Raw genomic sequence first — 57,671 nt, forward strand, 5'->3', positions numbered from 1 at the left:
CGGCCACCGCGTCCGCGCCGGTCGTCAGCGTGGTGGCGACACGGTCGCCGTGGCGGACTCCGCCGGCCCGCAGGTACGTGGCGATGCGGTCGGCGGCCGACCGCAGTTGGGGTGCGTCGGGCCGGGTACGGACGTGCTGCTCGACAAGATCACAGACCGACAAGACCGACATCATTCGCTCCTCGGGGCGGCGCCTTCCGGCTTGGAAACTTCTTGCCAACACCTTGGCAAGTACGTCTCGGGCCACCGTCTCGTCTCGCTTGAGCGGGACTTGATCCGCAGCTCGGCAGGGGAGCGGTGGCGCAACCGGCCGGGGCGGTCTTGGCAAACCAGGCCGCGGAGAAAAGGCCGAAGCCCCCGCGGCGGCTCAAGGCCGGCGGGGGCTTCTCGGGTGGCGCTGCTTGTGGTACCCGCGATCACGCTCAGACGGTGGGGGCGACGGGCAGGCCCGGGTCGCCGGCCGGGGTGGTGGGCAGGCCGGGGTCGCCTTCGGTGGTGGGGGCGACGGGCAGGCCCGGGTCGCCGGCGGGGGAGGTCGGCAGACCGGGGTCGCCGGCCGACTGCGTCACCGAGGCCGCGGCGTCGGCGGCGTACGCGGTGGAGGAGCTGACGGTCACTCCGGCGAAGGCGGCGGCGGCGATGGCGGCGGTGGTGGCGATCCGGGCGATGCGGTTCATGGCTGGCTCCTTGGTTGGTCAGTTTGTGTTGCCTCGTTGGCAACCTTCTGCCAAGAAGCTTGGCAAGAGTTCCTCGGGTTTCTCTCGCGAAACGGTCGAGATTTAATCGAGCCTTCCGCCGAACTCCGTGCAGGGCCGCAATCCTGGCCCAGGATTCCTTCGAAGCGACCCTTTGACCTGCATTGATAAGGCCGGGCAGCCGCTTGGCAGAAATCCGCACCGCTTGGCAAAATCCGGCAACTTCCTGCCCAGGGAAAGGGAAACGTGCGGATGTCGGCCCGCACGGAGGAGTAATTCCGTAGAAGAAATCGCTTACTAGATTCTCGCTGGAATGCACATTGCCAAAATCTCCCGACGCTGGGCAATATCTTGCCAACACATCAGGCAGAAAGTTTCCAGCGCTGAGGGGAGTCCCGGACATGAAGGCGACGTCTCACGGAGGTACACGGGTCCACCTGGACCCGGCCGGCCAGGGCCGGATGCCCGACGCCGCCCGTGCGGCGTTCGTTCACTGGACACGGCACGACGACCGCTACGGCCCTTACGAACTGGAGGAGTACCTCGAGGACGTGGTGCGGGGCGAGCTCGCCGACCGACTCGCCACCGCGCTGCACCCCCCCCATGGGGACACCGCCCTGTTCGCCGGTGCCGCCGACGCATTCGCGGCCTTCACCGAGCAACTGCCGCTCGGACCGGGCGACCGCGTGTGGACCACGCCGTACGAGGGCCATGAACAGCTCACCGCGCTGTACGCCCTGCGCGACCGGACGCGCTGCCATCTGACCGTCGTCCCGCTGCGGGAGAACGGCGACCTGGATCTGGAGTGGATGCAGGCCCATCTCGACGACAGCGTCGCGCTCGTCTCGGTGACACATGTGGCGGCAGGGTGCGGCATCGTCAACCCGGTCGAGGACATCGGCCGCATGCTGCGTGCCCACCGCTGCCTGTACGCGGTCGACGCCTCGTACTCCGTCGGGCAGCTCCCGCTGGACGTCTCCCGGATCGGCTGCGATCTGCTCACTGCCGACGGCTGGCGGTTCCTGCGCGGCCCTCAGGGCCTCGGATTCGCATGCTTCGCGCCGGAGTTGAAGGACTTCTACGGGCCCTCGGACGGTATCCGGCCGCGGCCGGCGCCGCACGGCGCCGCCGTCGTCGCACTGAACGCGGCGCTCGCCGAACGGCCACAGTGCTTCCCGGACGAGGAGCTGGCCGATGAGGTGCGCGACGTGGTCCTGCGGGCGCCCGGTACGGAAGTGATCGCCCCCGGCGGCGTTCAGTCCGCGATGCTGGCCTTTCGCCACGAACGGCTGTCCGCCGGGCTGATGCGCAAGGAGCTCGCGGCCCGAGACGTCGTGGTGCGCAAGCTGGTCGGCCAGGAGAACCCGCTCTACCTGCCGGGGCGCGGCATCACGACCGCGGTCCGCGTGTCACTGCACCACGACACCGACGCGCAGGACATCGCGCGATTCGGCGAGGTGCTGAACGAGGTGCTGGCCGCGGCGTACCGCAGCCCTGCCGTCGACGCTCCCCGCCGGCAGCAGGAGGGCGCCACGATCCTGCGATTCCCGACGCGCGCGGCGGCCGGGGAGGACATCGGGGCGCTCGGCCTGCCGCACGGCCGGTAGCCGCCCAGGCGGGTCAGCGGGCAGTCCGGGCGCCGCCCATGGGGGCATGCGACGGCGGTTGGGTATCTCAAACCGACAACGCGACCCTGGCTTCAAGCTCTGTCTGCGAAGGGCGACTTGAGACGGGTCTTCAGAACCCGCCTTTGAACCCGGCGGCTGTCCACGCGAATGGAAGGTTGGGTACTTTGCCCTCCGGCCGAGGGGGAGGGCGCGTGACTGTCGAGGAGTCGTGGGACGAGATCGAACGTTGGATCGCCCGGTACGCCCTGCAGGAAGATCCACTGCCTGCTGCCTGCTGCCTGCACCCGCGCAGACCTTGAGGCCCTGTACGGGTCGCTCGGGGTGCGTCTGCCGAAGGACGTTGAGCACTCGCTGCTACGGCATGACGGATCGGGCCTGACCACCGTTCTCCCGCCCGGGTACACGCTCCTGAGCATTGAGGACATCCTCCGGCACCGGGCGACCTGGTTGAAGTACGCGATGCCGGATGACGCGAACCTGGCGGAGGAGGACAAGCTCTTCCTTGTGCCCGTAGCTGCGTTGAGCGTTGTCCAGCTCCTGGTCGACACCAGGACGGGGCGGCTCGGCTGGTGGGACATCGAGCAGGGCTTCGGCTGGAAACGCGATCCGCTCTGGAGCTCCTTCACCAGTGCGATGGACTTCGTCGGGCACCTGCTGTCGTTGCCCCCCCGTCGACTGAGCCCGACGGGAACACCTCTCACGGGCCGGCGGCCGTCGGCTCATCGCGCGCGAGGAGGTCGTCAGCGGTCCCGCTCCTCATGACGCCAGAGGACGGAAACGACGCGGGTCAACGCAACGACTCCGGCATAGGCGCAGAGATATCGACCGGGACTGGAATCGGGTGAGCACCGTATCCGGGGGTGCGCGACCTGTTGTCACGGGCCAAGCCTCAGAACGGGACTGCCAGCCCTGCGTCCCGTAGGCGGACCAGGCCCCGGTGCAGGCACTCGCCGGCTGATGCGCCATCAGCCCTGACTGCTTGGGAGAGAGCGGCGTCGTCCACACCCGAGTCCGCATCAACCTCAGTGTCCCGGACGGAAGTTCTGTCATCGTCACGCAGTCAAGTGCTATCCGGCTGTCGCGGGTGAGGGCCACCAGCGTGCACGCGCAGTAGGAGAAGGCCCAACTCGGGGCCCTCCCTGCTCGATACGGTAGGGGCCCGCGTAGACGTGCCAGAGGCGCGCGTACAGGTTCTGGCCGCGCTGGTTGGAGGGCGGCGCCAGCAGGCGGACCACTGGGGCGCGACGGCTTTGAGAACCCATCCCGGATCGCGGGCAAAGGACTCCGTGCGCACCCAAGTTCGCCACCGTGGCGCGTGAGTGAGGTCAGCAGAGGTGCAGAGACAGGTTCTCAGCGCTTCTCGAACGAGAGCGCCGCACTCGGTCCGGGCGGGCGATGCTCTTGCCGGCAGGTCGCGTACACCGCGACAAAGGCGGCGAGTCCGCTCACCGCGCCGTTCGGGGCGAGAGCCGTGACCGCGACGTTCTGCTTGAACCCGTGCGACAGCGCACGGTGCGCCTCGAGTGCGGCCGCGACGAGCTCCGCAGGTTCTCCGTCCCCGCGGGTCATCGCCAACGCCTGTGCCCAGGCGCGGGAGACCATCTCGTCCTTGCGCCGATGAACAGGCACGGATGCCTCCTTGTGGTCGCCCCGAGGGGGATTCACAGCCCACGTCCGAGGGCGGACGCCAGTGCGCGGGCGAGGTCGTCGGGAGCGGTTCCCGCCGCGTCGAGCACGACGGCGAGCGGCCGGTGGCCATCCGCCGCGCTGAGAGCGGCGATGGCGCAGGCGGCCTCGCCGTCACCGGAGAAGGCGACCAGGGCCAGCCCCGCACCGGAACGGATACGGGCGCCGAGGGTGGCGTGCACGGCGCGAGTGGCGCTGTCCGCCGCGGGGCCGCCGGCCGGTACGGGCCCCAACAGGAGGATCTCCTCCGGCCCGGTGTAGGCGTGAGCGAGCCGGCCGTAGAAGGCACGGGAGATGCCCGGCGCCTGCAGCAGACCGATCGTGCCGGCACCAGCGCGAGCGGGCAGGCGCAGCACGGCCTGCGGGACACCGTCCTCGGGGGCCTCGCCCGGTCTCGGCGCTTCGGCGGACTTCGCCCGGTGCGGAGTTCCGATCCCCAGCCCGGAGAGTAACTCGAGCGCCTCGCCGACGGTGGTGAACTCCCCTGCTCCTCTTGGCAGTTCGCGCAGCAGCAGCACCACATGGGCGAGCAGTTCCATGACCTCGCGGCGGTGCGCCCGGTCGTAGGTGGCGGTCAGCACCAGCCGGCCTTGCCGGTCGTGCTGGGTGATCAGGGTGACCGGGTAGGCGGTATGCGCGCCGAGGCTCTGCGGCGGCTCCACCTCGACACCGAGCGCGCCGAGTTCGGTCTGCGAATCGGTGAGGATGCGCGGCGCCGCCTCGAAGGTGAGCAGCGTGTCGGCGGGCGGCTGCGTCCGGCCGGCCAGATCGTGGATCTGCCCCACCGACATCCATTCGTACGCGGTCTGGTCGAGGAAACGGTCACGCAACGCGGTGATCAGCTCGGGCAGCGTGGCGTGCGGGTCCACGAGCACGGACTGCGGCAGTGGACCGGCCAGGGCGCCGGGGGTGAGCTCCGCCCCCTCGAACGGGACGGTGCGGCCGGTGGCGGTGGTGGCGAAGCGCACCTGTGCCCGCCCCTCGGCCCGGCCGGCGCGGTACAGGAGCAGGGACCACACCGCCTGCAGGGCGATGAACTCGCCCGCACCCCACCGAGCGGCCCAGCGCCTGAGCTCTGTGGTCTCCTGCTCGGTCAACCGCAGCAGGGAGCGTCCGTCGCCGCGCCCGCCACCGGTGAACAGAGGGGGAACACAGAACGGTTCACCGGCCGGGAAGCCACCGGAATCGGTGGAGTCACCGGAGGCCGCGAAGAAGCCGTCGGCGGGTGTGGTGCGCTGCGCGGCAAGCCAGGTCCCGTAGTCCGTCATGTCGGGACGGCGCTCTCCGCCGGGGAGTACACCACCGGCGAGGTAGCCACGGTAGAACTCCCTGACAAGCAGCCGGATCGAGAAGCCGTCGAGCAGAGCGTGATGGTACGTGAGGAGGATCCGGGCCGGCTGCGCCCGCTCCTGCGGGCCGCCCCCCAGCAGGGTGATGCGCAGGGGGGCCGGGCGGCGCGGGTCGATGCCGCGGCGCCGTTCGGCTTCGACGAGAGAGGGCCATTCGGTGCTGCCGTACGGCATGCGCAGAATCTGCGATTCGGCCTCCTCGTGAATCACGAGACCGGGTTCCGCCCAGCCGTCGAAGGCGGTGCGCAGCACGGACTCCCTGGCGAAGACGGAGTGCCAGGCGGCAGTGAACCGCGCCACGTCCAAAGGGCCGTGCCAGTCCCAGGCCACCTGCTCGACCTGGCGCCCGGAACCGGGATGCGCGTCCGCGTCCGCGAGGAGTTCACGCTGCAGCGGCGTCGCTGTCAGCCGGCGGGCGCTCAAGGAACTGCGGCCGCCGCGGGTGAGAAGGTCGGCCAGCGCGCCCAGCGGGAGTTGCTCCCGGGCCGAGTGCGCGCGGCGGTCGAAGCGCAGTGTGTGCTGCCCGGGCCCACGGCTGTGCAGGTCGGCCAGCCAGACAGGAGTGCCCGGGCGGCGTGCCGAGAGGGCATCGAGTGCGGCTTTGACCCGGGTGGCCTCGATCGGCCCGCGCAACTCCACCACGGGAGCCTCGTCGGGACCAAGGCGCACGATGACAGCGATCGGCTCGTCCTGCGGACGAGCGAAGCGGCTAGTGGTCATCGGCTGTCCGGGGCGCGCCCAGGCGAAGGCCCCTCTCCTTTCCCAAGGTGCGCCGCTCAAGCATCTGCAAGGCCATCACCAAACCCCTGACAGAATCCTGACGTCCCGATCAACCGGCGTGGGCTGTACGGCAGCTCAGGCAAGGTCGTCACGGAGCACCCGGCGGTGCGCGATGCGCCACTCGCCCCGGCTGGGAACCAGGGCGTCCTCCATTACACAGACGTACAGGGCTTTGCCGCCGCCCATGTGCAGCGCCTGGCTCCCGCTCTCGTCCGACGGCGCGTGCACGAGGGCAGAACAGCGGGTGCGCAGTGCATGATCGTGACCGGGCAGCAGGTCGAGCCGGCCCACCCAGTGGGTGAGGCGGTGGCCGGCCCGCCGCCGGCGCGCCGCACCGGCGCGGGGATAACGGGCGAGTCCGGTGCGCGCCGGCACCGGCTCGGGCAGAAAAGGCAGGTCCAGGGTTGCGTCCTCGGTGAACAGACCACCCCACGCCGCGACATCGTGCGTATCGAGGATGCGCATCTGATGTGCGTAGAACTGCTCGGCCTGACGGTGCAGCGCCGCGAACTCCTGGGCCCGGCCGAGGCGTTCGATGCTGGTGTCGATCAACTCGACGGTCATGGTCCCGGCCTCCGGATCCGTCCCGATATCAGTCCGGCCAGTGTCCGGGACTGTGATCGAGCATCCGTCGAAGCCGGCTCGAGGGTGGCTGGAGCGCCCTCTGCTCAGGCCGCGAACAGGTTGAACGTCGAGGTGCGCCGCTCGCCCGAGAGCACATCCAGCGCCGGATCGACAGCAAGGATCATCTGGTGCAGCCGCTGCAGCTGCGGCGAGGGCTCCACACCGAGTTCGTCGATGAGACGCTTGCGCAACCTGCGGTAGACATCGAGTGCCGTCGCCTGGCGACCGGCGCGGTACAGCGCGACCATCGCCTGAGCGTGCAGGCCCTCGTGCTGCGGATGGCGTGCGATCAGGTCCGCGAGTTCCGAGACGAGATCGCCGTGCCGGCCCAGCCGCAGATCGGCGTCGATCCGGCGCTCGAGCGTGACCAGACGGGACTCCCGCAGCCGGAGGATCTCGATGGAGAGGACCGTGCCCGCGGGGACATCGACAAGCGTGGGTCCTTTCCACATGGCGAGAGCACTCTTGAAGTGCTCGGCCGCGTGGGCGTCCTCGCCGCTCTCGAAGGCGCGTTGGCCGTCGGCCACCAACTGCTCGTAGCGGTACACGTCCACGCAGTCGGCCGACATCTGCAGGACATAGCCGCCGTGCCGGGTGGCAAGGATCTCCTTGGCATTGCCGGGGGAGTCGGGCCCCATGGCGGTGCCCAGCCGGCGGCGCAGCTGCAGCACGTATGTCTGCAGCGTGGTCATGGCGCTCTGCGGCAGGTGGGAAGACCAGAGCTCCTCCATGAGTGTGCCCACCGGGACGATCCGGCCCGGATGAAAGGCGAACAACGCAAGGAGTTGGCGAGGTTTGCTCGCAGTGGGCACGATCGAAACGCCGTCGAGGGTGGCGGTGAGCGGGCCCAGAACCTGAATCTCCACAGTTTCCTCCCCGTACGCAACGAGTGTTGGTCGTACCGGAGACCAGCCAGATGGGTCTGGGGTCCGTGGAAAGATAGAACGGTTCTGGTCCTGTTCGTACGCGGCTATACCGGTGCTCGAGTTGCCCTGTACGCAGGCTCGTTCGGCCTGGAGGCGTTCTGTAGAACGCGTCGAGCCCCACTTGAGCGGGCGGCTGTCCGCGCCGTACCGCGGCTATCGTCGACAAGCCCTGTACTCGGTCCAGGGCCAGGCCATCCATCCGGACACGTGAGTGTCCTGTCGCGGGAGCCGCCATGCGAAAGGTCCTTGAGCCCCGGCTGCGTCTGTTCGTGTTCCATCACTCCGGTGGCTCGCATCTGATGTACCGCGATTGGCCGGCGTGCTTCCCGAAGGACTGGGACGTGTACGTGCCCGATGCCCCGGGCCGCGGTCCGCGCGACGAGCGGCCCGCCGTGAGCGACACCGGTGAACTCCTCGATCACTTCGAGCATGAGCTGGACGACAGGCTGCGCGGCCGCTTCGCATTCTTCGGGCACAGCATGGGCGGGCTCGTGGCGTACGAGCTGACCCGACGTCTGCTGGCCGCCGGGCGGACCCCGCCCGTCTGGCTGGGGATCTCCGCACGCAGCACGCTGCACCCCGACGGTGACCCCACACGCCGCCACCTGCTCCCGGACGCGGACCTGCGTGCGGAGCTCACCGCGATGGGCGGTACGTCCTCCTCGGTCATGGACCACGACGAGCTGTGGGAACTGTTCTCGCCCACCATCCGCGCGGACCTGCGGATCAGCGAGACCTGGCGTACACCGCCGCTTACTGCTCCGCTGCCCGTACCTCTGTCCCTGTTCGGCGGCGCCCAGGACCATGTGGCCCCGCCGCAGCGCATGGCGGGCTGGGCCGGAGCGTCCGAGCGCCTCCTCGGCCACCACGTCTTCGAGGGCGGCCACTTCTACTTCCAGGGCAGCCGGCTTGCCCAGGTGACGCAGCGGATCCACGAAGACGTGAGCCGTGCGTTGCTGCTGGCCGAGGAGTCGCCCCAGGCAGTGCGATGACCGTCGAGCAACTCGCCGGACCGGCGGTGCGCGAGGCGACCGAGTTCCGGCTGCTCGGGCCCGTGATCGTGCACGACGCACGGACGGGGGTCGGCTTCGCGCCGTCAAGTCCCAAGCAGAGGGCTCTGCTCGCAGCCCTGGTCATCCATGCCGGCGAGCGCCTGTCGGTGGACCGCCTGGTCGAGGAGCTGTGGGGAGACCAGCCCCCCGCCAACGCCCCCAACGCGCTGCAGGCCCATGTCTCACGGCTGCGCCGGCTGCTACCGGACCGCGGCCACGAGTGGATCAGCACGCTGCCCACCGGATACCTGCTGACCCTCGGTCATGCCTCGACCGACGTCGCCCGCTTCTCACGGCTGTCCGCGCAAGGGCGGACAGCCGTGCCCGAAGACCCGCGTCACGCGGTGGAACTCCTGTGCCAGGCCATCGAGTTGTGGCACGGGCCGGCCTTGCTCGACAGCTGTCGCGGGCCCATCTGCACGGCCGAGGCGGACCGCCTCGAGGAACAGCGACTGACCACCCTGGAAGCTCTGTACGAGGCCCGGCTGAACACGGGCAGCTATCTCGCTGTCATCCCCGACCTGGAGCGGCTCATCGCCGATCATCCGCTGCGCGAGCGTTTCTACGACCTCCTGATGGTCGCCCTGTACCGGGGTGGCCGCCAGAGCGAGGCACTCGGCGTCTACGAAAGCGCGCGCCGCCGTCTGATCGGCACGCTCGGCATCGAGCCGGGCCTTGCCCTGCGCTATCGCCTCGAGGCGATCCTCAACCACTCACCCGCCCTGACGTCCACGCGCCCGCACCCAACGAGCCTGGCGACCCGGGTCGCCGAACTGCAGACCCGTATCGAGCAGCTGGAGCGGGCTCATGAGGGCATGCTCAAACGGTGCTGTGCGACCGAGGGGCACTTGAAGTCATCGCTTTGAGGAACGGGTTGTCCTGCAGTACCTCCACGACCTCCGGATCGGGAACGACGACCGTCCCGAACCCGTCACCGGGGAACATCGGCAGGAGCACCGCGTGGGCAACCCTTCCGTCGATGACGCGAGCCGCGCCGACCCCGCCCTTCACGGCGTCGAGGCAGCCCGTCATCTTGGGCACCATGCCGCTGCTCAACTCCGGCAGCAGCTTCTCCAGTTCGCTGATCGTGAGCCGTTCCACGACTTTGTCACTGTGCGGCCAGTCCTCGTACAGGCCCGCCACATCGGTGAGCATGATGAGCTGCTGGGCGCCGAGGGCGGTTGCGAGCGCCGCCGCCACGGTGTCGGCGTTGACGTTGTAGACCTGGCCGTCCTCGACACTGCGGGCCAGCGGAGAGATCACCGGTATCCGGCCGGCCGAGAGCAGGTCCTCGATGGCGCCGGTCCGTACTTCGACGATCTCGCCGACCCGGCCGATGTCCACCGGCTCCCCGTCGATCCACGGCTGGTGCCGCCTCGCGGTCAGGCTGTCCGCGTCCTCGCCGGTCATGCCGACGGCGAGCGGGGCGAACTGGTTGATCAGGCCGACCAGTTCGCGCTGGAGCCGGCCCGAGAGCGTCATCCGCACCACGTCCATCGCGAGCGGCGAGGTGATCCGCAGACCGGCCCTGAACTCGCGCGTCAGACCGTGCAGGGCGAGCTCGGCATCGATCTGCGGGCCGCCCCCGTGCACCACCACGGGCCGCAGACCGGCGCACCGCAGAAAGACGATGTCGCGGGCGAACGCCGCCGTGAGGCTCTCGTCGACCATCGCGTGGCCGCCCAGCTTGATGACCAGCGTGTGGCCCTGGTGGCGGGCGAGCCAGGGCAGGGCGTCGTCGATGGCATTGGCCTTGAGCTGGGCGAGATGGGTCGGGGCAGTCATGAGAACCTCGCAGGAGGAGCGATGAGTTCACCGACCGGGACAAGGGCGCTCATGGGCACGATTCCTTCTGTGGAGGACCCGGACGCGCGCCGGGCCTGATCAGCAGGGAAGTTGTGTCAGTACGGATCGGGTACGCGTGGGCCCCGCAACCGCCTGAGAGCTCTGCGGACAGTGACTCACTGTCCGCTCGACGGATCGTCGTGAACTGCTCGAGAACGGATGCAGCGGAGACACACGGCGACCCCGGCGCCGCCCTGCGGCGCCGGGGACTGCGGGCGCTCAGACAGCCGAGTGCGCGAGCTGCGCATCGGCCAGCTCCGCCCGGGTGCGCCGCATCACGATGGAGTCGGCGATCTCCCCGCTGCGCACCGCGATGTTCGACAACAGTGCCGAGGACAGCCCGTGGGTGTGCTCGGTCCCGCCCTGCAGATAGACCCCGCACGTCAGACCGGTCGCGGTGACGAGGCGGTAGTCGCGGGTCACCTGGTGCCTGCCCGACTCGTCGCGCTTGAAGTTGCGGTCGAAGTCGTCGCCCAGCAGCCTCGCCGGGTCCAGGCCGTCGTAACCGGTGGCGAACACCAGCGCGTCGACGACGATCTGCTCCTGTGTGCCGTCGAGTACGGAGTGCAGGACGACCTTTGTCGCGTCGCCCAGATGCTCGATCTCGGCGACCCGTGTGAGGTTGCGGAAGTGCAGCCGGAGGCTGCCGCGTACCTGCTCGTCGTAGGAGCGCTGGTACAACGCACGGATGACGTCCGCGTCGACCACCGAGTAGTTGGTGTTGCGGTGGTAGCGCCAGAAGGAGTCACGGGCGCGCTCGGTGCCGAAGTAGTACTCGTCGACCGCGTTGGGGTCGAAGATCTGGTTGGCGAAGGGGGTGTCGTCGGCGACGGAGTAGCCGTACGACGGAAGGATCGCCGAAACCTCGGCGTGCGGCAGGGAGTCGTAGAGGAACCGGGTGATCTCGGCCGCGCTCTGGCCCGCGCCGACCACCGCCACGTTGCGCAGCTCGTGCGGGGGCTGCTGCTGGTACCTGCTGAGGAACTCCGAGCTGTGCCAGACCCGCGCGCCGGCTGACATGCCGTCCGGCAGCCGCGGCACAAGACCCGTGGAGATGGCCACGTTGCGCGCGGTGACGACGCTGGTCGTCCCGTCGGCGTCGCGCACCTCGACGTCAAGCAGCCCCGGCCGGCCGTCCGCGTCGGCGACGGGCCGGATGGCGGTGACCTCGGTCCCGTAGGTGACCCGGTCGCTCAGGCTCGACGCCGCCCACTCCAGATACTGATGGAATTCGTGGCGAGTCGGATAGAAGTCCTGGTTGTTGACGAACTGAACAAGTCGGTCGGAGGCGTGCAGGAAGGAGATGAAGCTGTACCGCGAGACCGGGTTCCTGAAGGTCACCAGGTCCTTGAGGAACGAGATCTGCATCGTCGTCGACGGCAGCAGCATGTTCCGATGCCAGCCGAACATGAGCTGCCGCTCGAAGAAGTGCGACCTGATCGGCTGCTCGGGGGACGTGGCCTCGTGCTCCTCCAGGGCGATCGCGAGCGCCATGTTGGACGGGCCGAACCCGATACCGACCACGTCGTAGATCTCTTCGCTGGGCCTACCCGTTGTGTCCATAGAAAATTCTCCCGCTGGCGTGTGGAAAACTCGACCGGCTGGCTCGAGAGACCGTTTTGCAGTGTTCTCTTCCGGGTGTCGTACGGGCAACCGAAAAGACGTGGAATTGCCCCCGGCGTCATCGAACACCCCTGATTTCCAAGAAGGTTGTCCCGTCGACAGGACGGTCAGTAGCGTGGTCGGCGTTCTTCTGGATTCCCCTTGCCCTGCATCAGGGCCCCGTCCCCGACTCTATTCCCGAAAGGTGAATTCGGATGTTCGTACCCAGCTTCTACCGTGAGCCGGACGCGTCCTGGATGGTGGACCTGGTCCGCGGCAATCCGCTGGCGCTCGCGGTGACCAACGGCGACCCGCAGGAAGGGCCCTTCGCCACGCATCTGCCGGTGATCTTCGACCCCGCGGCCGACGGCGGCGTGGAGGGCGGACTGCCCGGCGCCACGCTGCTCGGGCATCTGAACCGGGCCAACCCGCACTGGTCGGCGCTGCAGGACGGCGAGTTGCTGCTGCTGACGTTCACCGGCCCGCACTCGTACGTCTCGCCCACCGTGTACGAGACGACGCCGGCCGCCCCGACCTGGAACTTCACCGCGGTGCACGTACGCGGCGTGATCGAGAAGATCACCACCATCGAGGAGACGCTCGAGGTCGTACAGGCCACCGTGAGCGCCTACGAGGGAGCGTTCGGCAACGGCTGGGACATGACCGCCTCGCTCGACTACTTCCGCAAGATCGTGCCCGCCGTGGGTGCCTTCCGGCTCACCGTCACCAAGGCCGACGGCATGTTCAAGCTGAGCCAGGAGCAGCCCGGAGAAGTACGCGAGCGGGTGCGGGAATCGTTCGGGCAGAGCGGTTGCACCTACCGGCGCGAGACGGCGGCCCTGATGAGCAAGCTCGGAGGATGACGGGAGCGGCCCGGTCGCGGGCGGTCAGGCCGGGCGGTCAGGCACGGACGGTTGCCGCGGCCCGGGCCGACTGCTCGATGAGGTCCGCATCGGGCTCGCCGGCCTCCTCGTCCAGGGTGCTGTGCGCCGCACTGTCGAGCGTGCTGACCACCCACTGCTCGAAGTCCACGCCCCGTTGCCGTGCGGCTTGGTGCCACCGCTCGATCCGGTTGCCGGGCAGCTCCAGCTGACGGCTCGGTACGGGTGGGACGCTCCGCTGCTGCTCGCCCTGGTGGACGGCGCGGATGGCATTGCGCAACTGCTTGGTGGTCCACCGGTGTTCCTCGGCGCGGTCGAGCCAGAGCTCCTGTTCCGGCACGGTCATCGACGCCAGTTCCGCGTGATGCTGGAAGGTCAGGGCCGGTCTGCGCCGGCTGTGGTCGAAGCGCCGGGAGACCCAGGCGTAGTTGCGCAGCGTCTGGTACGAGAGACCGACGGCCCGGATCCCACGCTGGTAGCGGTCGGTGTAGTGGTCTTTCCCGTAGACCATCCAGTCCCCCTTCCACCAGGAGGAGGAGTCGAGGACGTCGGCGAGCTGGCGTCCGGCGCGCTCCCATTCGTCGTAGGCCATCTTGGCCGGTATCTGCAGGCCGACCCGAGTCGTCAGCACTTGACCTCGGCGCGGTGCGTCCGGCGTGGCCCGCGGCTGCCGGGCCGGTGGCTGCGGGAGCGCGGGCGCCATGGAGCCGGCGAGCCCTGCGGTCTGTTCGGTCTGGTGCGCCATCACGCCTCCAGGAGAAGGATGCACTGAACCGACGTGAAGCCTCGCAGGGGTACCTCGGCCGCCACCTGAGGCCCGCTCGAACGCTTGCGCGCCGCCCGGCTGTTGAGAGCCGGGCGGCGCCCGCGTTTGTCCTGTCGACGGGAAAGGTGGAAGGTTGCCGATATCCGTCCGGGATTCCGCTGCGGACTTCCGCTGCGGACTTCTGCTGCGGACTTCCGCTGCGGGACTTCTGCTCGAGGAAGAAGCGGCGTGAATGCCCGAGTTGTATGTGCGTCCAAGAATGCTGAGGATTGCGGTGGAAGACCGAAGAAGGGCAGCGAATTTCAGCCGACGGATATCAGCCGACGGACTTGAGCGCCGCGTGGAACCGTTCGATAAAGGCTTCCACCTCGTCCTCCGACACAATCAGCGCGGGAGCGAGCCGGATGACGTCCGGGAGCGCCGCGTTCACCAACAGCCCCTGCTCCTGGGCCGCCTCCTGTACGCGCGCCGCACAGGCACCGTCGAGGACGACGCCCCACAGCAGTCCGGCCCCCCTCACCTCGCGTACCAGCGGGTGGCCGAGGGACTCGAGCCCTTGGCGCAGGCGTTGGCCTGAACGTCGTACGTGGGCGAGCAGGCCGGTGTCCTCGATCGTGTCCAGGACGGCGAGGGCAGCCGCACACACCACGGGGTTGCCGCTGAAGGTGGAGCCGTGTGTGCCGGGCGTCAGGAGCGCCGCGGCCGCGCCGAAAGCGAGGGTCGCCCCGATGGGCAGCCCGCCCCCCAGGCCCTTGGCCAGGGTGACGATGTCGGCCTCGACGCCCTCGGCCTGCGCCGCGAACCAGTGCCCGGTGCGCCCGATACCGGTCTGGATCTCGTCGAGGACCAGCAGCGTGCCGGTCGCCTCCGTGATCTCCCTGGCGGCTCGCAGATAACCGGCAGGGGGCACGACCACACCGTTCTCGCCCTGCACCGGTTCAAGGACCACCAGCGCAGTTTCCTCTGTGACGGCGGCCCGTAGAGCCTCGGCGTCCCCGTACGGGACATGCTCGACCTCGCCCGGCAGCGGCACGAAGGGGCGCTGTTTGGCGGGCTGGCCGGTCAGTGCCAGGGCGCCCATGGTGCGGCCGTGGAAGCCGCCGGCGGCCGCCACCATACGGGTCCGGCCGGTAAGTCTGCCGATCTTGAACGCCGCCTCGTTCGCCTCCGCACCGGAGTTGGAGAAGTACACGCGGCCGTCGCCGCGGCCCGAGAGGCGCAGCAGGCGCTCCGCCAGGCGTACGGGCGGTTCGGCGAGGAACAGATTGGACACGTGGCCGAGCGTGTCGAACTGCCGCGTCAGCGCCAGCCGTATCGCGGGGTGGGCGTGCCCGAGCGCATTGACCGCGATGCCACCGATGAAGTCCAGGTACTCGGTACCGTCCGCGGCCCAGACCCGCGTGCCGCGCCCCTTGACCAGAGGCAGCCGCGGAGTGCCGAAGTTGTGCATCATGACGCTGTTCCAGCGCCCGGTCAGCGTTGCGTCGCGGGCCTCGGGTCCCGGCTCGGGCGGGGGAGCGTTCATGACGAGTACTCGCTGTTCTCGTGGACGTAGGCCGCGGTCAGGTCGTTGGTCCGGATCACGGCGGACCGGGTGCCCGCGGACAGGTCAACGGTGATGTGTACGGCGCGCTGTGCCATGTCCACCAGGTCGCGGTCCTCGCCGACACCGCCGTCCTTGCAGACCCAGACGCCGTTGATGGCGACGTTCAGCCGATCGGGGTCGAAGGCGGCCCGGGTGGTGCCGATCGCGGAGAGGACCCGGCCCCAGTTGGGGTCCTCGCCGTGGATCGCGCACTTGAGGAGGTTGTTGCGGGCGATGGACCGGCCGACCTCGACGGCGTCGTCCTCGCTCGCCGCGTTGATCACCTCGACCTCGATGTCCTTGCTCGCCCCCTCGGCGTCGCGGATCAACTGCTGCCCGAGGTCGTCGCACACCTCGCGCAAGGCGGCGGTGAACTCCGCGTGATCGGGGGTGACTTCGGCCGCACCGGACGCGAGCAGCAGCACGGTGTCGTTGGTGGACATGCAGCCGTCGGAATCGATCCGGTCGAACGTCACGCGCGTCGTGTCCCGCAGTGCCTTGTCCAGTACGTCGCTGTCGAGCGCCGCATCGGTCGTGAGCACCACGAGCATGGTGGCGAGCCCGGGCGCGAGCATTCCGGCGCCCTTCGCCATGCCGCCGACGGTCCAGCCGCCTCGGGTGACAGAGGACGTCTTGGGCACCGAATCCGTGGTCATGATGGCGCGGGACGCGTCCTCGCCGCCCGACGCGGACAGCCGGCCCACCGCACTCTCGAGGCCGGTCAGCAGGCGGTCGACTGGTAGCAGCACCCCGATGAGCCCGGTGGAGCAGACCGCCACGTCCTCGGTCCCGACGCCCAGCAACCCGGCCGCCTTCTCGGCGGTGGCGTAGGTGTCCTCGATGCCCTTCGGGCCCGTGCAGGCGTTGGCGCCACCAGAGTTGATGACGACCGCGCGGACCTTTCCGTCCGCGAGAACCTGCCGTGACCAGTGGACGGGCGCCGCCTGGACGCGGTTGGACGTGAAGACGCCCGCCGCGGCATGGCTCGGCCCGTGGTTGACGACGACGGCCAGGTCGCGGCTGCCGTTCTCCTTGATGCCCGCGGCGATGCCGGCCGCGGTGAAACCTCGCGCTGCGGTGACGCTCACGGTGCCACTCCGATCGTGGAGAGCCCCATGGGCTCCGGCAGGCCGAGGGCGGCGTTCATGCTCTGCACGGCGCCTCCGGCAGTGCCCTTGGTCAGATTGTCGATGGCGCTGATCGCGACGATCCGGCCGGTCGAGGTGTCGAGCGCCACCTGTACCTGGGCGCTGTTGGACCCGCACACGGCAGCGGTGTTCGGCCACTGGCCCTCGGGGAGCAGGCGTACGAACACCTCGTCGGCAAAGGCCTTCTCGTACGCGGCGCGCACTTCCTCGGCCGTTGCGCCCGGGCGTGCCGGGGCCGAGCAGGTGGCGAGTATCCCGCGCGGCATCGGGGCCAGCGTCGGTGTGAAGGACACGGCGACGCGGCGGCCGGCCACGGCGCTGAGGTTCTGCACGATTTCGGGTGTGTGGCGGTGGCTGCCGCCCACCGCGTAGGGCCGCATGGAGCCCATGACTTCGGCACCGAGCAGATCCGCCCGGGGGGTCCGTCCCGCGCCGGAGGTGCCGGACGCCGCGACGATCACCGCCTCGGGTCCGGCGAGGCTCGCGGCGTAGGCGGGAAAGAGGGCGAGCGACACCGCGGTCGGGTAGCAACCCGGCACCGCGATCCGCCGTGTGCCCGCCAACTGGGCGCGGGCACCCGGGAGTTCGGGCAGCCCGTACGGCCAGGTGCCGGCGTGCGCCGAGCCGTAGAACGTCTCCCAGTCGGCGGCGTCCGCGAGGCGGAAGTCGGCGCCGCAGTCCACGACGAGCGTCTCCTCGCCCAGTTCGGCGGCAAGTTCGGCCGACTGGCCGTGCGGCAGGGCGAGGAAGACGACATCGTGCCCCGCGAGGGTCTGCGCGGTGGTGGGTGCCACCTCCCGCCCGGCCAGCTCGGGCAGGTGCGGCTGCAGGCTGCCCAGCGCCTGTCCCGCGCTGGAGTGCCCGGTCAGGGCGCCGATCTCCACCTCGGGGTGGCCGAGGAGCAGGCGCAGGAGCTCACCTCCCGCATAGCCGGTCGCCCCGGCTACGGCTACCCGCATAGTCATAGAGCTCTCCTGATCAGCAGATGACGTGGTGGTGGCGCGTGGTCGACGCGCCTGTGCCCGTCCTACCCGCAGCCGCTCGCGTCTCGCCTCAGTGGGTGGTGGAGGCGGGGCAGAACTCGGCGCTCATGGTGGCCAGGAGCTGGGAGAACTCCCAGTCGCCGTTGTAGTTGAAGGTGAGCGTGCGGCGGCCGTCCTCGGTGAAGGCGCTGACGGTCAGCGATCCCACCACGCCCCCGTCGTGGTACCAGATGTCCGTGCCGCAGCTCATCGTGAGCCGTTCGACACCCAGGCCGTAGGACGAGCTCGGGAAGTCGGGGTTGACGACCGTCGCCTTGAGCTCCGTCAGCTGCTGCGCCGGCAGGAGCTTTCCGCCCATCAAGGCCCCGTAGAAACGGTTCAGGTCGGCCGCGCTGGAGATCATGTCGCCGTCGCCCCAGTTCTGCGAACCGTTGAGCGCGGTGACATCGTCGATCCGGTCCGGCTGGGTGCCGTAGAAGAGTTTCGAGTAGTGGCGGCTGCTGGGCTTCGGCAGCGTGGTGCCGGTGCCCGGGTGGGACGTGGACGTCAGTCCGAGGGGCGCGATGACGCGACGGCGCACCTCTTCCTCGTACGTGCTGCCGACTGCCTCGACGACCAGGGCCGCCAGCAGGTCGTTGGTGTGCGAGAACGAGTGCCGGGATCCGGCCGGGAAGCTCGGCGGGTGGGCGAAGGCCACCTGCAGGCGCTGTTGCGGCGTCAGGGTGTCGTAGCGGTGCTGCAGGAAGCCGTCGCCCAAGGTGTACGTCTCGTAGTACGTCGGGTCGGCGAGGTAGTCGTACAGGCCGGTGGTGTGGTTGAGCAGCTGCCGCACGGTGATCCTGCTGCCGTCGTTGCCGCCGCCCGTGACCACCCCGGGCAGGTGGCGCTGCACCGTGTCGTCGAGGCTGAGTCTGCCCTCGGCTTCCATCTGCAGCAGGACCGTCGCCACGAAGGTGTTGGTGAGCCCGCCGATGCGGAACCTGTCGTTCAGGCTGCGTGCCTGGCCCGTCTGGCGGTTTCCCACCCCGACGGCGGTCCGCCAGGTTCCGTTCCTGTCCCGGGCCTCCGCGACGGCTCCTGGGACGCCGGCCTGCACGGCGGCCTGCAGGGCGCTCAGGGTGGCCGGGTGTCCGGGGGCTGCGTCGGAGGTGCCGGATTCGGAAGCGCCGGCCACGGGAGTGTCCTGCGCGGCGTGCGCCGTCCCGGTCAGCGTCGCGGCCGCGAGCAGCAGCGCCGCCATCGCGCTCGCACCGGTTTTTGTTCTGCGTATCGGTTTCGTCATTGCCCCGCTCCTCAGCGTCAGCCGTACATGGCTTGATCCGCACTTGTACGGTTCGTGGGCGGCAGAGTAGGCAGACGGTCTTTCGCGGGAACAGCGTGATCCGGCCATCGGGCGTTCTCGGTGGTGCACTCAACTCGCTGCTATTGCACGGCAGTTGACCGGTCCCTCAGGATCTGCCGCGCCATTTCCACGTCCCGTTCGATGCTGTGCAGCAGCGGTGTGGGGTCGTCGAGGAAGTAGAAGTGGCCGCCGTCGAAGCTCCGCAGCCCCAGGAAGTGCTCGGCGTGCGTCTCCCAGCCGGCCATCAGCGGGGACACCGCGAAGTCCTCGCGGCCCGCGTACGCCGACAGCACCGTGGGCAGCGGCCCGGCGCCGGGCGTGGGGCGCCAGTTCTCCACCACGCGCAGGTCGGCCCGGATGACCGGGGCGTACAAGGCCCACAGGGCCGGGTCGTCCAGGATCCCGGCAGGGGTGCCGCCGAGCCCTTGGAGCCGGGCGCGCAGCGCGTCGTCCGCCAGCGCGTGCCATCGCCGCGGCCCGCCTCCCGCCCTCGACATGACGGGCGCCGGGCGGGCCGAGACGCCCAGCCACACCGGGCCGGTCAGCCCCCTGTCGCAGGCGCGGCGCGCCATCTCGTACGCCACCAGGGCGCCCATGCTGTGCCCGAACAGGGCGTAGGGGACGGGTAGTTCGGGCTCGATCTCGCCCAGCAGGAAGTCCGCGAGCCGGCCCGCGTCGTCGACCGGCTCCGTGCCGAGGCGCTCGCCGTGCCCCGGGGCGTCGAGCAGGGTCACGTCCCAGTGGTCGGGAAGGGCGGCCGGCCAGTGCCGGTAGGTCACATGGGAGCCGCCCGCGTGGTGCAGGACGAACAGGCGCAGGGCTTGTTGCGAGGACACCATCGTTCTCCCTGGGTAGGGCGGCTCGGCCGCGATCCTCGGTAGGGCGGCTCGGGCACGACCCTGGGTAGGGCGGCTCGGCCACGACCCTCGCCACGGCGGCGCGACAACGGCCCTTCGGACAAGGCCGACCGAGCGGTGAACGCGGCATCGTGGCACACCACCGGTGGTGCGGTACAGAGAATCCCGGCCGCGGCGAGCCCCACGGGCACCGGAGGAAGACCGCGCTTGGCGCACCGCCGGACCGCTTCCTACGGTGACGGGGCATCGCCGGGCCGCTACCGGCGCCGGATGTCCTGTCGACCGGACGGCCGCCGCCCCGGCGGCCGGCACCGGGGCGACGACGCGCCCGGCACGGCGATCTTGCATTCCGAGTGACCCATGAGTGACCCATGACGGACAAGGACGGTGCCCCAGTTGAGCACGAACCCCTTTGACGACGCGGACGGTCGCTTCTACGTCGTGGTCAACGACGAGGAGCAGCACTCCCTGTGGCCGGTGTTCGCCGAGGTGCCCGCCGGCTGGCGCACCGTCTTCGGTGAGGCCTCCCGCGCCGAGTGCCTCGAGTACGTGGAGCAGAACTGGACCGATCTGCGTCCCAAGAGCCTGCGCGAGGCGATGGCGGCGGGCTGACACCGCGGTCTTCGGCATATCGATCCGAGAGGCGGGTGAATGTGGTGACGGGCGCTGCGCGGACCACGGGCGCACACCGGGCGACGCCGGCGCGAGGCCCTGAGCCGACGGCTCAGCACCAGATCATGCCGTCCCTCGCCGGGACGCCCGCCACGGTGCAGAAGTCGGGGATGACCTTTCCGCAGAACCTGCCGGAACGGTCCTGGGAGCAGATCGGGGCCAACCTCCGTGAGCTGGCCAACTCCTCGGCCTGGTGGCTCGCGGACTGGCTGCTCTACGGCGAGGCCACCTACGGCTGGCGGCGCTACAAGGAGGCGATCGAGCGCACCGGGCTCGACTACCAGACCCTGCGCAACTACGCCTGGGTGGCCCGGCGGTTCGAGCACCACCGCAGACGCGACGCCCTCAGCTTCGCCCACCACGCCGAGGTGACCCGGCTGGCTCCGCCGGAGCAGGACTACTGGCTGCGCAAGGCCGAACAGCTCAAGTGGTCGCGCAACGAACTGCGCCGGGCGGTCCGTGCCGCCCTCGCCGCACAGAGCGACGAGACCCAGGCGCTTCCCGACACCGATCGACAACAGGCCCCGCGGCCGGCCGAGCAGGAGCCGGCAGCCCAGATCACCGTCGAGCTCTCGGCCCGACAACTCGAGCACTGCTCGAAGGCCGCCGCCGCACACGGACTGCCCCTGGACAAGTGGGTGGCCCGGGTGCTCGAGACCTTCGAGACACCGATGACCTAGGCCGCGACCCCCGTGGCGCCGGATGTGTCAACGCCGCCTCGGCCATGGGGATTCAGCGGCGTGTACCTGCCCGTGCGGGCGCGCACATCCGGCACGCACCGAGCACCACCCCGTGACCAGCCGGCTCGCCCACCTCCCCGGGGCGAGCCGGCGGCCCGCCCACCGGACCGTCTTTCACAACGGAGTCAGCTGATGATCCTTCAGGGAAAGCGGGTCGCCCTGCCCCCGAAGCCTGTCGTCCACCACCGGTTCGAGGCGAACGTGGCGGCCACGCCCGACGCCGTCGCCGTCGTGTGGGCCGACCGGCAGGTGACGTACGCGGAACTGGACGCGCGCGCGAACCGGTTCGCCCACTTCCTGACCGCGCGCGGGCACGGCCGCGGCGCCCTGGTCGGCATCTGTCTCGACTACTCGGTCGACCTGCTCGTCGCCATCCTCGGCACGATCAAGGCGGGCGCGGCCTACGTGCCGTTCGACCCGGCCTACCCGGCGGAGCGCCTCGCCTTGCTGCTCGGCCAGGTCCCCGACCTCGCCCTGATCGTCGCTTCCCCGGCCACGGCGGACATGCTGGGCTCGGCGAAGGCCGATCTCGTCGACCTGGACCGGATCGCGGACGAACTGGCCGCCCTGCCGGCAACCGCCCCGGCCGTCGAGGTCACCGGCGACGACCTGTGCTACGCGGTCTTCACCTCCGGCTCCACCGGCACGCCGAAACTCACCGCCGTACGGCACGAGGGCTGGTTCAACCTCATGAACTGGCTGCAGCTCGAGTACGGCCTCGACAGCGGCTCGCACAACCTGGTCGTCAGCGCCTTCGGCTTCGACCTGTCCCAACGGGCCCTGATGACACCGCTGTTCTGCGGCGCCACCCAACACCTCCTCGCCAGCCGCAACTTCGACGCGATGATGGCCTACCGCGTCCTGAAGGACCACGACGTCCGGGTGGTGCACTGCGCCTCGAGCACCCTGTACGTCCTGGTGGACTGGGAGCGGGCCCGCAGCGGCGACGCGCTCTCCCGGCTCGACTACATCCTGTTCGGCGGCGAAGCGCTGAAGGCCGAACGGCTCGCCGGCTGGGCACGGCGCGAGGGCAACACCTGCACGCTGCTGCACCAGTACGGCGTCGCCGAGTGCACCGACGTCGCCACCTCCTACGACCTGGCCGACTACTGGCGCGCGGATCACGACATCCCGCCGGTCGGTCTGCCCGCGTACAACACGGACATCCACCTCCTCGACGAGCAGCTGTCCCCGGTCGGGGCGGGGGAGCACGGAGAGATCTGCATCGCCGGGGCCGGCGTCGGCGCCGGCTATCTGGGCGCCTCCGGCCCCGAGAACGCGAAGTTCACGACGGCCGAGATCGACGGCACCGCGGTGCGGCTGTACCGCACGGGAGACCGCGGCCTCATCACCGAGTCCGGTGAACTGATCGTCGCCGGACGGATGGACGCGCAGGTGAAGGTGCGCGGCATGCGCATCGACCCCACCGACATCGAGCGTGCCCTCGGCCGGCTCGCCGGCATCCGCGAGGCCGCCGTCGCCGTCGTGCACACCCCCGCGGGAGACGCCGAGCTCACCGCGTTCATCGTGCCCACGCGCGAGGAGCTCACCGAGGACGAGGTACGCACCCGGCTGCTGCGCACGCTGCCGCGCAACATGGTCCCCGCCCGGTTCGTCAACGTGCTGCGGCTCCCGCTGAGCCCGCACGGGAAGGTCGACCGCCCGGCGCTGGTCGCGGCCCTCGAGAAGTCCTACGCCCACAGCAGCACGGCCGCATAGCAGCCGGATCCGACGACGACCCCGAAGGGAAACCGATGACTGCCGACCGTGTGCGCGCCATCTGGTGCCGGGAACTGGGGCGCGACGACATCGCGCCCGACGACGACTTCTTCGCCCTGGGCGGCCAGTCCTTGATCATGGTGAAGATCCAGGGTGCCTTCATGGAGGAGCTGGACGTCGAGGTCCCGATGGACCAGATGTTCCTCCACCCGACGGTGGCGTCGATCTCCGCCTACATCGAATCCCTCTGCCCCACGGCCTGAAGGCCTTCGCCGCAGCCGCGCTGCGTCAAGAAACTACCTGGTTAGAGAGGCGCGCCATGTACGACGTCATTGTCATCGGTGCCCGTTGTGCGGGTTCGCCGACCGCCATGCTGTTCGCGCGGCAGGGCTATCGGGTCCTGCTCCTGGAGAAGGCGAAGTTCCCGCAGGACACGCTGTCCTCGCACTACATCCACATGCAGGGGATGTCCCTGCTCAGCCGCTGGGGCCTGCTCGACAAGCTCGAGCGCGCCGGCTGCCGCAAGATCACCAAGCAGAGTTACGAAGGTCCCGGTGTCCGCGTCGAGGGCTTCTCGCTGCCGCTCGAAGGGCTGAACTACACCTACGCGCCCCGCCGTTACGTACTCGACCCGCTGCTCGCCGAAGGAGCGGTCGAGGCCGGCGTGGACTTCCAGGAGAGCTGCGCGGTCAAGGACCTGCTGTGGGAGGACGACCGCGTCGTCGGCGTGAAGTACACGACGCCCGCGGGCACCGAGACCACCGAACGCGCGCGGCTCGTCGTCGGCGCCGACGGCATGCGCTCGCTGGTGGCCCGCAAGACCGCTGCACAGAACGTCATCGAGCACCCCAGGGTGACCTGCACGTACTACAGCTACTGGGCGAACGTGCCCACGCACTTCGAGCTGTACGAGCGCCCCGGCCGCTGGATCGGCGTCATCCCCACCAACGACGACCTCACACTCCTCATGACGTACTTCCCGCAGGACGAGTACAACGACGTCCGCAAGGGAGTCGAGCCCTTCTACCTGGAGACCTTCCGCTCCACGGCGCCCGAGCTCTACGAGCGGATGCAGTCGGGCGAGCGCGTCGAGCAGCTGTACGGCACCGGCCACCAGGAGAACTACTTCCGCAAGGCGTACGGACCCGGCTGGGTGCTCGTCGGCGACGCGGTCAACCACAAGGACTCGATCACGGCCCGCGGCATCACCGAGGCCTTCGTCCAGGCCCAGACGCTGACCGACAACATCGGCGACAAGCTGCACGAGGACGCCGCACTCGCCTCCGCCCTGCGGGCCTACGAGAACAACCTGAGCGGCGAGGCCCTCAGCCACTACCAGGGCGCGCTCAACGTGGCCGAGCTCAAGCCCCAGGGGCGCGTCGACATGCTGCAGAAGCTGGTCGGCCACCAGGAGCACATCGACCGCTACTTCTCCACGCTGTCGGGTGCCTGCTCCATCGACGACTTCTACAACGACGAGCTCCTCGACCTGCTCGACATGAACTGAAGCACGCCTCAGCTCCCACAGGTTTCCGCCGATTTGGAGAAACAATGATCCCGTTGTCGTTCGCCCAGCGTCGGCTGTGGTTCGTGGACCGGTTCGAGGGCCCTTCGCCGACCTACAACGGCGCGTTCGCCCTGCGGCTGACCGGTGAACTCAACGTGGGGGCGCTGCAGTCGGCGCTGCGTGATGTCGTCGACCGGCACGAGGTGCTGCGCACGGTGATCGTCGAGGGCGATGACGGCACCCCCTTCCAGCGGGTGCTCGGGCCGGGGGAGCAGCCCTTCGAACTGCCCGTCGCCGATGTCGTGGACGAGGAGCTGGCGGCCGCTGTGGAAGCGACCGCCACCATGACCTTCGACCTGGCGGCGGACGCCCCGATCCGGGCCCGGCTCCTTCGGTCCTCGCCCACCGACCACACCCTGGTCGTCGTCGCCCACCACATAGCGGTGGACGGCGAGTCGTTCGGGCCGCTGTTCCGGGACCTCACCGATGCGTACGCGGCCCGCGGCGAGGGGCGGGCGCCGGCCTGGGAGCAACTGCCGGTGCAGTACGCGGACTACACGCTGTGGCAGCGCGACGTGCTGGGCGACGAGTCCGACCCCGAGAGCGTCTCGGCACGCCAACTCGCGTACTGGCGCGAAGCGTTGGCGGGTCTTCCGCAGCCGCTGGCGCTGCCGACCGACCGCCCGCGCCCGCGCGTGATGAGCGCCGAGGGCGACCGGATCCCCTTCGCCATCACGCCCGAGCTGCTGAAGGGCGTGGAACAGCTCGCCGCCGAGCTGGAGACCACGGTCTCGATGGTCATGCACTCGGCGCTCGCGGTGCTCCTCCACCAGCTCGGCTGCGGCGAGGACGTCTCCATCGGCGCCCCGATCACCGACCGCACCGACGAGGACCTGCGCGACCTCGTCGGCTTCTTCGTCAACACCTGGGTGCTGCGCGTCGACCTGAGCGGACGCCCCGCCTTCCGGGAGCTGCTCGCGCAGGTGCGGGAGAAGTCCCTGGCCGCGTACGACAACCAGGACATGCCCTTCGAACGGCTCGTGGAGCTGCTCAACCCGGACCGCTCCACCGCGTACAACCCGTTCTTCCAGGTCATGCTCTCCTGGCAGCCGCCGGTGCCGCCGCTGTCGCTGCCCGGCCTCGGGGTCGAGGTGCAGCGCCTGGAGACGCAGACCGCGAAGTTCGACCTGTTCTTCGACCTGGTCCCGCTCGGCGAGGGCGGGGCCCGCTGCCGTCTGGAGTACGCGAGCAGCCTCTTCGACCGCTCGACGGCCACCGCGCTCGCCGACCGGTTCGTCCGAGTCCTCACGCAGGTCGTGGCCGACCCACAGGTGGCGATCACCGCCGTCGACGTCCTCGACGACACCGAGCGCGACGAACTGGTGCACCTCTTCGACAGCGCCGTGCCCGCGGACGACGGGCTGACGATCCCGGCGGCCTTCGAGCACCAGGTCGCCGCCTCGCCGGACGCCCCCGCGCTCGAATGCGACGGCCGGGTGCTGACCTACCGCGAACTCGACGACCGGGCCAACGCCGTCGCCTGGGAGCTGATCCGGCGCGGCGCAGGACCCGAGGACCTCGTCGTGCTCGCCCTGCCGCGCACCGAGGACCTGGTGGCCGCACTGCTCGGCATCCTCAAGTCCGGTGCCGGATACGTACCGCTGGATCCCCAGTACCTCGGGGGACGCGCCCACAGCGTGCTCTCCGAGGCGGCGCCCCGGTTCGCCGTCACCGACACCGCGACCTGGCAGCAGACGCCCGACAACGACGTCGACTGCGTCCTGCTCGACCAGCGCGCGCACTGGCAGACACCCGCCGGAGCTCCGGACGACACCACCCGCACCGCGCCGCTCGGCCCGGACAACCTCGCGTACGTGATGTACACCTCCGGCTCCACCGGCAAGCCCAAGGGCGCCTCGATCACCCACCGCAACGTCGTGGGCGGCGTACGGGAGCTGACCCGCGTCCTCGACGTACCGCCCGGCTGGCGCATGCTCGCCGCCACCTCGGTCAACTTCGACGTCTCCGTCTTCGAGCTCCTGACCACCCTCACCACCGGCGGCACCGCCGAGCTCGTGCCCAACGCGCTGGCGCTCGCCGAGCGGGACGGCTGGGACGGACAGATCGTCAGCGGCGTCCCCTCCGTGCTCGGCGAACTGGTCGGACACCTGGACAAGGCACCGAACCTGCGCACCGTCGTCCTCGCCGGCGACGTCCTGCCCGGCCGCCTGGTGCGCCGCCTGCGCGAAGCCCTTCCGGACGCGCGGATCGTCAACTCGTACGGGCAGAGCGAGAGTTTCTACGCCACCACCTTCGCGCTCGGCGCCGGCGAAACCTGGGACGACAGCGACGTCGCGCCCATCGGCACCCCGCTCGGCAACATGCGCGCCTACGTTCTCGGCCCGGGGCTGGTCCCCGTGCCGCGCGGAGTCGTCGGCGAACTGTACGTGGCGGGCGGCTGCCTGGGCCGTGGCTACCACGGCCGCCCGGCCCTGACCGCCGAGCGCTATCTGGCGAGCCCCTTCGGCCCGGCCGGTGAGCGGATGTACCGCACCGGCGACCTGGCCCGCTGGAACGTCGAGGGTGAGCTGGAGTGTGTCGGCCGCGGCGACGGCCAGGTCAAGGTGCGCGGCTTCCGTATCGAGACCGCCGAGGTCGAGGCGGCCATCACCGCACACCCAGGCATCAGCGAGGCAGTCGTCATCAGCCGTGAGGCGCCCTCGGGCGGCAAGCGGCTCGTCGCCTACGTGGTGCACACCGGTGAAGGAGCCGTCGGCGACGACGGCGCCGGCGGCATCGGCGATGTGGACGTGCTCGCCGGTGCTTCCTCCGCCGAACTGCGCAAGTACGTCTCCGGGCGCCTGCCCGACTACATGGTGCCGTCCGCCTTCGTGGCCCTCGGCAAGCTGCCGCTCGGCCCCACCGGCAAGCTGGACCGCTCGGCCCTGCCCGAGCCGGAGTTCCACGGCGAGGCCTACCGGGAGCCGCGCACCGAGGCCGAGTTGATCATCACCGCGGCGTACGCGGACGTGCTCGGCGTGGACCGGGTCGGCGTCGACGACGACTTCTTCGCGGTGGGCGGCGACAGCCTGCGCTCCATCCAGGTGGTGGCCCGCACCCGCGCCCGGGGCCTCGAGGTCTCCACCCGGGAGATCTTCGAATGCCGTACCGCCGCCCGCCTCGCCGAGGTGGCCTCCGACCGCAAGGACCGCGCCCCGGTCCTCGTCGAGGACGAGAGCGGCGGCGTCGGCACGATGCCGCTGCAGCCGGTGGCGCAGCATGTGTTCGGACAGGGCGGCGGCACGGACCGGTTCGCCATGTCGATGGTCCTCGAACTGCCCGCCGCCATCGACGCGGACGGTCTCGCCGCCACCCTGGACGCCGTCCTGGACCGGCACGACCTGCTCCGCTCCCGCCTCGTCCCCGGCGACGAACCTTCCCTGCTGATAGCCGAACCCGGGAGCGTACGGGCCGCCGGCCTCATCACCCGGGTCGACTTCGAGGGCGGCTGGGACGAGCCGTCCGCCCTTGCCCTGGCGAAGGCCGAGCTGTACGACGCGACCGGCCGACTCGACCCCCCTGCGGGCACCATGGCGGACTTCGTCTGGTTCGCCCCGCCGTCGGGCGCGGGCCGGCTGCTCGTGGTGCTGCACCACCTGGTGGTCGACGGTGTCTCCTGGCGCATCCTCATGTCGGACTTCGCCGAGGCCTGGCAGCAGGTCCGCGAAGGGAGGACGCCCGAACTCGCCGCCGTCGGCACCTCGGCCCGCCGCTGGGCCGCCGCCCTCGAGGACGAGGCCCACAACCCCGCCCGCGAGGCAGAACTGACGTACTGGCGCGACCTGTTGGAGTCACCCGGCGCCGACGCACCGCTCGGCGCCCGCCCCTTCGACCCCGCCCTCGACACCTGGTCCACCGTCGAGACCGTCCGGGTGCAGCTGCCCGCCGATGTGACCGAGGCGGTCCTGACCAAGCTGCCCGCCGCCTACAAGAGCACCGGCACCGACGTACTGCTCGCCGCCCTGGCCGTCGCGCTCGACTGGTGGCGCGGCACCGAGTGCGCCGCACTCGTCCGTCTCGAAGGACACGGCCGCGAGGAGGACGCCGTTCCCGGCGCCGATCTCTCCCGCACCGTCGGCTGGTTCACCACCATGTACCCGGCGCGCGTCGACGTGCGGGGCCTGTCAACGGCCGACGTGCTGGCCGGCGGCGCCGCGGCCGGCGAGGCGATCAAGCGGGTCAAGGAGCAGCTGCGCGAAGCCCCGGACAAGGGACTCGGTTACGGCCTCCTGCGCCACCTCAACACCGACACCGCCGAACAGCTCGCCGAGCTGCCGGTGCCGCAGATCGGCTTCAACTACCTCGGCAGGATCTCCGACTCCGACGTGCCCGAGCACCTGCGCACCGACGGCTGGGGCCCCTCACCCTGGTCCGCCGAGCTCATCGCGGAACCGGACCCGGACCTGGCCGCGCTGTCCGCCCTCGAAGTCAACTCGGTGGCCACCGACACTCCCGAAGGCACCCGCCTGCAGGCCGCGTTCATGTCCGCGAGCGGAGTGCTGTCCCGCGAGCGGACCGCCGAACTCGCCGACCTGTGGGTCGTGGTACTGCGCGGCATGGCCGCACACGCCGCGAGCGGCCGGGCCGGCGGCCTCACCCCCTCGGACGCCCCGCTCGTCAGGGTGCGCCAGAGCGACATCGAGACCTGGGAGGAGCGCTACGGACGCTTGGTCGAGGTGTGGCCGCAGGCACCGGGCCAGCTGGGCATCCAGTTCCAGGCCGCGCTCGCCGACGGCGCCTTCGACGTCTACCACATGCAGTTCGTACTGCACCTGTCCGGACCCGTCGTCCCCGAGCGCATGCGCGCGGCCGGCCAGGCCCTCCTCGAGCGGTACCCGAACCTGCGCTCCGCGTTCGTCACCACCGCCGACGGCGAACCGGTGCAGGTCGTCGCCGAACACGTCGATCTGCCGTGGCGTCACCTCGACCTGAGCGGACAGGACGCGGCCGCCCAGGACACCGCGCTCGACGCGGCGCTCGCCGCGGACCGAGCCGACCAACTCGACCCCGTCCGGCCCCCGTTGCTCCGACTCGCCCTGCTCACCTGCGGGCCGGACACGTCCAAGCTCATTCTCACCGCACACCACACCCTCTTCGACGGGTGGTCCTCACCGCTGGTCATCAAGGACCTCATCAGCCTGTACGCGGAGGCCGGCGAGCTCGCCCCGGTCCGCTCCTACGGCGACTACCTGGCCTGGCTCACCCGCCAGGACCGCGCGGCCTCGGCCGCCCGCTGGAAGGCCGAACTCGAAGGTTTCGACGAGCCCACCCTCGTCGCCGCGGGCCTGCCCTCGAAGGGCGAGGCCGCCTCACTCGGCCGCGTCGAGGTCCCGCTGTCGATCGACAAGGGCCGCGAACTCGCCCGGCGCGCGGCCGAACTCGGCGTCACCCTCAACACGCTCCTGCAGGGCGCCTGGGCCGTCGTGATCTCCAAGCTCACCGGGCAGCAGGACGTGGTGTTCGGCGCGGCCGTCAACGGCCGCCCCGCGGAGGTGACCGGCAGCGACGAGATGGTGGGACTCTTCATCAACTCCCTGCCCACCAGGGCACGTTGCCTGCCCGCCAGCACGCTGGCCGAGGTGGTCACCGATCTGCAGAACCGGCAGATCAGCCTGATCGACCACCACTACTACGGCCTGGCCGACATCCAGCGCGGCACCGGACTGCCCGCCCTGTTCGACACGATCGTCGTCTTCGAGAACTATCCGGTCGACCGCGAGGGCATCGTCGACGCCAACGACTCGGCCGGCATCTCCATCGACGCCATCCGCCCCTTCGCCGGTTCGCACTACCCCCTCACGCTCAACTCGTCCGACCCCTACCTGCGGCTCTCCCTCGACTACCAGAAGAACGTCTACGACCACGAGGCGGCCGAGACCGTGGCCGGCCGGCTGGTCCGGGTCCTCGAGCAGATCCTCGAGGACCCGTCGGTCCCGGTCGGCACGGTCGAGGTGCTGGGGGAGGAGGAGCGGGACTGGTTGGTGCGCGGGGTGAATGACACCGCGCAGCCGGTGGAGGCAGGCACGTTGCCTGCTGCTTTCGAGGCGCAGGTGGCGCGGACGCCGGATGCGCTTGCCCTCGTGGGTGAGCAGGAGCGTTTGTCGTACGGGGAGTTCAACCGTCGGGCGAATCGGCTGGCGCATTGGCTGATCGAGCAGGGTGCCGGACCTGAGCGCCTTGTGGCGGTGAAGATACCCCGCTCGGTGGATCTGCTGGTGGCGATCTATGCGGTGGTCAAGGCGGGTGCGGCGTATGTGCCGATCGACCCGGAGCTGCCGGAGGACCGGGTACGGCACGTACTCGCGAGCGCGAAGCCGCTGCTGGTGCTCGATGTCGATCTGCCGGATACCGCCGATTACGCGGAGTCGAACCCGGTGCGCGAGTTGTCGCCGGACAACGCCGCGTACGCCATCTTCACGTCGGGTTCGACGGGTGGCCCGAAGGGTGTGCCCGTCGCTCACCGGGCCATCATGAACCGGCTCGCGTGGGGGCTTTCGCACTTCTCCGTTGGCGTCGAGGACCGGGTGCTGCTGAGCACGACGGCGAGCTTCGACGTGTCGGTGCCGGAGATCTTCGCGCCGCTTCAGGTGGGTGCGGCGATCGTGATCGCGCGGCCGGACGGCCGGCGCGATCCTTCGTACCTGGCGGAGCTGATCCAGCGCGAGGGCGTGACGGGCGCGGACTTCGTACCGTCGCTGCTCGAAGCGTTCGTGACCGAGCCGTCGGCAAAGGGATGCACCAGCTTGCGCTGGATCGAGGTCGCGGGGGAGGCGTTCCCGCCGCAACTCGCCAACCGCGTAAGCGAGTTGCTCCCCTCGTGCTCCGTGAACAACCTCTACGGTCCCACCGAGGCGGCCGTGGAGGTCACCGCCTGGGAGCATGTGCCGGGTGAGGACCGGGTGCCGATCGGCGCTCCCGTCTGGAACACCCAGGTGTACGTGCTGGATGCGGCGCTGCGTCCCGTCGCGCCTGGTGTAGCGGGGGAGTTGTATCTGGCGGGTGTGCAGCTGGCCCGCGGCTATCTCGGGCAGACCGGGCTGACGGCGGGCCGGTTCGTGGCCTCGCCGTTCGGTGAGCCGGGCAGTCGGATGTACCGGACCGGCGACCTGGTGAAGTGGACCAAGGACGGACAGGTCGAATACCTCGGCCGCACCGACTTCCAGGTCAAAGTCCGCGGCTTCCGTATCGAACTCGGCGAGATCGAACAGGTCCTGGCCAAGCACCCGCAGGTCGACAGCGCGGTCGCCGTGGTCCGCGAGGACCGCGCCGACGACCAGCGGATCGTCGCGTACGTGGTACCCGCACCGGGCCTGGCCGGCCCCGCCGAGGTGGACGTCGCGGCGCTCACCGAGCTGGCCCGCGAGCATCTGCCGGAGTACATGGTGCCCTCGGCCGTCGTGCCGCTCGCCGCGTTCCCGCAGACACCCAGCGGAAAGCTCGACCGTGGCGCGCTGCCCGCACCGGACCGCCCCGAGGCGGACGCGGGGCGCGGCCCGCGCAACCACAACGAGGAAGTCCTGTGCCGGCTCTTCGCCGAGCTGCTCGGCGTGGACCGGATCGGCATCGACGCCGACTTCTTCGACAACGGCGGCCACTCGCTGCTGGCCACGCGGCTCGTCGGCCGCATCCGCAGCGAACTGAAGGTCGACGTGAAGGTCACGACCGTGTTCCGCAGCCCGACCGTCGCCGACCTGGCGACGCGGATCGAGAAGTCGGGCAAGTCGAACCGCCTCCAGCTCCGGCAGATGAACGCATGAGGAGTAGCTCGATGATCCCGTTGTCCTTCGCTCAGCGCCGGCTGTGGTTCCTGGACCGCCTGGAGGGGCCGTCGGCGACGTACAACATTCCGTTCGCGCTGCGTCTCGAGGGGCCGCTGGACACAGAGGCGTTGGCCGCGGCGGTGGGGGATGTCGTCACCCGGCACGAGAGCCTGCGCACCCTGCTCGTCGAGAGCGAGGACGGCACGCCCCAGCAGGTGGTCGTGCCTGCCGCGGAGGCCGTGGTGCCGCTGCCGGTGGTCGACGTCGCCGCGGACGCGGTGGACGCGGCGCTGCATGTGTTCGTGGCCGACGGGTTCGCGCTCGACAAGGACCTGCCGCTGCGTGCCACGGTGCTCCGTACCGCGCCGCAGGAGCATGTCGTGGTGTTCGTGTTCCACCACACGGCGGCCGACGGTGCGTCGATGGCGCCGTTTCTCACCGATCTGATCACCGCGTACGACGCTCGGCGTCAGGGTGGTGCCCCCGATTACGTGCCGTTGGCGGTCCAGTACAAGGACTACTCGGTGTGGCAGCGCGACATGCTCGGCGACGAGGACGACCCGGACAGTGTGGCCGCCGAACAACTTGCGTACTGGCGTGGGGAGTTGGCGGGCGTTCCGCAGCCGGTGCAGTTGCCGCTGGACCGGCCGCGTCCGACGTCGGCGAGCCATCGGGGCGGGTATGTCGACTTGGAGCTCGCACCGGAACTCGTCGCCGGTATCGGCAGGCTCGCTTCTGCTCACGGTGCGACGGCGCCGATGGTCGCTCAGGGTGTGCTCGCGGTGCTCCTGCATCACCTGGGGGCGGGCAATGATCTGACGATCGGCAGTCCGATCGAGGGGCGTGCCGATGAGCAGTTGGAGGAGCTTGTCGGGTTCTTCGCCAATACGTGGGTGCTGCGGGTCGATCTGTCGAGGAATCCGACGTTCGACGAGCTTTTGGACCAGGTGCGGGAGCGGGCGCTGGGCGCGTACGACAACCAGGACGTGCCCTTCGAGCACCTGGTGGAGTTGCTCAGCCCGGATCGGACGACGGCGTACAACCCGTTGTTCCAGGTGATGTTGGCGTGGCAGTTCGGCTGGTCGCCGATCGAACTGTCGGGGTTGACGGTCACGCCGCTGCCGCTGGGCACGGACACGGCCAAGTTCGATCTGTTCTTCAACATCGTCCCCGATGCGTCGGGTTGTGCCTACGGCCGCCTCGAGTACGCCACGGAGCTGTTCGACCACTGCACGGCCGAGGCGCTCGTCCACCGCTTCGTACGCGTGCTGGCCCAGGTGGTTGCCGATCCGGGAAAGCGGATCGGCAGTGTGGACGTGCTCAGCGACGAGGAGCGAAGCCGTCTCGCGCTGCTCAATGACACGGACGTGCCGGTGCAGGCGGCGACCGTGCCCGAGCTGGTGTCGGCACAGGCCGCCCGCACCCCGGAGGCGACAGCCGTCGTGTCCGGCCGGACCTCGCTCTCGTACGGGGAGTTGGAGGCCCGCGCGGGTCGTCTCGCGGTGGTGTTGCGTGAGCAGGGTGTCGGCCCGGACACCCTGGTCGCGGTGGCCCTGCCCCGTACGGCCGACCTTCCCGTCGCGCTGCTCGCGGTACTCAAGGCGGGCGGCGCGTATCTGCCGATCGACCCCGATTACCCGGCCGCTCGGGTGGATCTGCTGCTCAACGCGGCGAACCCGGCGCTCGTACTCACCGACCTCGCGACGGCCCAGGCGGTCGACGGCTGCCGCCCGCCCGTGCTCCACCTCGACGACCTGCAGCCGGACCTCGAACTCGACGGCCCCGGCGTCACGGGCGCACCGGAAGGTCTCGATCCCGGTCATCTCGCCTACGTGATGTTCACGTCCGGGTCGACCGGGACGCCGAAGGGCGTTGCCCTCACCCACGCCGGCATCGTGAACGGCGTCAAGGACCTGGCCACCCGCACCAGGGTCCGGGCGGGATCGCGGATGCTGGCGGCGACGTCGGTGAACTTCGACGTGTCCGTCTTCGAGATCTTCACAGCCCTGACCTCCGGCGCGAGCGTCGAGATCGTGCGTGACGTACTGGAGCTCACCGAGCGGGACAGCTGGTCGGGGTCCACGATCAGTGCGGTGCCCGCGGTGTTCACCGCGCTCCTGGACCAGCTCGGTACGCAGGGGCTGCAACTCGAGGTGGACACCGTGGTGTTCGCGGGGGAGGCGCTGTCGTCGGACCTGGTCCGGCGGGTGCACAAGGAGCTGCCCGGCACTCGCGTCATGAACGCCTACGGGCAGACCGAGAGCTTCTACGCCTCCACCTTCACCGCGCCGCACGACTGGACCGGAACGGGAGCCGTGCCTGTGGGCACGCCGCTCGCGAACATGCAGGCGTTCGTACTGGGCCCGGAGCTGGCGCCGCTGCCGCCGGGCGTGGTCGGCGAACTGTATGTGGCGGGTCTGGTGGCTCGCGGCTACTACGGCAACAGTGCGGCCACGGCGGAACGTTTCGTGGCCAGCCCGTTCGGACCTCCCGGCGCGCGGATGTACCGCACCGGTGACCTCGCGCGCTGGAACGCCGACGGGCAGCTCGTCTACGAGGGCCGCGCCGACAATCAGGTCAAGGTGAACGGCATCCGGGTGGAGCCGACCGAGATCGAGGCCGTGCTCGCCCAGCACCCTGCGGTGAGCCGGGCAGTGGTCACCGTTGTCGAGGACCCCTCTGGTACCAAGCGGCTCGTCGGCTACGTGGCCCAGGCCGCAGGCGACTCCGAGGACGGCGGGGGAGACATCAACGCCGGCGCGACCGTGGCGGACCTGCGGCGGTTCGCGGCCAAGCGGCTGCCCCAGTACATGGTGCCCGCCCAGTTGATCACTCTGGACCGGCTGCCGCTGACGGCGAACGGCAAGCTGGACCGTGCCGCTCTTCCGGTGCCGGAGTTCACCGGGGGTGAGTATCGTGCGCCGCGCAATGACACCGAGCGGATTCTCGCCGAGGTGTATGCGGACGTGCTGGGTGCCGGTGAGATCGGTATCGAGGACGACTTCTTCACCAGTGGCGGCGACAGCATCCGCTCCATCCAGGTGGTGGCCCGCGCCAAGAGCCGCGGTGTCACTGTCACCACCCGCGAGATCTTCGAGCAGCGCACCGTGCTGCGCTTGGCCGAGTTGGTGGCCGAGCGTGCCGACGAGGAACGGGTGGTCCTTGCCGAGCTGCCGGGTCGCGGTGTCGGCTGGGCACCCTTGCCGCCGACGGCCGCACATGTCCTGCAACTGGGCGGCGGGATCGGCCGGTTCTGCATGTCGGCGCTGCTGACTCTGCCCGCGGGCATCGACCGGCCTACCTTGGTCGCGACCCTGCAGTCGGTCCTCGACCGGCATGACGCGCTGCGCTCGAAACTGGACCGGGTCAACCCGGGCCTGTGGATGCTGCCCTCGGGCAGCGTGCGCGCCGACGAGCTGCTGCGTGACGTGCCGTATGCGGCCGATGAGGTGCAGGGGGAGCTGGATGCTGCGGCCGACCGGCTGGACCCCGATGCCGGGGTGATGGCCCAGTTCGTACGGTTCACCAGTGCCGGAGATGATCAGTCGGACCGGTTGTTGATCGTGCTGCACCACTTGGTCGTGGACGGTGTGTCCTGGCGCATCCTGCTGCCGGACCTGGTCGACGCCTGGAAGCAGGCCGTCAGCGGCACCGAGACGGACGAGCCCGCCCTGACCGGTACGTCGCTGCGCCGCTGGCTGCACGCGCTGGCCGAGCAGGCAGCCTCCGAGCGGCGCGTGGCCGAGCTCCCGGTGTGGCAGGAGATCCTCGCGGGCGATGAACCCGTCTTGGGTGCAAGGGAGTTGGACCCTGCCCGAGACGTCACCGCCACTGTGGACACGGTCCGTATCCAGATCCCTGCCGAGGTGACCGGCGCGCTGCTGAACAAGGTGCCGACCGTCTTCCGTACCGGGGCCGACGACGGCCTGCTCGCCGGTCTTGCTCTCGCGCTGGCCCGCTGGCGCGCCGACCACGGCCCCGACGCCGCCGCCACGCTGGTCCGCCTGGAAGGCCACGGCCGCGAAGAACACCTGATCCCCGGCGCGGACCTGTCCGGCACGATCGGCTGGTTCACCGCCATGTACCCGGTGCGCCTGGACGTGACCGGCATCGACCTCACCGACGCCTTCGCCGGCGGTGCGGCGGCCGGTCAGGCCGTCAAGGCGGTCAAGGAACAGCTGCGGGCAATCCCCGACGCGGGCCTCGGCTACGGCCTGCTGCGGCATCTGAACGTGACGACGGGCCGGCAGCTCGCCGGTCTCGCCCGGCCGCAGATCGGCTTCAACTACCTGGGCAAGGCTTCCGCCGCCGACCTGCCCGAGGAGTTGCGGAACCTGGGCTGGGCGCCGGACACCACCCATCAGGATCTGATCGCCGCGGCCGACGCCGACATGCCGGTCCTGTCCGCCCTGGAGATCAACGCGGTCGCCACCGACACCGGCGAGGGAGAGGAGCTGACCGCGTACTTCGGTTTCCCCACCGGCGTCCTCACCCGTCAAGAGGTCACCGAACTCGCAGAGTTGTGGGTCCAGGCACTCACCGCCCTCGCCCGCCATGCCACTCGCCCCGACGCCGGCGGCCTCACCCCAAGCGACGCCCCGCTCGTCTCGGTCGGCCAGGGCGAGATCGATGCCTGGCAGGAACGCTTCGGCAAGCTGACCGAGATCTGGCCGACGACCCCCGCACAGTCCGGGATCCTCTTCCAGGCGAAGCTGGCCGGTGCGGACTTCGATCCGTACCACATCCAGCTGGTCTTCCATCTGTCCGGACGGGTCGACCCCGAGCGGATGCACCGCGCCGCACAGGCACTGCTCGACCGCTATCCCGCGCTGCGCGCCGCCTTCGTCGACCCGGCCGACGGCGCGCTCGTCCAGGTGATCCCGCAGGCGGTGCAGCTGCCGTGGCAGTACCTCGACCTGAGCGCCGTCGAGGAGCCGGAGCGCACCGAGCGGTTCGAAGCCTTCCTGAAGGACGACCAGACGACCTACTTCGACGCGGAGCGCCCGCCGCTGATGCGGCTCGCCCTCGCCGTCCTCGACCCGGACCGACCCGAACTCGTCCTGACCGCCCACCACGCGCTCTACGACGGCTGGTCCACGCCCCTGCTCATGCGGGACCTGCTGCTGCTCTACGCCGCGGACGGCGACCTGAGCGCCCTGCCGCCGACCCGCGACTACGGCGAGTTCCTGTCCTGGCTCACCCGCCAGGACCAGGACGAGGCCGCGCGGGCGTGGGCTCAGGACCTCGACGGAATCGAGGAGCCGGCGCTGCTCGCCGCCGAGTCCGCGGACACGGACAACGGGCTGCGCGACCAGGTCGAGGCGCCGCTCCCGATCGAGCAGGCCCATGAACTCGTGCGCCGCGCGAGCGAGTTGGGCATCACCGTCAACACCCTGGTGCAGGGCGCCTGGGCCCTGCTGCTGGGCCAGCTCACCGGCCGCCAGGACGTGGTCTTCGGTGCCACCGTCTCCGGCCGCCCGCCCGCCGTCGCGGACGTCGAGTCGATGGTCGGGATGTTCATCAACACCCTGCCCGTACGCGTCACCTACGAGCCCGGTGAGACGGTCGCCGACTTCCTCGGCCGGCTGCAGAGCCGCCAGGCCGCCCTCGCGGACCACCACTACTACGGGCTCGCCGACATCCAGCAGGCTGCCGGAGTCCGCTCCCTGTTCGACACCCTGGTCGTCTTCGAGTCGTACCCGGTCGACCGGGAGGGCATCGGCGCCGCCAGCGACGCCGCCGACGGCATCACCTTCACCGGCATGCGCCCCTTCGCCGGCAACCACTACCCGCTGTGCCTGACCGCGGCGGCCGACCCGCACCTGCAGCTCGTCATCCAGTACGCCCCGTCCGTCCTCGACCGGGCCACCGTCGAGCTGCACGCGGCCCGGCTCGTGAGCTTCCTGCGTCAACTGGCCACCAACCCCGACCTGTTGGTCGCGCAGATCGACTCCTTGGAACCGGGCGAACGCGACCGGATGCTGGCCCGGTACGACGAAGCCGCCGCCCGGGCCCGGCACGTCACCCTCACCGAACTCGTCGAGGCGCAGGTGGCGCGGACCCCGGACCGGGTCGCCGTCGTCTGCGGCGGCACCTCTCTCACGTACGCCGAACTCGACGCCCGCGCCGAAGCGCTCGCCGCGGATCTCGCCGGTCGGGGAGTGGGCCCGGAGACCGTGGTGAGCGTGGTGCTGCCACGCGGCGTGAACGTGGTCGTGGCGCTGCTCGGCGTACTGAAGGCCGGCGGCGCGTATCTGCCCGTCGACCCCGCCTACGCCGCCGCGCGCCTGCCGTACGTGCTGCCCACCGCCCGGCCCCACCTGATCCTGGCCGACGCCGGGACCAGCCGGCTTGTGCCCGAGACGGACATCCCGGTCCGCCTGCTCGACGAGGTGGACCTGCACGCCACCGCCGAGCGTGCCGCGCAGCGACCGGAGGCAGGGCCCGACAACCTCGCCTACGTCATCTACACCTCAGGATCCACCGGCGTCCCCAAGGGTGTGGGCGTCACCCAGGCCACCGTCGTCAACGCCGTGGACACCATGGTCGAACAGGCCGGTGCACAGGACGGCCTGCGCATCCTGGTCGCCGCCTCGTTCGGCTTCGACGTGGCCACCTTCGAAACGTTCGCCGCGCTCACCACCGGCGGCACCGCCGAGATCGTGCGCGACGTCCTGGAGCTGGCCGAGCGCGACAACTGGGACGTCGACGTCATCTGCTCGGTGCCCTCCGCCTTCGCCGAACTCGTCGACCAGCTCGCCGACCGCATCGACCCGACGGCCCTGAACATCTCCGGCGAGGTGCTCACCCCGGTCCTCGCCGAACGGGTCCGCAGCCGCTGGCCCAAGGCGCGTGTCATCAACAGCTACGGTCCCAGCGAGACGTTCTACGCCACCGCCCACCTGCTCAACCCGCAGGAGACCTACGGCAACGGCGTGCCCATCGGCGCTCCCTTCCCCGGCGTGCGGGCCTACATCCTCGGTCCCGGTCTGGGGCTGCTGCCGCCCGACACCCCCGGCGAGCTGTATCTGGCCGGGGCCGGCCGCGGCTACCACCGCCAGTCCCGCCTGACCGCCGACCATTTCGTACCCGACCCCTACGGGCCGCCCGGCTCACGGATGTACCGCACCGGCGACCTCGCCCGCCTGACCCGGGACGGGGAACTCCTCCACCTGGGCCGTATCGACACCCAGGTGAAGATCCGCGGCTACCGCGTCGAACCCGCCGAGGTCGAGGCGGCCCTGACGACGCATCCGCAGATCGCGCAGGTCGCCGTCGTCACCCAGCACCCCGACGACAAGGCCCCCTTCCTGGCCGCCTACCTCGTGCCCGCCGAGGGCGCCACCGTCCCGGACGCGGCCGAGATCCAGGAGCACCTGGCCGACCGGCTGCCCGAGTACATGGTCCCGGCCGCGTACGTACCACTGGAGCGGCTGCCTCTGTCGCCCAACGGCAAGCTGGACCTCAAGGCCCTGCCCGCCCCCGACCTCACGACCGGGACTCCCTACCGGGCGCCGAGCACCCCGCGCGAGGAGTCCTTGGCGAAGCTCTTCGCCGACATCCTCGGCCTGGATCAGGTCGGCGTCGACGACGGCTTCTTCGAGCTCGGCGGACACTCCCTGCTCGCCACGCGGCTGATCACCCGGGCCCGCGCGGAGCTCGGCATGGAGATACCCATCCGCAAGATCTTCGACCTGCCCACGGTGGCCGAGCTCGCGGCGTGGTCGCAGGAATCGGCCGTACCCGTCCGCCCCGCCCTGCGCCGGATGATCACCGAGGAGTAAAGACCAGTGATTCCGCTTTCGTTCGCGCAACGCCGCATGTGGCTCACCCACCAGCTGGAAGGCGGGGCCGAGACCTACAACATCTCACCGGCGTTCCGGCTGACCGGGCCACTGGACCGGGACGCTCTCGCCGCGGCCCTGCACGATGTGGTCGCCCGTCACGAGACCCTGCGCACGCTGTTCCTGACCGACGACAACGACGAGCCGTACGCGAAGATCCTGCCGGCCGCCGAGGCCGAGGTCCCGCTGCCGGTCGTCGACGTAGCCGACGGCGAACTCGGCGGTGCCGTGGACGCGTTCATCGCGCACCGCTTCGACCTGGCGGCCGAAACCCCGCTCAAGGCCCGGCTGTTCCGCCTCGCGCCCGAGGAGCACGTCCTCGTGCTGCTCATCCAGCACATCGCCTCCGACGGCGTCTCCGGCGGGCCGCTGTCCCGGGACCTGATCGCCGCGTACACCGCGCGGCGGGACGGCCGCGCTCCCGTGTACGAGCCGCTGCCGGTGACGTACAAGGACTACGCGCTGTGGCAGCGCGAACTGCTCGGCGACGTGACCACGCCCGGCTCGCTCGCCGCCGCGCAGGCCGAGTACTGGCGCAAGGAACTGACCGGCGTACCGCAGCCGTTGAACCTGCCGCTGGACCGGCCACGGCCCGCCCAGCGCTCCACACAGGGCGGCTCGATCTCCCTCACGGTCGAACCGGAGGTCACGGCCGGGCTGCAGAAGCTGGCCGACGAGCGCGGCATGACCATGGCGATGGTCCTCCAGGCCGCGCTCGGCGTACTCCTGAGCAAGCTCGGCGGTGGCGACGACCTCACGATCGGCGGACCGATCGCCGGCCGCACCGACGAAGGCCTCGCCGACCTGGTCGGTCTCTTCGTCAACACCCAGGTGCTGCGCGTCGACCTGTCCGGCAACCCTTCCTTCGCCGCTCTGCTGCCGCAGGTGCGGGACAAGGCGCTGGCCGCCTACGAGCACCAGGACGTGCCGTTCGAGACCCTGGTCGAGCTGATCAATCCCGAGCGCTCCACCGCGTACCAGCCGCTGTTCCAGGTGATGTTCGCCTGGCAGAGCTTCGAGAAGCACTCCGTGCAACTCCCGGACCTCAAGGTCGAGTTCGAGCAGTACCTCACCCAGACCTCCCTCACGGACCTGTTCATCGGCATGGCCGTGGACGGCGACGGAGCGCTGCGCGGCGACCTCATGTACGCGACCCAGCTCTTCGACCGCGCCACCGCCGAGGCCATCGGCGCCCGCTTCGCCCGTGTCCTGCGCCAGGTGGTCGCCGCTCCGGACGCTCCGATCAGCTCGATCGAGGTGCTGGGGGAGGAGGAGCGGGACTGGTTGGTGCGCGGGGTGAATGACACCGCGCAGCCGGTGGAGGCAGGTACGTTGCCGTCGGCGTTTGAGGCGCAGGTGGCGCGGACGCCGGATGCTCTGGCGTTGGTCGGCGAGCAGGAGCGGTTGTCGTACGGGGAGTTCAACCGTCGCGCGAATCGGCTGGCGCATTGGCTGATCGAGCAGGGTGCCGGACCTGAGCGCCTTGTGGCGGTGAAGATACCCCGCTCGGTGGATCTGCTGGTGGCGATCTATGCGGTGGTCAAGGCGGGTGCGGCGTATGTGCCGATCGACCCGGAGCTGCCCGAGGACCGGGTGCGGCACGTCCTCGCGAGCGCCGAGCCACTGCTGGTGCTGGAGGAAGAACTCCCGGACGTGTCCGGGTATCCGGAGTCGAATCCGGTGCGCGAGTTGTCGCCGGACAACGCCGCGTACGCCATCTTCACGTCGGGTTCGACGGGTGGCCCGAAGGGTGTGCCCGTCGCTCACCGGGCCATCATGAACCGGCTCGCGTGGGGGCTTTCGCACTTCTCCGTTGGTGTCGAGGACCGGGTGCTGCTGAGCACGACGGCGAGCTTCGACGTGTCGGTGCCGGAGATCTTCGCGCCGTTGCAGGTGGGTGCGGCGATCGTGATCGCCCGTCCGGACGGCCGGCGTGATCCTTCGTATCTCGCTGAGCTGATCCAGCGCGAGGGCGTGACGGGCGCGGACTTCGTACCGTCGCTGCTCGAAGCGTTCGTGACAGAACCCACGGCCGGCCAGTGCACGAGCCTGCGGTGGATCGAAGTGGCGGGCGAGGCCTTTCCGCCGCAACTCGCCAACCGAGTAGCCGAGTTGCTGCCGGGCTGCTCCGTGAACAACCTCTACGGTCCCACCGAGGCGGCCGTGGAGGTCACCGCCTGGGAGCATGTGCCGGGTGAGGATCGGGTGCCGATCGGTGCCCCGGTCTGGAACACCCAGGTGTACGTGCTGGATGCGGCGCTGCGTCCGGTCGCTCCTGGTGTGGCGGGGGAGTTGTATCTGGCGGGTGTGCAGCTGGCCCGCGGCTATCTCGGGCAGACCGGGCTGACGGCGGGCCGGTTCGTGGCCTCGCCGTTCGGTGAGCCGGGCAGTCGGATGTACCGGACCGGCGACCTGGTGAAGTGGACCAAGGACGGTCAGGTCGAATACCTCGGCCGCACCGACTTCCAGGTCAAGGTCCGCGGCTTCCGTATCGAACTCGGCGAGATCGAACAGGCGTTGACCTCGCATCCCGCGGTGGCGCAGGCGGCCGTCGCCGTACGCGAGGACCAGAAGGGCGACCAGCGCCTCGTCGCGTACGTCGCACCGGACCCGGACGCCGTCACGGCCGACACCGCCGGTCAGCTGGCCGCGTGGCGCGAGACCTTCGACGACGCCTGGCACGACACCGCGCACGTGCCCTTCGGCGAGGACCTCCAGCAGTTCAAGGAGGCCGTGTACACCGGACAGCCACTGACCGACGAGGACGTCGAGCAGTGGCGCGACGCGGCGGCCGCGCAGGTGCTGCGCTTCGCTCCGCGGCGCGTCCTGGAGATCGGCGTGGGCTCGGGGCTCCTGATGTCCAAGGTCGTCGGCGAGGTCGAGGAGTACTGGGCCACCGACGTCTCCGATTCCGTGGTGGAGCGCCTCACCGAGCAGGTGGAGGAGGCCGGCCACGGCGACCGGGTCCGCCTGAGCGTCCAGGCGGCGGACGACCTTCTCGGCCTGCCCAGCGGCGCGTTCGACACCGTGGTCCTCAACTCGGTGGCGCAGTTCTTCCCCGGCACGGACTATCTGGACCGGGTCCTCACCGGCGTCCTGTCCCTGCTCGCGCCGGGCGGCCGGCTGATCGTCGGGGATGTGCGCAACGCGGCCACCCAGCGCACCCTGGCCGCCGCCGAGGTCCGCGCCGAACAGCCCTACGCCTCGCATGAGGAGCTGCGGGCCTCGGTCGAGCAGACGCTGCTCGCGGAGCGCGAACTGTTCGTCGCCCCGCAGTGGTTCACCGACTGGGCCGCCGACCACGCAGTCGCCGTCGACATCCGGCTGAAGGCGGGGGCGGTGCACAACGCCCTCACCCGACACCGCTACGAGGTCGTCCTGCACCAGGAGCCGGCCACCACCGCACTCGATCTGTCCGCCGTGCCCACGACGACGTGGGACGGCGACCACACCAGTTGGGCCGCCGCCGCGCGCAGGGCGGGCGGACCGCTGCGCGTGACGGGCATCCCCAACGCCCGCCTCGTCGAAGAGGCCGCCACGGCGACCTTCGCCGCGGTCGTGCACGAGGACACGCTGCCCGGCACACCGGGCGACCCGCACCAGATCGCCGCCTGGGCCGCGCAGCAGGGCCTGGAAGCGGTGCTCACCTGGTCCGGCGCGCACCCGCACGCCTTCGACGCGGTGCTGCTGCCCCAGGGCCACACCACCGGGCCCGTCACCGGCACCTACGTATCCGGCGACACCGTCGGCCGGCTCCGGGCCAACGCCCCGGCCCTCGCCACGGCCTTGGCTCCGCTGCTCGCGGAACTCCCCGACTACCTGCGCGGGCGCCTGCCCGACTACATGGTGCCGGCCGCGGTCGTCCCGCTGTCCCGGCTGCCGCTCACCGCATCCGGCAAGATCGACCGCAACGCGCTGCCGTCCGAGCACACCACCACCGTCAGCAGCGGCGAGCCGCGCAACTCGCACGAGGAAGAGCTCTGCGGCTTCTTCGCCGACCTGCTCGGCCTCGAACGCGTCGGCATCGACGACGACTTCTTCACCCTCGGCGGGCACTCCCTGCTCGCGACCCGACTGGGCGCCCGCATCCGCAAGCACTTCGGCGTCGATATGCCGCTGCGGACCATCATCCAGTTCCCGACCGTCGCCGAGCTGGCAGCGCTGCTGCTCATCGGCTCCATCCCCGGCGAGCACGACGACTCCTTCGGTGTCGTCCTGCCGCTCAACCGCGACCCCGGCACCGGCAAGCCGCCGGTGTGGTTCGTGCACGGCGGCGGCGGCCTCGGCTGGGCGTACTTCACCTTCGCCCCCTGGACGCCGGACCGGCCGTGCTACGCCCTGCAGTCCCGCGGCTCCAACGGCAAGGACCCGGTGGCCGGTTCGGTGCAGGAGATGGTCGACGACTACCTCGAGCAGATCCTCAAGGTCCAGCCGGAGGGCCCGTACAACCTCGTCGGCTGGTCCTACGGAGCCCCCATCGCACACGCCATCGCGGTACAGCTCGACCAGCTGGGCCACCGGATCGAGACCCTGGCCGTGCTCGACGCCCAGCCGGCGAGCCCCGACCCCGAGAACGGGTTCAACCAGGTCGCCGACCGGACCCCCGAGCTCTACCGCGAGGACGTCGAAGAGGTCTTCGGCCAGTTCATGAACACCAGCAACATGGACGACTTCCTCGTGAACATGTCCCGCGTGGGGTCCAACAACCTGCAGAAGATGGGCGACTTCGACTCGCCGGTCTACCGCGGTGACCTCCTGTACTTCAACGCGACCGTGGACAAGGTCGACGGCCTGACCTCCTACGGGCCCGACTGGCGGCCGCACATCGAAGGCTCCATCGAGGAGTACGACGTCGACGCCTCGCACCACGACCTGCACATGCCCAAGCCCGCAGGCCAGATCATGCAGGTCATCGCGCGCAAGCTGGCCCAGTGACCGGCGCGGCGACCAGGAATCCGAAGCAACGAGGAGAGTTGGGGGTCGACCAGAATGAGTGAGACCGGCACGCCCGCGGACCAGGAGAGCGAGATCGCGCTGCTGTGCGTCCCGTTCGCCGGAGCGGGCCCATCGTTCTTCCACCCGTGGCGGGAGCTGGCCGCAGGCCGCTGGCGCGTGGCGACGGTGGACCTGCCCGGCAGGGAGAAGCGGCTGCTCGAGGAGCCGTACGGCAATGTGGTCGAGGCCGCAAAGGCGGAGATCGACAACGTCGTCGCCGAACTCGGTGAGGGCACCAGGACCATCCTGTTCGGCCACAGCCTCGGCGCCGTACTCGCCTATGAACTGGCGCATCTGCTCGGCCGGCGCAACGTGCCCGTCGAGCGCCTGGTCGTCAGCGGTTCGCCCGGGCCCTGGACCCAGCGCGAACGGCGGGCGGCGGGCCTGAGCGGGGACGAATTCCTCGCCAGGGTCGAGGAGTTCGCGGGCTTCCGGCACGAAGCCCTCGACCACCCGGAGATGCGCGAGCTGATCCTGCCCGCCCTGCACGCCGACTGCACGATGCACGAGGCCTACGTGCCGAGCACCGACGACCCGGTGACGGTGCCGGTCGTCTCGCTGCGCGGCGATCACGACGGTCTCGTCACTGCCGAGGAAGCCCGGCAGTGGAAGGACGCGACCACCGGCGCGTTCACCTACGTGGAGTTCCCGGGCGACCACATGTACCTCGTCGACCACGGCAGCCAGATCCTGGACGTGATCGCGGCACAGACTGTCTAGAGCCGGCCAGAGACCCATCGGACCGTCCGGGACGGGTGACGACCCCTCCTCCCGGACGGTCCGATGCTTTGCCGGACACCAGGCGTGAGCCAGTTCCCTTACCAGGGAGGGAGATTCGCGAGATTGCAGCTGAGAAGGCTCCAAAGCCGTGTCAGGTCCGCGGCAGCGCCCTGTCAGCACGGCCCGGAACAGTGGCGGTATGACGAGTTCCGCGATTGCAGTCTCAGGGCTGCGCAAAGCGTACGGCGACAAAGTCGTGCTGGACGGCATCGACTTCGAGGTCGCGGCGGGGTCCATCTTCTCGATGCTCGGCCCCAACGGCGCCGGCAAGACGACCACGGTGAACATCCTGACGACGCTGCTGACCGCCGACGCCGGGACGGTGCGCGTCGCAGGGCACGACGTGGCCAAGGCGACGAAGCAAGTGCGCGCCTCCATCGGTGTGACCGGCCAGTTCGCCGCGGTGGACGATCTGCTGTCCGGCCGCGAGAACCTGCAGCTGATGGCGGATCTGAAGCGAGTGCGCTCCGGTGACCAGGTCGTCAAGTCCCTCCTCGAGCGCTTCGACCTCGAGGAGTCGGCGGACAAGATGGCCGTCACGTACTCCGGCGGCATGCGCCGCAAACTCGATCTGGCGATGACCCTGGTGGGCGCGCCCAAGATCATCTTCTTGGACGAGCCGACGACGGGCCTCGACCCGCGCAGCCGGCGCACCATGTGGGGCATCGTCCGCGACCTGGTGGCCGAGGGCACGACCATCTTCCTCACCACCCAGTACCTGGAAGAGGCCGACCAGCTCGCCGACCGGATCGTGGTCCTCAACCAGGGCCGCCTCGTGGCCCAGGGCACGGCCGACGAGCTCAAGCGGCAGATTCCCGGCACCCACGTCCGCCTCCGCTTCGCCGACCAGCACGAACTCGACGCGGCGGCGCGCATCCTGCCCGCCGGCACCCCCGACGAGGAGGAGCTGGCCCTGCGGGTGCCCAGCGACGGCCAGTCGAGGTCGCTGCGGGCGCTGCTCGACCGGCTCGACGAACACTCCCTCAACGCACAGGAGTTCTCGGTGCACTCGCCGGACCTCGACGACGTGTTCCTCGCGCTGACCGGCGACACAGGGGACACCGTCGACGTCGTCGCCCAGCGCACGGACAAGGAGGCGATCGCGCGATGAGCACCGCCACGGCACCTCTCGCCGACTCCGCGATCATGCTGCGCCGCAACATGAAGCACACCTTGCGGAACCCCACCACCGTGTTCAACGCGGTCCTGTTCCCCATCGTGATCATGCTCATGTTCGTCAAGGTCTTCGGCGGCGCGTTCAGCGTCGGCGTCGACTACATCGACTACGCGACGCCGGGCCTGTTGGTGATGGCCGTCAGCTACGGCCTCGGGGCCACGGCGACCGCCGTCAACGACGACATGACCAAGGGCATCATCAACCGGTTCAAGACCATGGACGTCTCCCGTGGCTCCGTCCTGACCGGACACGTGGTGGTGACCACCGTCCGCTGCCTGGCGGCCGAGGCGGCCCTCATCGGCGTCGCCTTCCTCATGGGCTTCGACCCGAAGGCCGGCGCCGCCGAGTGGCTCGGCGCCATCGGGCTGCTCGTGCTGCTCAGCTTCGGCGCGGGCTGGCTCACCGTCGCGATGGGCCTGGCCGCCAAGTCCGTGGAGACGGCCGGGCTCGGCACCGTACCGCTGATCATGCTGCCGTTCCTGAGCAGCGCGTTCGTGCCCGCGGACTCGATGGGCGCCGGCGTGCGGCAGTTCGCCGAGTACCAGCCCTTCACCCCCATCATCGAGACGCTGCGCGGTCTGCTCGCCGGCAACGTGTCGGGCGGCGACGCCGTCGTGGCTGTCGCCTGGTGCGTCGGCTTCGCCGTCGTCGGCTACGTCTGGGCGGTCTCCACCTTCAAGAAGCGCGCCTGACCGCTGTCGGGCCTTGCGGGGATCGTCCCGGCGGACCACGGTTCGCCGGGACGATCCCCGTTGCCTTGTCAGCGCATGTCTTGTCAACGGGACAGCGGAATGCGCACATCCGACGGCGCGAACCACCGGCAGTTGTTGCAAACCGCGAACTCGCCGTATTCCACCGCACACCGGCGTCGGGCCTGCGGGCGTTGACACGCTCAATGCGTTACGGCAGAGAATGGAGATGCCAGGAGCTCGGCGGCGTGGTCGGGACAGAAGTTTCTCCGCCGCCCTGAAGCCTCCCGCGTATCAGGCGCGTTGCCGCGCCGAATTCTCTGATCCGCGTGATCCGACCGATTCATTCCTTCCGGTAACGGGCCACCGAAACCTGCAAAGGATCTGACGCATGACCACAGCCGTTAGCGAAAGCGTCCTCGAGAAGGCAGCGAGGGAATACGCAGAGCAGGGCTTCTCCATCATTCGCAACGTCATACCGAAGGAACTCATCGAGGAGCTGCAGGCGCACGTCGCGTGGCTCACGCAGAAGTACCCGGACCTGCGACCCGAGCACTTCCACCACCCGCTGATCCGCAATGACGCCTTCTGGGCCCGCGTCGTCTCCGACCGCCGGCTCGTGGACATCGCGGAGTTCTTCCTCGGGCCCGACGTGGCCTCGTTCACCGCCCACTACATCTGCAAGCCCCCCTACGACGGGCAGCCGGTGCTCTGGCACCAGGACGGCGCGTACTGGCCGCTCAGCCCGATGGACGCGCTCACGGTGTGGCTGGCCGTCGACGAGTCCACCGTCGAGAACGGCTGCCTGCGCATGATCCCCGGCAGTCATGTGCTGCCGCTGCACACGCCGACCTCCCGCACGGACACGGACAACATGCTGTTCTCCTCCGCACGCGACGAGATCGTGCGCCAGTGGTCCGAGGAGCGCGGCGTCGTCTGCATCGAACTGCAGCCGGGCGACGTGTCGATCCACCACCCCAACCTGCTGCACTGCTCGGAGCCGAACACCTCCGCCAAGCGCCGCTGCGGCCTGGACATGGGCTACATCTCCACGGCCACCCGTATCCACGGTGACCGTGTCTACCTGGACCCGCTCCTGGTGCGCGGATCCGACCGGAGCGGCGTCAACACCTACCGGCCGTTCCCGGCCTACCAGGAGGGCGAGACGATCCCGTTCGCCGGCCAGGACGAGTGGGACGACCGCGTCGCCCAGCTGAACGCGGCGCTGCCGTCGAGCGCCGAGGCGGCACCCGCCGAGAGCCCGATCGAGAGCACCCGGCACATGATGGACCGGCTGCGCGAGGGCACCACCAGCCGCTGACACCACGCACACGGCCCGAGGGGCGGCGCACCCCAGGTGCGCCGCCCCTCGGCGGTTTTCGCGGCAGACGGTCCTACCAGACGAATTCCTCGTCCTCGGCCCGCTTCTCGATGCAGTACGTACGGAACGCCTGCGCCTTGGCGACCAGGTCCTCGTCGCCGGAGCGCCGCGCGGCCTGGAGGAACCAGTCGAACGCCGCGGTGGCGTGGGCCTTGCGCTCGAAGTGGAGCTCGGCGAAGGGGCGGAAGCGCGCGTGCAGGTTCTGCGCCGTGAACGTCTCACCGGAGGCGATGAGCTCCTCCAGCTCCGCGTCGCTGGGCTCGGGCGGCTCCACGACGCGCACCTCCCGGGTCGCGGGAACCGTGCCCCTGATGTCCAGCGGCACGTCCTCGTCGCTGAAGTCGAGGCACAGGGACAGGCGCGCCTGCGCGCTGGTGCTGCGTGCCGAGTGCGGATCGGTCGAGTGGATCTTCCAGACCTCGCCGCGGCGGATGTGGTACAGCGTGTCGTTCTCCGAGTGCAGGGACTCCTCGCTGGTGCGCAGCGGGACCTGCACCCGCAGACCGGGCTTCGCCCACTCCAGGAAGTCCACGTGCGGGGCGATGATCCCTTCGCGCAGCGCGAAAATGCGCACCCACTGCAGCCGCTCCAGGGGGAAGTGCGTGGTCACCAGGGTCATGATGTTCGGCAGCTGCTCGCCCAGTTCCGTGAGCGCCAGCGTGCCCTCGTGCGGGCGGAACGTGACATCGGACTCGGCGCCGCTGGCGTTGGCCAGCACGTGCGACGACCATGAGCCGAAGGTGAAGACGTCGTACTGACCGCCGTATTCGTGGCGGTCCACGAGGGCCAGTTCCTCGTCCAGGTCGTACGAGTCGATGGGCAGCACCGCAAGTCGTTGCGACTTGAGCATGGAATTCCCCTCCACCACAGGATCTTCTGACACACCGGATACCGCTGGGAGTTACTCCCGGCCGGCCGCCCCGACCGTACCGTCGTAGGCGTCACATGCTGTCCCGTCGGCGGGACAAAGGCTGTTCGGCGAGGGGTGCGTGACGTCTTTGCTTGCCCGGCCATTTCTGCGGCATCTACGTTGGCGTCGCGACGGCCCCGAGCCTCGATTCCATCAGTACCCCGGGTCAATTCATGGATATGTCCCGCCGACGGGACGGCATGTGCGGGATTTCCCGTTCGGCAGAGGAAGGGAAAGGCTGGAAATGGAACGACAGGTCACGGCATCGAGTGCGCAGGCATCGCTCGTCGACGAAGTGGCCCAGCTGTGGGCCGAGTTCTTCACCGGCCGCGAAGTGGGCCCCGAGGACGACTTCTTCGCGCTGGGCGGCAACTCAATGACCGGAATCAAGATCATCGACCGGGTGGCCGAGGACTACGGAGTCCAGCTGTCCGTGCGCGACTTCTACCTGGCCCAGACCCCGAGCCGGGTCGCCGAACTGATCGAGCAGGGGCGGTCGGCGACGTGAGGCTGACGCCGGGGCCCGCGGGCGATGTCGACCTCGACACGGTCAACCTCTTCGATCTGGACCTGTACACGTCGGGTGATCCGCACCGGATCTGGGACGTGATGCGGGACAAGGCGCCCGTACACCACCAAGTTCTGCCCGACGGGCGGGAGTTCTGGTCGGTGACCCGCTACGAGGACGTGTGCCGGGTGCTCGGCGACCACCGCGAGTTCACCTCGGAGCGCGGCACGGTCCCCACCCACCTCGGGACCGACGACGAGGCGGCCGGCGTGCTGATGACGTCCACCGACCCGCCCCGGCACACCGAAGTGCGCCGGCCCCTCGGCTCCAAGCTCACCGCTCGCGCGGTGCGGTCCTGGGAGGACTCGATCCGCGCGACGATCGTGCGCTTCCTGGAGCCGGCCCTCGACGGGGAGCCCTACGACCTCGCGGAGCGGGCCCTGCTGCTGCCCGCGATGGTCACCGGGCCGCTGCTCGGCATCCCGGCCAAGGACTGGGAGGAGCTCGTCCAGCTCACCGCGATGGTGACGGCCCCCTCGGACCGGCACTTTCTGGTCGCCCACGAGGCGGCGACGCTGGCCATCTCCCACCACGAACTGGTCAACTACGTACGGGACTGGGCAAGATCGCGCAGGGCCACGGGCGGCGAGGACGACAGCCTGCTGCACCACCTCATGAGCGTACGGCCCGGCGGCGAGCCGCTGACCGACGAGGAGATCGCCCTCGACGGCTACAGCATTCTCCTCGGCGCCAACGTGACGACCCCGCACACCGTTTCGGGCACCGTGCAGGCCCTGATCGAGCGGCCCGAGCAGTTCGAAAAGGTCCAGGCGGACCACTCGCTGATACCGAACCTGGTCGAGGAAGGGCTGCGCTGGACGTCCGCCGCCTGCAACTTCATGCGGTACGCGGTGGACGACGTCGAGCTCGACGGGGGAGTCATCCCGGCCCGCGGCGCCGTCGTCGCATGGATCGGCTCAGCTAACCGCGACGCCGCCCAGTTCGCCGATCCGCACACCTTCGACATCACCCGGCCCAACGCCAAACGCCAGGTGGCGTTCGGCTACGGACCGCACTTCTGCATCGGCGCGCCCCTGGCCCGGATGACCCTGCGGATCTTCTTCGAGGAACTGCTCCAGCGGTTCACCTCGCTCGAACTGGCCGGTGAGCCGGAGCACTTGCGCTCGTACTTCATCGCCGGGATGACCCACCTGCCCATCGTCGCCCAGGAACGGCGGACGCCATGACCACCGGTACCACCACCACGTCACCGTGGTTCGTGCGCCCACCGGGCACCGACCACCCGGCCCGCATGTTCTGCTTCCCCTTCTCCGGCGCGGGCGCCTCGGCGTTCAGCGCCTGGCCGGGCGACCTCGACGGGATCGAGATCTGCCCGGTGCAGTTCCCCGGCCGGGAGAACCGGCTCGGCCACCCGCACTACGGCACGTACGAGAATCTCGCCGACGCGCTGGTCGAACCGCTCACTCCGTGGCTGGACCGCCCCTACGCGTTCTTCGCGCACTGTGCGGGCGCGGTGCCCGCGTACGAGACCGTGCTCCGTCTCGCCGCACGCGGGCTGCCGACGCCCGAGGTCCTGTTCGTGTCCGGGCAGCCGGCCCCGCACGATGCGGCCCGCGATCGGATGCTCTCCATGAGCGAGCCCGAACTGCGCGCCGAGGTCCGCTCCTTCGTGCGCAGCCGGGGCGTCGAACCGCGCCCCGACATGCTCGACCTGGGCGTCATGGTGCTGCTGCGCGACACCGCGGCCGCGAGCGCCTACCAGCGGACCGACCCCGCCACCGTGGACTGTCCCGTCGTCGTCCTGCACTGGCGCGAGGACCCGGACGTGGGCCTCGAGGATCTGTACGGATGGCGCCGGTACGCGGACTCGGTGGAGTTCCGGGTCCTGGACGGCGGCCATTACGACTTCATGGACGCGCCCGGTGAACTGCGGGAGATGCTCACCGGCTGGCGCTGACCGCGGCGCGGATCGCACCTCGCTTGTCGCGCCTGTCGCGCCTGTCGCACCTGTCGCACCTGTCACGCCTGTAGGTCGTCGCACCTGCCGCGTGCCGCCCGTCGCCCCTCGCCCTTCGCCTGTACGAGCCGTGGACCGAAGAAGACCGGAAGGAAGAGCCATGAGTGGCGCCGCCGCCGATATTGCCGTGATCGGGATGTCGTGCCGCTTTCCCGGTGTGCACGACCCGGACGGCTTCTGGCGTCTGCTGCGGGACGGGGAGTCGACCATCGGCACGTTCCCCGGGCAGCGTGCCGACGACGCCAACTCCCGGTACGCCGCGCACCCGGACGCGGCCACGCTCGGCTCGGGCTCGTTCTTCGACTCCGTCGACGGCTTCGACGCGGGGTTCTTCGGCATCGGTGCCGCGGAAGCGGCCGCCATGGACCCGGCGCAGCGGCTCGGACTCGAACTCGCCTGGGAGGCCGTCGAGAACGCACGCCTCGCGGCGGACACCCTCGCGGGCCGCGAGGTCGACGTGGTGGTCGGTGCGGCCGCCTCCGGCTACGACCTGCTGCGCAAGCTGTCCGGCAGTGACCAGGACGACCACTACGCCGCGCTCGGCTCCAGCGGCGCGCTGATCGCCAACCGCATCTCGAACTTCCTCGACGTGCGCGGGATGAGCTTCAGCGCGGACTCGGGCCAGTCCTCCTCACTCGTCTCCCTTGCGCTGACCTGTGAGCGGATCCGATCCGGCGCGGTCGACCTGGCGCTCGCCGGCGGTGTGCAGCTGGTCGTCGATCCGGAGGCCGGTGCGGGCCTGGCCAATCTGGGCGCCCTGTCGCCCGACGGCCGCTGCTACCCCTTCGACGCAAAGGCCAACGGTTTCACGCGGGGCGAGGGCGGGGCATTCGTCCTGCTCAAGCGGGCCGATCTCGCCCTCGCCGACGGCGACCACATCCACGCCCTGATCCGCGGCTGGGGCGTGGCAAGCGCCGGCGCGAGCGCCCGGATGCCGGACCCCAGCCCCACCGGGCAGGCCGCAGCCGTCCGCTCCGCCCTCACGCGGGCCGGCATCGACTTCGACGATGTCGACTACGTCGAGGCCCACGGCACCGGCACCCGGCTCGGCGACCCGGCCGAACTCTCGGGCCTGCGGCAGGTGTCGGGGCCCTCGGGCCGCACCCGCCCGCTGGCCGTCGGTTCGGTGAAGGCGAACGTCGGACACCTGGAGCCGGCCGCGGGCATCGTCGGCTTCGTCAAAGCCGCGCTCTGCGTGGAGCACGGCCACCTCGTCCCCACTCCCGGCTTCACCACCGCCAACCCCGCCGTCGAGGACTTCCACCGAGACTTCGAGGTCCTGCGCGCCACGCGCCCCTGGCCGGGCACCGCGCAGCGGCCGCGCCGGGCCGGGGTGTCGTCCATCGGCATGGGCGGCACCAATGCGCACGTCATCCTCGAACAGGCACCGACACCGTACGAGGCAGCGCACGACGCCCCGCACAACGCGTCGCATGACGCGGTGGAAGACGCCCCGCGCAACGCGTCGCATGACGCCACCGGCCGCCCGGACGCTCCTGTCGCATGGGTGCTGTCCGCGCGTTCGGAAAGCGCCCTGCGCGCCCAGGCGGCGCGCCTGCACGAGCGGGTGGCCGCGGACCCCGTCGTCTCGCGGGAAGACGTGGCCCATGCGCTGGTATCGACGCGAACGGCCTTCGAGCACCGGGCCGTTGTCGTCGCCGACGACCGCGAGGAAGCGCTTGCGGGCCTGACGGACCTGGCCGCCGGCGACACCGGGACCCGGGTGATCCGCGGCACGGCCACCGGACCCGCGGGCCCGGTCGTCCTCGTCTTCCCCGGCCAGGGCTCTCAGTGGGCCGGCATGGGGCGGCAGCTGTACGCGCAGTCGGAGGTCTTCGCCCGCTCGATCGACGCGTGTTCGCGCGCTCTCGAGCCCTGGCAGGACTGGTCGCTCGTCGACCTGGTGACCGGCGCCGCATCGGCCCCGTCGCTGGAGGACGGGGACAGTGTGGTCCAGCCCGCCCTGTTCTCGGTGATGGTGTCCCTGGCGCACCTGTGGCGCTCGCTCGGTGTGGTCCCCGATGCGGTGGTGGGGCACTCGCAGGGCGAGATCGCGGCGGCGTGCGTGGCCGGTGCGCTCAGCCTCGAGGACGCCGCACGGGTTGTCGCGCTGCGCAGCCAGGCCCTGGCGCCGCTGGTCGGCCAGGGCGGGATGAGCGCCGTGGGCGCGTCGCAGCAGTGGGTCGAGGAGCGCCTGGTGCGCTGGGCGGGCCGGCTCTCGGTGGCGGTGGCCAACGGGCCGGCCTCCGTGGTGATCTCCGGAGACCCGGGGGCCCTCGACGAGTTCGAGGCGGCGGCGCACGGCGAAGGCATCCGGGCGCGCCGGCTGAAGGTCGACTACGCGTCCCACTCCCACCACGTGGAGCGCGTCCGCGACCAGGTACTGCGGGCCGCCGAAGGGATCGCGCCCCGGCCGGCCGAGGTGGAGTTCCACTCCACAGTCACCACGGGCCTGTTGGACGGCCGTGCTCTCGACGCCTCGTACTGGTACTCCAATCTGCGCTCGACCGTGCGCTTCGGCGAGGTCATCGAGCACCTCATGCGCGAACGCGGCGGGGTGTACGTGGAAGTGAGCCCGCATCCCATCCTCCAGATCGGCATGGAGGAGGCCGCGGACGCGCTGACCGCCCCGCCCGCGGACGCGCTGACCGCCCCGCCCGCGGACGCGCCGACCGCCCCGCCCGCCGTCGTCTCCACCCTCAACCGGCAGGACGGGGGACTGGCGACGGTCCTGAGGTCGCTCGGCTCCCTGCACGTACGCGGGGTGCCGGTTGACTGGGCCGCGGCGAACGCGGCGATGGCCGGGAACCCCGCGCCACGGCGGATCGCCCTGCCGACCTACCCCTTCCAGCGACAGCGGCACTGGCTCAAAGCGTCCCCGAGCTCCGACGCCGCGCACGACACGGCTGGACATCCGGACACGGCCGGCGTCCGCGCCGCGGACCTCGACTCGGCCCAGGCGGTGCGCGCCCTGGTGTGCACGGAGACGGCGGCGCTGCTTGCCACCAGAGGCGCCGCGCTGAGCGGCGCGGAGGTCCAGGCCCGGGCCACCGAGACGTTCAAGTCCCTCGGCTTCGACTCCTCCATGGCCATCGACCTGCGCAACCGGCTGGGCGAGGCGGCCGCCCAACGCCTGCCCGCCACCGTGGCGTTCACCTACCCCACGCCGCAGCAGCTCGCCGACCACCTGTGGTCGCGGCTCGAGCCGGACCGTCCCCAGGCCGAGCCTGGCGCGGAGGACACGGCCGGCCCGGTGCCGGCGGACAGCAGTGATGACGACCTGTACGCCCTGATCGACAGCGGATACGTGTAGCCGCTCTTTCTTCCAAGTAACTGTTGAGGGAGGCCCTGGTGGAAGAAGTGGACAAGCTCCGGTCCTACTTGCGGCGTGCGGTCGGCGACGCGCAGGAGCTGCGCGAGCGGGTACGCGAGCTGGAGGAGGGTGCCCGCGAGCCGATCGCCGTCGTGGGTGTGGGGTGCCGCTTTCCCGGCGGGGTCTCCTCTCCCGAGGAGCTGTGGTCGCTCGTGTCCCAGGAGACGGACGCGATGGGCGGCTTCCCCACCGACCGCGGCTGGGACCTCGACGCCCTGTACGACCCGGACCCGCAGGCCCGGGGAAAGACGTACACGCGCACCGGCGGCTTCCTGCACGAACTGCCGGACTTCGACGCGGAGTTCTTCGGCATCAGCCCGCGCGAGGCCCTCGCCATGGATCCGCAGCAGCGGCTGATGCTCGAGACCACGTGGGAGGCGCTGGAGCGCGCGGGCATCGACCCGGCCACGCTGCGCGGTTCGCAGACGGGGGTGTTCACCGGCCTGTACGGCGTCGACTACGGCCCCCGTATGGGCGGCGGAGCGGCCGGTGAGACCGAGGGCTTCGGCATGACCGGCACCTACCTCAGCGTGGCCTCGGGCCGCGTGGCCTATGCCCTGGGTCTGCACGGACCGGCCGTCTCCACCGACACCGCCTGCTCGTCCTCCCTCGTCGCCATCCACCAGGCCGTACGGTCCCTGCGCTCGGGGGAGTCCACGCTGGCGCTCGCCGGCGGCGTGGCCACGCTGCCCACCCCGGGGATGCTCGTGGAGATGTCCCGCCAGCGGGGCCTGTCCGAGGACGGCCGGTGCAAGGCGTTCGCGAACGCGGCCGACGGCACCGGGTTCTCCGAGGGCGCGGGCGTCCTCGTCCTGGAGCGGCTCTCGGACGCCCGGCGCAACGGCCACCGGGTCTGGGCGGTGATCCGCGGTTCGGCGATCAACCAGGACGGCGCCTCCAACGGCCTGTCCGCGCCGAACGAGCTCGCACAGCAGCGCGTCATCCGCGCGGCCCTTGCCGACGCGGGCCTCGCGGTCACCGATGTGGACGCCGTCGAGGCGCACGGCACCGGCACCCGGCTCGGTGACCCGCTGGAGGCGGAGGCGCTGCTCGCCACCTACGGGCAGGGCCGCGAGGGCCGAAGCCCGCTGTATCTCGGCTCGTTGAAGTCCAACATCGGCCACACGCAGGCGGCCGCGGGCGTCGCGGGCACCATCAAAATGATCATGGCGATACGGCACGGAGTGCTGCCGAGGACCCTGCATGTCGACCGGCCCTCCGAGCACGTCGACTGGTCGACCGGGGCGGTGGAACTGCTCACCGGGGCCCGCGAGTGGACCACGCCCGAGGACAGGCCCCGGCGCGCGGGCATCTCCGCCTTCGGTATCAGCGGCACCAACGCGCACCTGATCCTGGAGCAGCCGCCCGAGGAGGCGGGGTCCGGCCAGCCCCCCAAGAGCGGTCAACTGCCGTCCCGTACCGGTGCGGTGGTGCCGTGGGTGCTTTCCGCGCGTTCGAGGGACGCGCTGCGGGCTCAGGCGCAGAAGCTGTACGACGCCGTCGCGTACGAGGGTGCGGCGGGCCTCGACCCGGCGGCCGTGGGCCGGGCACTGGTGACCCGGAGGTCGCTGTTCGAGCACCGGCAGGTGGTCATCGGCGCCGACCGCACCGAGCTCCTGGAGCGGCTCGCCGCCGTCGCCGCCGGCGACGAGCAGGGCTCCACCGGCGGAGTCGTCCGCGGCCAGGCGGCTCCCGTGGGCAAGACGGTGTTCGTCTTCCCCGGCCAGGGCGCCCAGTGGGTCGCGATGGGCCGCGAACTGTGGCAGACC

General features: G+C 70.3%; 35 protein-coding genes and 1 pseudogene (1 of these 36 running past the window's edge). 22 read left to right on the forward strand and 14 right to left on the reverse strand.

Annotated features, from left to right (window positions below; translation table 11 throughout):
* Positions 1-422 precede the first annotated feature (422 nt).
* Positions 423-677, reverse strand: a complete 255-nt coding sequence (locus ABT367_RS16680) for a hypothetical protein (protein WP_352253829.1) — start codon at positions 675-677, stop codon at positions 423-425.
* 419 nt (positions 678-1,096) lie between these two features.
* Here ABT367_RS16680 and ABT367_RS16685 point away from each other — a divergent pair, with 419 nt between their 5' ends.
* Both ABT367_RS16685 and ABT367_RS41460 read left to right on the forward strand, forming a co-directional pair.
* Entirely contained in the window at positions 1,097-2,302 is a 1,206-nt protein-coding gene (locus ABT367_RS16685; RefSeq protein ID WP_352253830.1) for an aminotransferase class V-fold PLP-dependent enzyme, read from the forward strand.
* 288 nt (positions 2,303-2,590) lie between these two features.
* Complete coding sequence (locus tag ABT367_RS41460; protein ID WP_434975477.1) at positions 2,591-3,085, forward strand: SMI1/KNR4 family protein; 495 nt, start codon at positions 2,591-2,593, stop codon at positions 3,083-3,085.
* Positions 3,086-3,673: 588 nt separating this feature from the next.
* On the opposite strand, the gene ABT367_RS16690 is transcribed toward ABT367_RS41460, so the two are convergent.
* From ABT367_RS16690 to ABT367_RS16705, 4 genes are all read right to left on the reverse strand, one after another.
* Positions 3,674-3,952: a hypothetical protein gene (locus ABT367_RS16690; RefSeq protein ID WP_352253831.1), complete on the reverse strand. Its 279-nt coding sequence runs from the start codon at positions 3,950-3,952 to the stop codon at positions 3,674-3,676.
* 32 nt (positions 3,953-3,984) lie between these two features.
* Positions 3,985-6,078 (reverse strand): condensation domain-containing protein, encoded by a 2,094-nt coding sequence (locus ABT367_RS16695; RefSeq protein ID WP_352253832.1) that lies wholly within the window; start codon positions 6,076-6,078, stop codon positions 3,985-3,987.
* 135 nt (positions 6,079-6,213) lie between these two features.
* Entirely contained in the window at positions 6,214-6,702 is a 489-nt protein-coding gene (locus tag ABT367_RS16700) for a nuclear transport factor 2 family protein (RefSeq protein ID WP_352253833.1), read from the reverse strand.
* A gap of 104 nt (positions 6,703-6,806) precedes the next feature.
* Positions 6,807-7,628: an AfsR/SARP family transcriptional regulator gene (locus ABT367_RS16705; protein ID WP_352253834.1), complete on the reverse strand. Its 822-nt coding sequence runs from the start codon at positions 7,626-7,628 to the stop codon at positions 6,807-6,809.
* A gap of 293 nt (positions 7,629-7,921) precedes the next feature.
* Between ABT367_RS16705 and ABT367_RS16710 the strand changes: the two genes are divergently transcribed.
* Both ABT367_RS16710 and ABT367_RS16715 read left to right on the forward strand, forming a co-directional pair.
* Positions 7,922-8,680, forward strand: a complete 759-nt coding sequence (locus tag ABT367_RS16710) for a thioesterase II family protein (protein WP_352253835.1) — start codon at positions 7,922-7,924, stop codon at positions 8,678-8,680.
* A complete protein-coding gene (locus tag ABT367_RS16715) occupies positions 8,677-9,606 on the forward strand; it encodes an AfsR/SARP family transcriptional regulator (protein ID WP_352253836.1) in 930 nt (309 codons plus the stop codon). The genes ABT367_RS16710 and ABT367_RS16715 overlap by 4 nt, the downstream gene beginning before the upstream one ends.
* Here the strand turns inward: ABT367_RS16715 and argB are convergent.
* Both argB and ABT367_RS16725 read right to left on the reverse strand, forming a co-directional pair.
* On the reverse strand, positions 9,560-10,525 hold the full coding sequence (argB, locus tag ABT367_RS16720) for an acetylglutamate kinase (RefSeq protein WP_352253837.1): 966 nt from the start codon (positions 10,523-10,525) through the stop codon (positions 9,560-9,562). The two genes, ABT367_RS16715 and argB, sit on opposite strands and share 47 nt — an antisense overlap.
* Positions 10,526-10,804: 279 nt before the next feature.
* The gene (locus tag ABT367_RS16725) at positions 10,805-12,148 is read right to left on the reverse strand and encodes a lysine N(6)-hydroxylase/L-ornithine N(5)-oxygenase family protein (RefSeq protein ID WP_352253838.1); all 1,344 of its coding nucleotides are present in this window, start codon (positions 12,146-12,148) and stop codon (positions 10,805-10,807) included.
* Positions 12,149-12,402: 254 nt separating this feature from the next.
* Between ABT367_RS16725 and ABT367_RS16730 the strand changes: the two genes are divergently transcribed.
* Complete coding sequence (locus ABT367_RS16730; protein WP_352253839.1) at positions 12,403-13,050, forward strand: FMN-binding negative transcriptional regulator; 648 nt, start codon at positions 12,403-12,405, stop codon at positions 13,048-13,050.
* A gap of 37 nt (positions 13,051-13,087) precedes the next feature.
* Here the strand turns inward: ABT367_RS16730 and ABT367_RS16735 are convergent, their stop codons facing one another.
* The 6 genes from ABT367_RS16735 to ABT367_RS16760 all read right to left on the reverse strand — a co-directional run bounded on the left by ABT367_RS16735 (position 13,088) and on the right by ABT367_RS16760 (position 19,731).
* A complete protein-coding gene (locus ABT367_RS16735; protein ID WP_352253840.1) occupies positions 13,088-13,813 on the reverse strand; it encodes an LmbU family transcriptional regulator in 726 nt (241 codons plus the stop codon).
* Positions 13,814-14,150: 337 nt separating this feature from the next.
* Positions 14,151-15,359, reverse strand: coding sequence for an acetylornithine transaminase (locus tag ABT367_RS16740; protein ID WP_352253841.1), 1,209 nt, complete (start codon positions 15,357-15,359; stop codon positions 14,151-14,153).
* Positions 15,356-16,507 carry a bifunctional glutamate N-acetyltransferase/amino-acid acetyltransferase ArgJ gene (gene argJ, locus ABT367_RS16745; protein ID WP_352253842.1) on the reverse strand — a complete coding sequence of 384 codons (1,152 nt, stop codon included), beginning with the start codon at positions 16,505-16,507 and terminating at the stop codon, positions 15,356-15,358. Before argJ ends, ABT367_RS16740 begins: the two co-directional genes overlap by 4 nt.
* Positions 16,504-17,532, reverse strand: a complete 1,029-nt coding sequence (gene argC / locus ABT367_RS16750; protein WP_352253843.1) for an N-acetyl-gamma-glutamyl-phosphate reductase — start codon at positions 17,530-17,532, stop codon at positions 16,504-16,506. Before argC ends, argJ begins: the two co-directional genes overlap by 4 nt.
* An 88-nt stretch (positions 17,533-17,620) precedes the next feature.
* Positions 17,621-18,832: a serine hydrolase domain-containing protein gene (locus ABT367_RS16755; protein ID WP_352253844.1), complete on the reverse strand. Its 1,212-nt coding sequence runs from the start codon at positions 18,830-18,832 to the stop codon at positions 17,621-17,623.
* 140 nt (positions 18,833-18,972) lie between these two features.
* Positions 18,973-19,731, reverse strand: coding sequence for a thioesterase II family protein (locus tag ABT367_RS16760; RefSeq protein WP_352253845.1), 759 nt, complete (start codon positions 19,729-19,731; stop codon positions 18,973-18,975).
* A 414-nt stretch (positions 19,732-20,145) separates the two neighbouring features.
* Between ABT367_RS16760 and ABT367_RS16765 the strand changes: the two genes are divergently transcribed.
* The 12 genes from ABT367_RS16765 to ABT367_RS16820 all read left to right on the forward strand — a co-directional run bounded on the left by ABT367_RS16765 (position 20,146) and on the right by ABT367_RS16820 (position 49,013).
* The gene (locus ABT367_RS16765) at positions 20,146-20,361 is read left to right on the forward strand and encodes an MbtH family protein (RefSeq protein ID WP_165329987.1); all 216 of its coding nucleotides are present in this window, start codon (positions 20,146-20,148) and stop codon (positions 20,359-20,361) included.
* Between the two features lie 125 nt (positions 20,362-20,486).
* Positions 20,487-21,101 (forward strand): LmbU family transcriptional regulator, encoded by a 615-nt coding sequence (locus tag ABT367_RS16770; protein WP_352253846.1) that lies wholly within the window; start codon positions 20,487-20,489, stop codon positions 21,099-21,101.
* Between the two features lie 192 nt (positions 21,102-21,293).
* Positions 21,294-22,880 carry an amino acid adenylation domain-containing protein gene (locus ABT367_RS16775; RefSeq protein ID WP_352253847.1) on the forward strand — a complete coding sequence of 529 codons (1,587 nt, stop codon included), beginning with the start codon at positions 21,294-21,296 and terminating at the stop codon, positions 22,878-22,880.
* Between the two features lie 35 nt (positions 22,881-22,915).
* Positions 22,916-23,143 carry an acyl carrier protein gene (locus ABT367_RS16780; protein WP_165329990.1) on the forward strand — a complete coding sequence of 76 codons (228 nt, stop codon included), beginning with the start codon at positions 22,916-22,918 and terminating at the stop codon, positions 23,141-23,143.
* 56 nt (positions 23,144-23,199) lie between these two features.
* The gene (locus ABT367_RS16785; protein ID WP_352253848.1) at positions 23,200-24,387 is read left to right on the forward strand and encodes an NAD(P)/FAD-dependent oxidoreductase; all 1,188 of its coding nucleotides are present in this window, start codon (positions 23,200-23,202) and stop codon (positions 24,385-24,387) included.
* A 44-nt stretch (positions 24,388-24,431) separates the two neighbouring features.
* The gene (locus ABT367_RS16790; protein ID WP_352253849.1) at positions 24,432-32,204 is read left to right on the forward strand and encodes an amino acid adenylation domain-containing protein; all 7,773 of its coding nucleotides are present in this window, start codon (positions 24,432-24,434) and stop codon (positions 32,202-32,204) included.
* A gap of 11 nt (positions 32,205-32,215) precedes the next feature.
* Positions 32,216-39,991: an amino acid adenylation domain-containing protein gene (locus ABT367_RS16795; protein WP_352253850.1), complete on the forward strand. Its 7,776-nt coding sequence runs from the start codon at positions 32,216-32,218 to the stop codon at positions 39,989-39,991.
* 6 nt (positions 39,992-39,997) lie between these two features.
* Entirely contained in the window at positions 39,998-44,986 is a 4,989-nt protein-coding gene (locus ABT367_RS16800; protein WP_352253851.1) for an amino acid adenylation domain-containing protein, read from the forward strand.
* Positions 44,987-45,040: 54 nt separating this feature from the next.
* Positions 45,041-45,766: a thioesterase II family protein gene (locus ABT367_RS16805; protein ID WP_352253852.1), complete on the forward strand. Its 726-nt coding sequence runs from the start codon at positions 45,041-45,043 to the stop codon at positions 45,764-45,766.
* Between the two features lie 199 nt (positions 45,767-45,965).
* On the forward strand, positions 45,966-46,937 hold the full coding sequence (locus tag ABT367_RS16810; RefSeq protein WP_352253853.1) for an ATP-binding cassette domain-containing protein: 972 nt from the start codon (positions 45,966-45,968) through the stop codon (positions 46,935-46,937).
* Positions 46,934-47,695, forward strand: coding sequence for an ABC transporter permease (locus ABT367_RS16815; protein WP_352253854.1), 762 nt, complete (start codon positions 46,934-46,936; stop codon positions 47,693-47,695). Before ABT367_RS16810 ends, ABT367_RS16815 begins: the two co-directional genes overlap by 4 nt.
* A gap of 388 nt (positions 47,696-48,083) precedes the next feature.
* Positions 48,084-49,013, forward strand: a complete 930-nt coding sequence (locus ABT367_RS16820) for a phytanoyl-CoA dioxygenase family protein (protein ID WP_352253855.1) — start codon at positions 48,084-48,086, stop codon at positions 49,011-49,013.
* A 73-nt stretch (positions 49,014-49,086) separates the two neighbouring features.
* Here the strand turns inward: ABT367_RS16820 and ABT367_RS16825 are convergent, their stop codons facing one another.
* Positions 49,087-49,923: a putative nonproteinogenic amino acid hydroxylase gene (locus tag ABT367_RS16825; RefSeq protein ID WP_352253856.1), complete on the reverse strand. Its 837-nt coding sequence runs from the start codon at positions 49,921-49,923 to the stop codon at positions 49,087-49,089.
* A 304-nt stretch (positions 49,924-50,227) separates the two neighbouring features.
* On the opposite strand from ABT367_RS16825, the gene ABT367_RS16830 reads away from it, so the two are divergent.
* The 5 genes and pseudogenes from ABT367_RS16830 to ABT367_RS16850 all read left to right on the forward strand — a co-directional run.
* Positions 50,228-50,491 carry an acyl carrier protein gene (locus ABT367_RS16830; RefSeq protein ID WP_165330000.1) on the forward strand — a complete coding sequence of 88 codons (264 nt, stop codon included), beginning with the start codon at positions 50,228-50,230 and terminating at the stop codon, positions 50,489-50,491.
* The gene (locus ABT367_RS16835) at positions 50,488-51,738 is read left to right on the forward strand and encodes a cytochrome P450 (protein ID WP_352253857.1); all 1,251 of its coding nucleotides are present in this window, start codon (positions 50,488-50,490) and stop codon (positions 51,736-51,738) included. Before ABT367_RS16830 ends, ABT367_RS16835 begins: the two co-directional genes overlap by 4 nt.
* Positions 51,735-52,469 (forward strand): thioesterase II family protein, encoded by a 735-nt coding sequence (locus ABT367_RS16840; RefSeq protein ID WP_352253858.1) that lies wholly within the window; start codon positions 51,735-51,737, stop codon positions 52,467-52,469. Before ABT367_RS16835 ends, ABT367_RS16840 begins: the two co-directional genes overlap by 4 nt.
* Before the next feature lie 160 nt (positions 52,470-52,629).
* On the forward strand, positions 52,630-55,842 hold the full coding sequence (locus ABT367_RS16845) for a type I polyketide synthase (RefSeq protein ID WP_352253859.1): 3,213 nt from the start codon (positions 52,630-52,632) through the stop codon (positions 55,840-55,842).
* Positions 55,843-55,895: 53 nt separating this feature from the next.
* Positions 55,896-57,671: pseudogene (locus ABT367_RS16850) on the forward strand (type I polyketide synthase) (its annotated part continues 1,228 nt past the right edge of the window); the annotation flags it as partial.

Source organism: Streptomyces mesophilus, assembly GCF_040300965.1.
GTDB lineage: Bacteria > Actinomycetota > Actinomycetes > Streptomycetales > Streptomycetaceae > Streptomyces > Streptomyces mesophilus_A.

Coding starts and splice junctions, on each gene's coding strand:
- ABT367_RS16830 (WP_165330000.1), top strand. CDS start 50,228: ATGGAACGACAGGTCACGGCATCGAGTGCGCAGGCATCGCTCGTCGAC.
- ABT367_RS16845 (WP_352253859.1), top strand. CDS start 52,630: ATGAGTGGCGCCGCCGCCGATATTGCCGTGATCGGGATGTCGTGCCGC.
- ABT367_RS16725 (WP_352253838.1), bottom strand. CDS start 12,148: ATGGACACAACGGGTAGGCCCAGCGAAGAGATCTACGACGTGGTCGGT.
- ABT367_RS16680 (WP_352253829.1), bottom strand. CDS start 677: ATGAACCGCATCGCCCGGATCGCCACCACCGCCGCCATCGCCGCCGCC.
- ABT367_RS16840 (WP_352253858.1), top strand. CDS start 51,735: ATGACCACCGGTACCACCACCACGTCACCGTGGTTCGTGCGCCCACCG.
- ABT367_RS16735 (WP_352253840.1), bottom strand. CDS start 13,813: ATGGCGCACCAGACCGAACAGACCGCAGGGCTCGCCGGCTCCATGGCG.
- ABT367_RS16825 (WP_352253856.1), bottom strand. CDS start 49,923: ATGCTCAAGTCGCAACGACTTGCGGTGCTGCCCATCGACTCGTACGAC.
- ABT367_RS16710 (WP_352253835.1), top strand. CDS start 7,922: ATGCGAAAGGTCCTTGAGCCCCGGCTGCGTCTGTTCGTGTTCCATCAC.
- ABT367_RS16685 (WP_352253830.1), top strand. CDS start 1,097: ATGAAGGCGACGTCTCACGGAGGTACACGGGTCCACCTGGACCCGGCC.
- argB (WP_352253837.1), bottom strand. CDS start 10,525: ATGACTGCCCCGACCCATCTCGCCCAGCTCAAGGCCAATGCCATCGAC.
- ABT367_RS16740 (WP_352253841.1), bottom strand. CDS start 15,359: ATGAACGCTCCCCCGCCCGAGCCGGGACCCGAGGCCCGCGACGCAACG.
- ABT367_RS16715 (WP_352253836.1), top strand. CDS start 8,677: ATGACCGTCGAGCAACTCGCCGGACCGGCGGTGCGCGAGGCGACCGAG.
- ABT367_RS16820 (WP_352253855.1), top strand. CDS start 48,084: ATGACCACAGCCGTTAGCGAAAGCGTCCTCGAGAAGGCAGCGAGGGAA.
- ABT367_RS16755 (WP_352253844.1), bottom strand. CDS start 18,832: ATGACGAAACCGATACGCAGAACAAAAACCGGTGCGAGCGCGATGGCG.
- ABT367_RS16780 (WP_165329990.1), top strand. CDS start 22,916: ATGACTGCCGACCGTGTGCGCGCCATCTGGTGCCGGGAACTGGGGCGC.
- argC (WP_352253843.1), bottom strand. CDS start 17,532: ATGACTATGCGGGTAGCCGTAGCCGGGGCGACCGGCTATGCGGGAGGT.
- ABT367_RS16790 (WP_352253849.1), top strand. CDS start 24,432: ATGATCCCGTTGTCGTTCGCCCAGCGTCGGCTGTGGTTCGTGGACCGG.
- ABT367_RS16810 (WP_352253853.1), top strand. CDS start 45,966: ATGACGAGTTCCGCGATTGCAGTCTCAGGGCTGCGCAAAGCGTACGGC.
- ABT367_RS16775 (WP_352253847.1), top strand. CDS start 21,294: ATGATCCTTCAGGGAAAGCGGGTCGCCCTGCCCCCGAAGCCTGTCGTC.
- ABT367_RS16695 (WP_352253832.1), bottom strand. CDS start 6,078: ATGACCACTAGCCGCTTCGCTCGTCCGCAGGACGAGCCGATCGCTGTC.
- ABT367_RS16785 (WP_352253848.1), top strand. CDS start 23,200: ATGTACGACGTCATTGTCATCGGTGCCCGTTGTGCGGGTTCGCCGACC.
- ABT367_RS16760 (WP_352253845.1), bottom strand. CDS start 19,731: ATGGTGTCCTCGCAACAAGCCCTGCGCCTGTTCGTCCTGCACCACGCG.
- ABT367_RS16815 (WP_352253854.1), top strand. CDS start 46,934: ATGAGCACCGCCACGGCACCTCTCGCCGACTCCGCGATCATGCTGCGC.
- ABT367_RS16730 (WP_352253839.1), top strand. CDS start 12,403: ATGTTCGTACCCAGCTTCTACCGTGAGCCGGACGCGTCCTGGATGGTG.
- ABT367_RS16805 (WP_352253852.1), top strand. CDS start 45,041: ATGAGTGAGACCGGCACGCCCGCGGACCAGGAGAGCGAGATCGCGCTG.
- ABT367_RS16795 (WP_352253850.1), top strand. CDS start 32,216: ATGATCCCGTTGTCCTTCGCTCAGCGCCGGCTGTGGTTCCTGGACCGC.
- ABT367_RS16700 (WP_352253833.1), bottom strand. CDS start 6,702: ATGACCGTCGAGTTGATCGACACCAGCATCGAACGCCTCGGCCGGGCC.
- ABT367_RS16770 (WP_352253846.1), top strand. CDS start 20,487: ATGCCGTCCCTCGCCGGGACGCCCGCCACGGTGCAGAAGTCGGGGATG.